Origin of the sequence: Pasteurella sp. WM03 (genome assembly GCF_004570945.1) — a bacterium.
Taxonomy (GTDB): domain Bacteria; phylum Pseudomonadota; class Gammaproteobacteria; order Enterobacterales; family Pasteurellaceae; genus Rodentibacter.
In genome coordinates this window covers 1-54,021 of the sequence record NZ_SPPO01000013.1, presented here as the reverse complement: position 1 = coordinate 54,021, position 54,021 = coordinate 1, and the positions used below count along the sequence as shown (strand labels likewise).

38 protein-coding genes, 2 tRNA genes and 1 pseudogene are annotated in these 54,021 nt (G+C 40.0%); 26 read left to right on the top strand and 15 right to left on the bottom strand.

Annotation, left to right across the window (positions count from 1 at the left end):
* Positions 1–160: pseudogene (locus E4T92_RS10575) on the bottom strand (IS1595 family transposase); the annotation flags it as partial.
* 1,496 nt (positions 161–1,656) lie between these two features.
* Between E4T92_RS10575 and yegQ the strand changes: the two are divergent.
* The 3 genes from yegQ to E4T92_RS10555 all read left to right on the top strand — a co-directional run bounded on the left by yegQ (position 1,657) and on the right by E4T92_RS10555 (position 9,526).
* Entirely contained in the window at positions 1,657–3,036 is a 1,380-nt protein-coding gene (yegQ, locus tag E4T92_RS10565) for a tRNA 5-hydroxyuridine modification protein YegQ (RefSeq protein ID WP_135094762.1), read from the top strand.
* A 316-nt stretch (positions 3,037–3,352) separates the two neighbouring features.
* Positions 3,353–4,990 carry a ShlB/FhaC/HecB family hemolysin secretion/activation protein gene (locus tag E4T92_RS10560; protein WP_135094760.1) on the top strand — a complete coding sequence of 546 codons (1,638 nt, stop codon included), beginning with the start codon at positions 3,353–3,355 and terminating at the stop codon, positions 4,988–4,990.
* 270 nt (positions 4,991–5,260) lie between these two features.
* Complete coding sequence (locus E4T92_RS10555) at positions 5,261–9,526, top strand: hemagglutinin repeat-containing protein (protein WP_167754062.1); 4,266 nt, start codon at positions 5,261–5,263, stop codon at positions 9,524–9,526.
* Between the two features lie 476 nt (positions 9,527–10,002).
* Here E4T92_RS10555 and nagE read toward each other — a convergent pair whose 3' ends face one another.
* The 4 genes from nagE to E4T92_RS10535 all read right to left on the bottom strand — a co-directional run bounded on the left by nagE (position 10,003) and on the right by E4T92_RS10535 (position 15,697).
* On the bottom strand, positions 10,003–11,472 hold the full coding sequence (gene nagE / locus E4T92_RS10550) for an N-acetylglucosamine-specific PTS transporter subunit IIBC (protein WP_135094756.1): 1,470 nt from the start codon (positions 11,470–11,472) through the stop codon (positions 10,003–10,005).
* A 72-nt stretch (positions 11,473–11,544) separates the two neighbouring features.
* Entirely contained in the window at positions 11,545–12,672 is a 1,128-nt protein-coding gene (locus E4T92_RS10545) for an N-acetylneuraminate epimerase (RefSeq protein WP_167754060.1), read from the bottom strand.
* A gap of 109 nt (positions 12,673–12,781) precedes the next feature.
* The gene (locus E4T92_RS10540) at positions 12,782–14,632 is read right to left on the bottom strand and encodes a TRAP transporter large permease subunit (protein ID WP_077551646.1); all 1,851 of its coding nucleotides are present in this window, start codon (positions 14,630–14,632) and stop codon (positions 12,782–12,784) included.
* 75 nt (positions 14,633–14,707) lie between these two features.
* Complete coding sequence (locus E4T92_RS10535) at positions 14,708–15,697, bottom strand: sialic acid TRAP transporter substrate-binding protein SiaP (RefSeq protein WP_135094752.1); 990 nt, start codon at positions 15,695–15,697, stop codon at positions 14,708–14,710.
* A 292-nt stretch (positions 15,698–15,989) separates the two neighbouring features.
* Between E4T92_RS10535 and E4T92_RS10530 the strand changes: the two genes are divergently transcribed.
* The 6 genes from E4T92_RS10530 to nagA all read left to right on the top strand — a co-directional run bounded on the left by E4T92_RS10530 (position 15,990) and on the right by nagA (position 21,512).
* Positions 15,990–16,676 carry an N-acetylmannosamine-6-phosphate 2-epimerase gene (locus E4T92_RS10530; RefSeq protein WP_135094750.1) on the top strand — a complete coding sequence of 229 codons (687 nt, stop codon included), beginning with the start codon at positions 15,990–15,992 and terminating at the stop codon, positions 16,674–16,676.
* Positions 16,677–16,752: 76 nt separating this feature from the next.
* A complete protein-coding gene (locus E4T92_RS10525) occupies positions 16,753–17,640 on the top strand; it encodes an N-acetylmannosamine kinase (protein ID WP_135094748.1) in 888 nt (295 codons plus the stop codon).
* A 3-nt stretch (positions 17,641–17,643) separates the two neighbouring features.
* The gene (locus E4T92_RS10520; RefSeq protein ID WP_077543069.1) at positions 17,644–18,510 is read left to right on the top strand and encodes a MurR/RpiR family transcriptional regulator; all 867 of its coding nucleotides are present in this window, start codon (positions 17,644–17,646) and stop codon (positions 18,508–18,510) included.
* Positions 18,511–18,519: 9 nt separating this feature from the next.
* The gene (nanA, locus tag E4T92_RS10515; RefSeq protein ID WP_135094745.1) at positions 18,520–19,398 is read left to right on the top strand and encodes an N-acetylneuraminate lyase; all 879 of its coding nucleotides are present in this window, start codon (positions 18,520–18,522) and stop codon (positions 19,396–19,398) included.
* A gap of 105 nt (positions 19,399–19,503) precedes the next feature.
* Positions 19,504–20,310, top strand: coding sequence for a glucosamine-6-phosphate deaminase (gene nagB, locus E4T92_RS10510; RefSeq protein ID WP_135094743.1), 807 nt, complete (start codon positions 19,504–19,506; stop codon positions 20,308–20,310).
* Between the two features lie 56 nt (positions 20,311–20,366).
* On the top strand, positions 20,367–21,512 hold the full coding sequence (gene nagA / locus E4T92_RS10505; protein WP_135094741.1) for an N-acetylglucosamine-6-phosphate deacetylase: 1,146 nt from the start codon (positions 20,367–20,369) through the stop codon (positions 21,510–21,512).
* 289 nt (positions 21,513–21,801) lie between these two features.
* On the opposite strand, the gene E4T92_RS10500 is transcribed toward nagA, so the two are convergent.
* Together E4T92_RS10500 and rnhA are read right to left on the bottom strand one after the other, a co-directional pair.
* On the bottom strand, positions 21,802–22,866 hold the full coding sequence (locus E4T92_RS10500) for a porin (RefSeq protein ID WP_135094739.1): 1,065 nt from the start codon (positions 22,864–22,866) through the stop codon (positions 21,802–21,804).
* A gap of 233 nt (positions 22,867–23,099) precedes the next feature.
* The gene (gene rnhA, locus E4T92_RS10495) at positions 23,100–23,564 is read right to left on the bottom strand and encodes a ribonuclease HI (RefSeq protein ID WP_135094737.1); all 465 of its coding nucleotides are present in this window, start codon (positions 23,562–23,564) and stop codon (positions 23,100–23,102) included.
* A 60-nt stretch (positions 23,565–23,624) separates the two neighbouring features.
* Here rnhA and dnaQ point away from each other — a divergent pair, with 60 nt between their 5' ends.
* The 4 genes from dnaQ to der all read left to right on the top strand — a co-directional run bounded on the left by dnaQ (position 23,625) and on the right by der (position 26,378).
* A complete protein-coding gene (gene dnaQ / locus E4T92_RS10490; protein ID WP_135094735.1) occupies positions 23,625–24,392 on the top strand; it encodes a DNA polymerase III subunit epsilon in 768 nt (255 codons plus the stop codon).
* Positions 24,393–24,468: 76 nt separating this feature from the next.
* A tRNA-Asp gene (locus tag E4T92_RS10485) sits at positions 24,469–24,545 on the top strand.
* Positions 24,546–24,607: 62 nt separating this feature from the next.
* Positions 24,608–24,684 (top strand) — tRNA-Asp (locus tag E4T92_RS10480).
* Between the two features lie 179 nt (positions 24,685–24,863).
* Positions 24,864–26,378, top strand: a complete 1,515-nt coding sequence (der, locus tag E4T92_RS10475; protein WP_135094733.1) for a ribosome biogenesis GTPase Der — start codon at positions 24,864–24,866, stop codon at positions 26,376–26,378.
* A 260-nt stretch (positions 26,379–26,638) separates the two neighbouring features.
* Here the strand turns inward: der and E4T92_RS10470 are convergent, their stop codons facing one another.
* The 3 genes from E4T92_RS10470 to dapA all read right to left on the bottom strand — a co-directional run bounded on the left by E4T92_RS10470 (position 26,639) and on the right by dapA (position 29,584).
* Positions 26,639–27,475: an N-acyl homoserine lactonase family protein gene (locus E4T92_RS10470; RefSeq protein WP_135094731.1), complete on the bottom strand. Its 837-nt coding sequence runs from the start codon at positions 27,473–27,475 to the stop codon at positions 26,639–26,641.
* Positions 27,476–27,568: 93 nt separating this feature from the next.
* Positions 27,569–28,573, bottom strand: a complete 1,005-nt coding sequence (gene bamC, locus E4T92_RS10465) for an outer membrane protein assembly factor BamC (protein WP_135094729.1) — start codon at positions 28,571–28,573, stop codon at positions 27,569–27,571.
* A 114-nt stretch (positions 28,574–28,687) separates the two neighbouring features.
* Positions 28,688–29,584, bottom strand: a complete 897-nt coding sequence (dapA, locus tag E4T92_RS10460; RefSeq protein ID WP_135094727.1) for a 4-hydroxy-tetrahydrodipicolinate synthase — start codon at positions 29,582–29,584, stop codon at positions 28,688–28,690.
* 101 nt (positions 29,585–29,685) lie between these two features.
* On the opposite strand from dapA, the gene bcp reads away from it, so the two are divergent.
* Positions 29,686–30,153: a thioredoxin-dependent thiol peroxidase gene (gene bcp, locus E4T92_RS10455; protein WP_135094725.1), complete on the top strand. Its 468-nt coding sequence runs from the start codon at positions 29,686–29,688 to the stop codon at positions 30,151–30,153.
* 118 nt (positions 30,154–30,271) lie between these two features.
* On the opposite strand, the gene hda is transcribed toward bcp, so the two are convergent.
* From hda to upp, 3 genes are all read right to left on the bottom strand, one after another.
* Positions 30,272–30,967 (bottom strand): DnaA inactivator Hda, encoded by a 696-nt coding sequence (hda, locus tag E4T92_RS10450; protein ID WP_077543057.1) that lies wholly within the window; start codon positions 30,965–30,967, stop codon positions 30,272–30,274.
* A gap of 62 nt (positions 30,968–31,029) precedes the next feature.
* Entirely contained in the window at positions 31,030–32,283 is a 1,254-nt protein-coding gene (locus E4T92_RS10445) for an NCS2 family protein (RefSeq protein WP_135094723.1), read from the bottom strand.
* Between the two features lie 112 nt (positions 32,284–32,395).
* On the bottom strand, positions 32,396–33,022 hold the full coding sequence (gene upp / locus E4T92_RS10440) for a uracil phosphoribosyltransferase (RefSeq protein WP_077543055.1): 627 nt from the start codon (positions 33,020–33,022) through the stop codon (positions 32,396–32,398).
* Between the two features lie 288 nt (positions 33,023–33,310).
* Here upp and E4T92_RS10435 point away from each other — a divergent pair, with 288 nt between their 5' ends.
* The 6 genes from E4T92_RS10435 (at position 33,311) to E4T92_RS10410 (ending at position 43,793) form a co-directional block, all read left to right on the top strand.
* Positions 33,311–33,757, top strand: coding sequence for a hypothetical protein (locus E4T92_RS10435; RefSeq protein WP_135094721.1), 447 nt, complete (start codon positions 33,311–33,313; stop codon positions 33,755–33,757).
* 10 nt (positions 33,758–33,767) lie between these two features.
* Positions 33,768–35,975 carry a 1,4-alpha-glucan branching protein GlgB gene (gene glgB / locus E4T92_RS10430; protein ID WP_135094719.1) on the top strand — a complete coding sequence of 736 codons (2,208 nt, stop codon included), beginning with the start codon at positions 33,768–33,770 and terminating at the stop codon, positions 35,973–35,975.
* A 104-nt stretch (positions 35,976–36,079) separates the two neighbouring features.
* Entirely contained in the window at positions 36,080–38,056 is a 1,977-nt protein-coding gene (gene glgX / locus E4T92_RS10425) for a glycogen debranching protein GlgX (RefSeq protein WP_135094717.1), read from the top strand.
* Between the two features lie 39 nt (positions 38,057–38,095).
* Positions 38,096–39,397: a glucose-1-phosphate adenylyltransferase gene (gene glgC / locus E4T92_RS10420; protein WP_077543051.1), complete on the top strand. Its 1,302-nt coding sequence runs from the start codon at positions 38,096–38,098 to the stop codon at positions 39,395–39,397.
* A gap of 190 nt (positions 39,398–39,587) precedes the next feature.
* Positions 39,588–41,018 (top strand): glycogen synthase GlgA, encoded by a 1,431-nt coding sequence (gene glgA / locus E4T92_RS10415; protein WP_135094715.1) that lies wholly within the window; start codon positions 39,588–39,590, stop codon positions 41,016–41,018.
* A gap of 309 nt (positions 41,019–41,327) precedes the next feature.
* A complete protein-coding gene (locus tag E4T92_RS10410) occupies positions 41,328–43,793 on the top strand; it encodes a glycogen/starch/alpha-glucan phosphorylase (protein ID WP_135094713.1) in 2,466 nt (821 codons plus the stop codon).
* Positions 43,794–43,891: 98 nt separating this feature from the next.
* Here E4T92_RS10410 and E4T92_RS10405 read toward each other — a convergent pair whose 3' ends face one another.
* Together E4T92_RS10405 and gap are read right to left on the bottom strand one after the other, a co-directional pair.
* A complete protein-coding gene (locus E4T92_RS10405; RefSeq protein WP_077543048.1) occupies positions 43,892–45,694 on the bottom strand; it encodes a long-chain fatty acid--CoA ligase in 1,803 nt (600 codons plus the stop codon).
* Positions 45,695–45,891: 197 nt separating this feature from the next.
* Positions 45,892–46,911: a type I glyceraldehyde-3-phosphate dehydrogenase gene (gene gap, locus E4T92_RS10400; RefSeq protein WP_077543047.1), complete on the bottom strand. Its 1,020-nt coding sequence runs from the start codon at positions 46,909–46,911 to the stop codon at positions 45,892–45,894.
* Between the two features lie 249 nt (positions 46,912–47,160).
* Here gap and gmk point away from each other — a divergent pair, with 249 nt between their 5' ends.
* The 6 genes from gmk to murI all read left to right on the top strand — a co-directional run bounded on the left by gmk (position 47,161) and on the right by murI (position 53,719).
* Positions 47,161–47,787 (top strand): guanylate kinase, encoded by a 627-nt coding sequence (gmk, locus tag E4T92_RS10395; RefSeq protein ID WP_077543046.1) that lies wholly within the window; start codon positions 47,161–47,163, stop codon positions 47,785–47,787.
* Between the two features lie 63 nt (positions 47,788–47,850).
* Entirely contained in the window at positions 47,851–48,117 is a 267-nt protein-coding gene (gene rpoZ, locus E4T92_RS10390; RefSeq protein ID WP_077543045.1) for a DNA-directed RNA polymerase subunit omega, read from the top strand.
* Between the two features lie 76 nt (positions 48,118–48,193).
* The gene (spoT, locus tag E4T92_RS10385; protein WP_135094710.1) at positions 48,194–50,305 is read left to right on the top strand and encodes a bifunctional GTP diphosphokinase/guanosine-3',5'-bis pyrophosphate 3'-pyrophosphohydrolase; all 2,112 of its coding nucleotides are present in this window, start codon (positions 48,194–48,196) and stop codon (positions 50,303–50,305) included.
* Positions 50,306–50,314: 9 nt separating this feature from the next.
* The gene (recG, locus tag E4T92_RS10380; RefSeq protein WP_135094708.1) at positions 50,315–52,396 is read left to right on the top strand and encodes an ATP-dependent DNA helicase RecG; all 2,082 of its coding nucleotides are present in this window, start codon (positions 50,315–50,317) and stop codon (positions 52,394–52,396) included.
* On the top strand, positions 52,389–52,913 hold the full coding sequence (locus E4T92_RS10375) for a chorismate lyase (RefSeq protein ID WP_135094706.1): 525 nt from the start codon (positions 52,389–52,391) through the stop codon (positions 52,911–52,913). Before recG ends, E4T92_RS10375 begins: the two co-directional genes overlap by 8 nt.
* Before the next feature lie 2 nt (positions 52,914–52,915).
* A complete protein-coding gene (gene murI, locus E4T92_RS10370; protein WP_135094704.1) occupies positions 52,916–53,719 on the top strand; it encodes a glutamate racemase in 804 nt (267 codons plus the stop codon).
* Positions 53,720–54,021 lie beyond the last annotated feature (302 nt).

Sequence of the window (54,021 nt, the reverse complement as noted above, 5' to 3'; positions counted from 1 at the left end):
AATAGCTGATGACCTCACGGATTTTACGGTAAAACAGGATTGCTGAATTAGGCTGAATACCGAGTAAATCTGCTGCTGAACGAGCCGTTACTTCTAATACAAAAAACTCAAGGCGCTTTTTCTGTATGGATTTCTTTAATTTACAATGAGTTATCTTCATTTTTGTAGATTAACATACTAGCTAATCTACGTCAGCCCCTAAGTTTTTTCGATTCACAAGTTATCATTCATTTAAAAAACGATCCAAAATTGGCCGCACTTTAGTACAAAAAGCCGCTCGCTAATTACGAAGGCAAGGGATTAAAGAACTGGATCGGCGACCATTGTTATTTGGAAAACTGTTGGACGTTTTATCAAGGCTTCTATACAACACAACGAAACAAGATTATGTTATTGAGTTGCTTCATTTAGATGAGGTTCCACAAGCTGAATATGACAAGAGCGGTCAGTTTTAGTCTAATTTTCGACAAACAACTATAAACCCAGGGCTATTAGGGCATTTTCCAAGTCGGAAAAAGTTTTATAAATAAACCGGCAATGTTATAGCTAGATTCTAATCCGAAGCCCTATACTGGCTTACCTCGTCGGTAAAGCATTACGTTTGACAGAGGCAATTTCATCGCACACAAATTCAATCATCTTTTGCAAATATTGATACTGTGCCAGTAGGTAGCAGAGCAAGTACAGCAACCGCCTTTCTTGTTTTGTACAAATTATCAACAAAATTGACTATACATTGACTATTCGGCGAGCTATCTGAAATCTGCAACTGCTTTGTTGGTCACAGATGCAAGAGGGATTGGTGTATAAACCTTAGCAAATTTATTATTACCGAAACAAAAGACTAAAAAATGATCTCCCCAAAAAAGTTGGACTAAACAGCAAACTGATTGAGATATAGATTTTTTAATATCTAAATACAATCAATATTTTAAACAACAAGTGTTCGGGTTTTATCATTCAAAATGAGAAAATAGTTCATTCACTCATCAATATTTTCAGCTGAAAGAAACAAGATTACGGTATTAGATTAACCAATATAATCACTATAGTTCCAGTGAGTTATAGGTAATTTACACAAAAAATCACTCGCCTGAATTTAAATTATCCGTCATACAAGTAGTTAAAAATGGGTAATATTTGACCAGACAGACACTTTGTATTACCTAATCAAGGAGCTATCAGTCAATGGTTCAAGCCTTTGATAAACAAGTTATAAACATCTGATTGCCCAACAAACATAAAGGCAGTCTGCCAATGAAACCAACGTACCAGAAAATACCACCACAACTGAAAACCGAAGAAGAACCGCCTACATTATCGTATTTTAGAATTGGAAGCGGAGAATATTACCCTAAAAAAGTTGCAAACACTTAATCAAGCAGAAGTCCGAATTTTGAGCAAAGGATTCACAAGTACATTCATTACAATAACAATGAGTGTATTCAAGTGAAGTTAAAGGGACTCAGCCCTCGAATTAAATGTGTCTAGCTTTTTAGGGCACTTCACAATCTAGGCGTTTTTCCACATAAAAAAATCTCTAGAAAACCAACCGCACTTTTCCTTTACAAATAATGAAATCCGCCTAAAATACGACGCCTAAATATAGCCTGCCTAAAGGTAGGCTACTGACCTGACATCAGAAAAGAGAACATTATGACAACTTCATTTAAACCCGAATTACTTTCCCCTGCCGGTTCCCTCAAAAATATGCGTTACGCCTTCGCCTATGGTGCGGATGCTGTCTATGCCGGTCAGCCCCGTTATAGCTTACGTGTGCGTAACAATGAATTTAATCATGCGAATTTAAAAATTGGGATTGATGAAGCCCATGCGCTTGGTAAAAAATTCTATGTGGTGGTGAATATTGCACCGCATAATTCTAAACTTAAAACGTTCATTAAAGATTTACAACCCGTGATCGATATGCAGCCTGATGCGTTAATCATGTCGGATCCCGGCTTAATTATGTTAGTGCGTGAACATTTTCCTGATATTGATATTCATCTTTCCGTGCAAGCCAATGCGGTAAACTGGGCAACAGTGAAATTCTGGAAACAAATGGGGCTAACCCGCGTAATTTTGTCCCGTGAACTTTCCTTAGATGAAATTGCCGAAATTCGCCAACAGGTGCCGGATATTGAACTGGAAATTTTCGTTCACGGCGCATTATGTATGGCGTATTCCGGTCGTTGCTTGCTTTCAGGTTACATTAATAAACGCGATCCAAATCAAGGTACCTGCACCAATGCTTGCCGTTGGGAATATAAAATGGAAGAAGGTACAACAGATGAGGTTGGCAACATTGTGCCAAAAGTTGATCCTAGCCAACAAATCGAAGTCAAAAATGTTGCACCAACATTGGGCGAAGGAACGGTGACGGATAAAGTATTTCTTTATACGGAATCTCAAAAACCGGACGAACAAATGACGGCTTTTGAAGACGAACATGGCACTTATTTTATGAATTCAAAAGACTTGCGTGCCGTACAACATGTGGAAAAATTGACCGCACTTGGTGTACATTCCTTAAAAATTGAAGGTAGAACCAAGTCTTTCTATTATTGTGCCCGCACCGCACAAGTGTACCGTAAAGCCATTGATGATGCGGCAGCAGGTAAACCTTTTGATGAAAGTCTAATGGATACGTTAGAATCCCTTGCGCACCGTGGTTATACAGAAGGATTCTTACGCCGTCATACACATGATGAATATCAAAACTACGAATATGGCTATTCTATTTCGGATCGACAACAATTTGTCGGCGAATTTACCGGAAAACGCAACGAACAAGGTATGGCGGAAGTTGCCGTAAAAAATAAATTTTTACTTGGCGATGAAGTGGAAATGATGACACCGCAAGGGAATATCAATTTTAAAATTGAGAAAATGCTAAATAGGAAAAATGAACAGGTTGAAGCGGCATTAGGTGACGGGCATTTCGTATTCTTAGATGTGCCGCAAGATGTTAATTTGGAATATGCGCTTTTGATGCGTAACTTAGTCAATACCAATACGCGTAATCCACACAATTAATTTGTTAAATAAATGTTGCATTTATTTTAAAAGTTATTATAATGTGCGCCATACCTGATTTGTTAATTCAACAACTCATAGTATGACTCCAAATATTTTTGCCCTTTCAGCTTTTGAAAGGGCTTTTTTTATGTTTTAAATAACCTCGTAGATAAGATAAAGCCGTTGTAGTTTGCTGCCTTCTCTGAGATCTATATCATTGTTTTATAATGATAGAAGTGGACTAAAATAAATAGGCATAAAAATCTCTTTAATCTTCTTGCTCTGATAATTATGGGGTATGATGTTAGCACTGAATTTACCTTAGGATACACTTATGAAACATCTCCCCATTCTCATTGCCTGTTTACCGATGTTTACTTGGGCAAACGAGCAACCAATATCAATCCAAAATGAATTTAACCGTTTTCAACAGCAAACAAAAAAGCAAAATGAGCAGTTTCAGCAAGTGCAGCAACAGCGTTGGTTTGAGCAGCATCAATATCAAGTTGAGCAACAAGAAAATGCTCAAGCAGATTTATCCCAGGTTTGTTTACCTTATAGTGAAATACAGTTTGTGGGGTTTCATTTAATTGATCCTTTACCTTTTGCACCAAAAAAGAATGAGTGTTTAAACGAAGACCGTTTAAATCAGCTTAGTCAGGCTCTTACTGCTGCTTATCTAGCTTTAGGTTATATTTATAATCCTTTTCAATTTGAAGACGATCACTCCGGTAAGCTTACAATGAGGGTAACTGAAAGGAGGATCAGTCTGCTTTCTAGTAATAGTCATCGACTAAATTTTTCTATGCTTTTACCCAACAGCTTAGGTAAACCGCTAAATATTAAAGATTTAGATCAGGCGTTAGATCAAGCAAATAAAATGCCGGGAAGTAAAGTGAGTGTTGATGTATTACCGGCAAAAAATGGCGAAATTGAGTTAGCTTTTGTGAATGAGGAAAAATCTCGTTTAACGGGTTACTTGGGGTTGGATAATTTTGCTTCAAAACGCTCGGGGCGTTGGCAAGCTAAAGGTGGACTGAATATTGATAACCCTTTAGGACTTTCCGATAGTCTTTATCTTAATGTCAGTCACAGTTTGAAATCTTATCGCCATAATTTTAACCGCTCACTTTCGTTCTTCCATACTGTCCCCTATGGTTATTGGACATTGAGTAGTTTCGGTTCTTTTTCGGCTTTTAAGTCTAACGTGCCATTACAACATCATTCTGTTGAGCAAAAAGGTCATACTTGGCAGGCGGCATTACGTGGTGACTATACATTTCGACGTGATTCTAATTCAATTTCCAATCTCTATGCACAGTTAGAAAGGATTAAAAGCAAAAGTTATTTCCAAGATAGTTTAATTTTGTTGCAAAGCCCAACCTTAACAACCGTCCAGATAGGTGTTAATCACTTACAATTATTTTCTTATGGTTCACTTATTACTGATTTTAGTTACGAAAGAGGTTTAAGGTGGTGGAATGCGACATTAAATCAAGGGCAAGATCAGCCTGAAGGGCAATTTAATCGCTGGCGGGCAGAATTACAATTTAATGCATTTTATCCGATTAAATCGCAGACTTTCCACCAATCAAGTCGTTTAATCGGGCAGTATAGTCGTAACTACTTGCCTGCGATTAAACAGGAAGAGTTACTTGGACGCTATGCCGTGCGTGGAATTAATGATTTTTCCCAGTCTGCAGAGAAAAATATTGTGCTACGAAATAATTTTGGCTGGTTATATCAATATAAACAATGGCAGATTGAGCCTTATTTAGGTGTGGATATAGGTATGCAAAAAGCGACATCCCCGGATGCTGATAGCCAAAAAGCTTTTGGCTACGCAGTGGGACTGAAAACAACTCATCCTGCGTGGTATATGCAATTAGAATGGGCAACAGGGAGATTGTTTCAGCGGAATCAGATTGTGCAGGAACGAAGTATCAATGCTAATTGGTATGTGATGTTTTAATTAGTCAAGACAATAGGTTCTTTTATCGTGATATGCTCTCTAAATTTGAAGGATATGGGGGAAATATAAATTTGTGATGTTAGTCACAAATTTACATATTTCTTGAAAAAAATCATCGGATTTTTATCATTGATGTTTAAAATACCCGACGCGTCAAATGGTGTGTTTGTCTTATCAATCAAAATACTAGAACAGACTATTGGCAAATAGGCGGTAAGCAAGATGCTTACCGATTTGAGTTCTATTTTTCCTCATTTGGGATTTCTATCTATGCAAAAAATGTCTCTCTCAAAAATTACTATTGCATTATCATTATGCTATGTCACACAGTTTAGCTATGCTGATATTCAATCAGCGAATGCGAACACTCAAGTTTCTCAACAAAAAGGTGTGGAAATTATCAACATTGCAACACCGAGCCAGTCAGGTCTATCTCATAACCAATATAATAAATACAACGTTGATAAAGCCGGCGCTGTTTTAAATAATGCTCGAGAAACAACCCATACTCAGTTAGCGGGTCAAATATCCTCTAATCCAAATTTGCGAGGACAGGCAGCAACAGTTATTTTAAACGAAGTGGTGAGTCGCAATCCTTCCCATATTGCCGGTAAACAGGAAATTGCAGGCCAAAAAGCGGACTATGTACTCGCTAATCCGAATGGTATTAGTGTAGATGGTGCAGGTTTTATTAATACGCCAAGAGCTTCTCTTGTTGTCGGTAAAGCAACAGTTGAAAATGGAAAATTAACAGGATATCAAATAGATAGCGATAATAACTTGACAACGAAAGGGACGATATCCGGTACTGATAATGTAGATTTAATTGCACCGACGGTGAATATTTCCGGGAAAATTCAAGCGAAGGACGGAAATATCAATATCTTACAAGGTCGTAATAAGGTTGAACGAGCTGAAGATGGGACATTGACTATTAATGTGTTACCGCAACAGGAGAAGATTTTAGACGGTAAAGTCGCCGGTAGTATTCAGGCGGGCAGAATCCGAATTCATTCCACTGATGAAAGAGCAACCTTAGCTGTAACAAGTAGTGATTTGGAAGCAAAACAAGTCATTGTGACGGCGGGTAATGCAAAATTAGACGGTACGGTAACAACGAAAAATCGTGGAACATTCAAAGAAATTAAAGAGGCAAATAAATCTGTTGGTAGCATTACATCAAATAAAGACACTGAAACCTTCGAGAAAACGAGTATTAAGGCAGAGTCTGTGATTGTTACTGCATCAGGCAATTTAGACTTATCCGCCACAGAAATTCAAGCAAAAGAAGCGGTATTAATCGGTGGAAAAACACATTTAGGGGCAGTTAAAACAGAAGTGAGAGAAACCATTGCTGAGGGACGAGCAAAAGGTGCCTCAAAAGTGGAAGAAATTGCGCAAACCCGACTTGAGACGGCGCACCGCACGAAGATTACAGCAGATTCACTTAAATTGGCTTCAACAACAGGGAAATTAAGTGGCGATGCATCACAGATTAATGCGAAAAGTTTAACGTTGCATGGTGAGGAAGGAATCCTATTCCAAGGCACAAAAGAAAAAAATTACTATGATGATACTGTTCAGTTTAAAAATGTATCACCGAAACATAAGACTGGCACCAGTTATCAAACAGCGATTGCAGAAAAACATGTAGCCAGTGAATTTAATATCAAAGATGATTTAGTCGTTTCCGGTGGTTCCGATGTGAAATTTGCCGGCACCATCGGTCGAATTGATGGCGACTTAGTTGTAGAAAATAAAGGTAAGCTACTTTTTACTGCCGAAGAGGTGAGAAATAGCCATAAAGTCGATGATAAAGAAAAATATTGGGGTGGATTAGCTGGTTCTAAAGCATTAGCATCTACTCGAAATGATAAAGAACAGCACGGAGCTGATTTCACTGTTAAGGGGACGATTTTAGCTGATGCCCAGAATGGGGTAAATTTATCGGGCAGTCGAGTTATTTCTGGTAAAGATGCATTAGTAAAAGCAAACAACGGTAATTTAGTATTAGACGCTGCTGAAAACGTTAGTGTTTTTGAAGAAAAGGGGCGTAAAGGAACAATTTTTGATATTACCAAAGAACGAAGCAGAGGCTACAAAGTTGTTTATACAAAACAAGGTGCAGAATTAGGTTCTCAGTCTAATTTACAATTGGTGACAAATAAGAATGTTAATATCATAGGTAGTCGTGTAAAAGCGGGGGGCTTACTTGATATCGTAGCCGATGGTAACATCAATATAAGAGGTAGCCAAAACTACTTCACTCAAAGTTATACTCAATCAGGTATTGGCTTTACCACTAAAGTTGAGAAACCGAGTCTATCAATTGATAAAGAGGGATTAGCAAAATCCTCCATTGATTTACTTACTGATGTCATTGTTGGCACGGTTAAACGTGATGAAATGGCACAGGGGCTTGCGAATAATGTGAAGGATAACCTGAAATTTAAAGGTGAGGCCAGTGCGACTTTTGGCTTTTATAAGCACTATAAATTAGAAAAAGGGTATAACTATAACCCATCAGAAGTTAGTGGTGGAAACACAAATTTACGTGCCAATAATGTGAATGTAACGGGAAGTAAAGTCGAGGCAACAAAAGGCGATCTCAATATCAATGCTAACCGTGTCAATACAAAAGCACATCATGATTATTCTTATACCAATAAAGTGAATACCGATGTGGGAATAACCAACACGGTTACAGTAACTGAAAGTGGTATTACAAATAAATTGTCTTTAGGTATTCAACATAAAGATAGTGAGCAGGAAAATACAATAGCAAAAGTTAGTCAACTATCTGCTAAAAATAATTTGAACATCAATGCTAATCAGAATATTGCCCATAAAGGCTCACAACTAAGTGCGGGTAAAAATATTGTTGAAAATGCAAAAAATATTACTCATGCTCCTGAGTATAATAAGGAAAGTGATAAGCAAAAGAACTTTGATCTTGGTTTAACTTTAACCACTTCGGTTGATAACAATAAAGTCGCAAGCGGTAGTCTGGTATTGGGTATTTCTGGTGGACGTGAAAGCAATTCTGCAAGTAATGCACAAAGCACGACCTTAAAGGCGGGTAAAGATATTAATGTGAATAGTAGTCGCCTGACCGATATGGGAACGCAATATCAAGGTGGCGGTAATGTGAATCTTAATTCTCAAATCCATAATATTCAGTCAGCTCAAAATACCAAGCAAAATGAGAAACTCACTGCCGGTGTAACAATTGGTGTAAGTGCAAGTACAAAAGATTTTGCTACGGCTAATGTGGGAGTAAATGCAGGTATTCATTTTCAGCACGATAAAAGCGAATCAAGCACAGCTCACAAAGCAAATATTCAGGGTGGAAATGTAAATATCACAACGGGCAAATTAAATAGCCAAGCTGATATTAGTGCGACCAATAATGTCAATATTAATGCAGATAAAGCGAACTTTACTCAATCACAAAACACGAGCTCTCATAAAGGTGGTGGTTTTACCTTAAATGTTGGTGTCGGCTCAATTGTGATCCCAGCTGCGGGGGCGGCAATTCCATCAGTAGATGTAAATTTCACCGCTAACGGGCATAAGGGTAACCGTACCGATGCGGTATTACATCATATTCAAGGCGGTAACAATGTAGGTATTCATGGTAAAGACGGTGTAAGCTTACAAGGTACAAATGTATCTGCAGGAAATAATGTTTCTATCACTGGAGAAACGGTTAATGTTCAGCCGGGGAAAAGTCAAGTTCAAGATCTTAATGTGAGTGTTGGTGCCGGTGTCAGTATTGGTCCAAATACCTCAAGCCTTGGTATTAACGGTAATGTGAATGTACAACATGAAAATAGCACCACTCATCAAGGTGTTTTGATTAATGGTAAAAATGTTAACATTCAAGCCGAAAATGGGGTGAATCTAACTGGTGTGAGCTCTAACAGTACTAACCTAAATCTGGATGGTGGAAAAGGAGATGTTAATCTCAATGCCGCAAAAAATAATGTCAATAAGACCGGTGTAGATGTAGGTTTATCTCTCAGTGGTGGTATTAGTGATAATAAATGGACGCCAGCAGAGGGTTCAGGCAAATTAAATGTGGATGTGGTGCGGAATGAAACTCATACTACAACGGACTTGAATTCTCAAAATGCGACAATCTCCGGTAAGAATGCCCATTTTAATGGAAGTAGCATTAATGCAGAAAATGTGACCAATAACCTTAAAGGTAGTGTGACTACAAGTCCGGTTACTGATAAAGTGAATGAAACCAGTGTTCATCTTTCAGCTAATGGTAGTGGTAAGTTCACCCCATATCCAGCGGATAAATGGGCGGAAAGTGCTAAGAAAGATTGGGATAATGGTACAATTGCAGGTGTGAAAGCTGACGTCAATGTAAAAGTAGATTCAACTAAAACGGAAACTATTAAACAAGGCGGTATTAATCCACCGGCACCGATAGTGGTAAAAAATCAAGTAGTCAAAACCAATATCAGTTTAACCACAAACCAAAAAGGTCGTATTTTACAAATGATTAAACGCAGACATAGATAATTATCTATTGATCTAAATACTATACTCGTTAATTTGCCGAAACCATTGCTAATACTAGAAATGTGTTTCGGCAAATTTTTTGAAAAAACAAAGTGGATAATCATATCAAATTGTATTTTTTATTTTGTGTTAAATACATTTTTTATCGGATTTGCTATCAATATCTATTGGGATACTTTAGATTCTTCAAGAAAAAATAGCAGAATTGGGCATTATATCGTCGTTGCTTAAACCTTATTTTGAGAGGAACTTACTATTGTGTATCAGCTTATAACATATTGAAATAATTTGATTTTATCGTTGATAAATACAGTGTGTCCCTGCATTTCATTGAAATGTCTTTTTTGCAACATAATACCGAAAAAATATCACAGGGTGGCTTTTAGTGGTAATTCTGCGATTTATGGATTATAGAAGAATTGGTAAGTATGGTATTGAAAAGGAGAGAACCCCGTCCTTTTAGACGGGGAATATATTTACTGATTAATATGGCGTTTAATTGCCTCTGCAATGAGCTCAGCCTCAGGGCCTAAAATAACTTGTAATCCATCATTTCCTATTTTGATGTTTCCTTTTGAGCCTAGAGATTTTAGTTGTGTTTCATTGATGTTGTTGTGATCTGCCAAGGTTAAGCGTAATCGGGTGATACAAGCATCAATATTTTTGAAGTTTTCTTTTCCGCCAAGTGCATCAATAAATCTGAGAGCGGTTTCTTCACGAGAAGTCGTATCTACCGCAGAAGTGTCTTCCTGAATTTCTTCTTGCTCTTCACGTCCAAGTGTTTTGAGGTTGAAGACTTTGATTGCAGTACGGAATATTGCATAGTAAATAGCAAAGAAGCCTAATCCTTGTACAATGAGCATATACCAATTTATTGCAAGCGGATTGCGAGAGGAAAGTACCATATCGACTAGCCCTGCGCTGAAACCAAAACCTGCAATCCAGTGCATACTTGCGGCAATAAATACAGAAATCCCCGTTAAAAATGCGTGAATAACATAAAGAATGGGGGCCACAAACATAAATGAAAACTCAAGGGGTTCGGTGATTCCGGTGAAGAATGAGGCAAATGCCGCCGCAAGCATAATTGAAGCTACTTTCGCTTTTTGACTAGGTTTTGCACTATGGTAAATGGCTAATGCCGCACCCGGCAATCCAAACATCATCACAGGGAAGAAACCGGCTTGATACATTCCCGTCACGCCTACAGTTGCACTTCCCTCAGCAAGGGATTTTGCCCCACCGAGGAAATTTGGAATATCGTTAATACCGGCGACGTCAAACCAGAAAACAGAATTTAGTGCATGGTGTAAGCCCACAGAAATAAGCAATCGGTTAAAGAAGCCATAAATTCCTGCTCCCACCGCACCCAAATCTTTAATGGATTCGCCAAAAGAAACGAGCGCATTAAAAATATGTGGCCAAACATAGAGGAGAATAAAAGAAATCGCGATCATAACAAAAGCCACGACAATCGGAACAAGACGTTTTCCACTAAAGAAGGAAAGGGCTTTTGGTAATTCTACTTGATAGAAGCGATTATAAAGTTCGGCAGAAATAACCCCTATTAAGATCCCAATAAATTGGTTATTAATTTTGTTAAAAGCTGCGGGTACTTGGCTAGGATCAATATGTTGTAGCTGTGCAACACCGCCGGGAGAAAGTAAAGTCGTGACAACATAAAAGCCAACTAGACCTGAAAGTGCGGCAGAACCATGTTTGTCTTTTGATAAACCAAAAGAGACACCGACAGCGAATAATAAGCCCATATTATCAATAATTGCTGCACCGGATTTGATTAATAATGCGGCTAATTGGCTATTGCTTCCCCAACCATCCGGATCGAGCCAATAGCCTATCCCCATTAATAATGCAGCAGCAGGTAATGCCGCCACCGGAACCATCAAGGCCTGCCCGATTTTTTGTGCATAATTAAGAATACTCATAAATACTCCTTGATTCATTAGAGAACAGCTTGTGATAGGCACTCACAAGCTGTGTTGATATAGTATCAGTGATTATTCTACGGTCAATTTTTTGCCGTCATAGCTTAATGTTTGCACTGAGGTTAAGGCTTTCCCTCCATCCGTCTCACCACCGATTAAGAGTACTTTATTATCGTAAGAAACGGATACGCCATAGCCGATATTCATTGGTAATTCACCAACGATCTGCCATTTGCCTTTATTCAAGGCGTAAACGTCCTTATGCCACGCTTTAGTTAAACCTTTATGGGCATGCAACATACCTTCCTTAAATTGTTTAACAGAACCCGGGAAATTTGCCCCACCGGTGACTAAATAATGACCGTGGCTATAACCCGCCATTGCACCGGCTAGGCCATCTTGATTTTGTCCTTTCGGCGCCGGTAGATCAGGTAGATTTTTCCATTCAACTCCTTTTGCGGTAAATTTACCTTGGTGGGTTTCTGCAGTACGAAGACCGGGTTTGATTTCCCCATTGACGACCATTAAATCATTGTCTTGAATAGTAAATGCGGCGCCTGCACGACCTGAGAATGGCACTTGTCCTTCATTTCGCCATTTATTCGTTGAGGGTTCATAGCTTAATAATTCTGTGGTAAAGAAATAGTCTTCCGGACGTTGATCGAAATAAGCTGAGGCAATGGCATCTTTTTTCGATTTGTCTTCTCCCGCTGCCACAAAGTCTTGAAAGTAGCCGTTGAAAATAGACAGGTTAGAACCACCGACAATATAAACTTTATCACCGTGCGATGCACCGGATGATCCGACTAAGCCCCTTGGAGAACGAGTTGGCAATTTTGTCCAAGAGTTGTCTGTCGGATTATATTGGTGGGCATCATTGACAAGCTGTAGCTCGCCTTTTTCATTTTTTTGTAATCCGCCGAATACATAAAGTTTTCCCCCTACGCTTGCGGCAACAGGTTGGTTACGCTCACCGCCAGGGAAAGTCGCGATTTCTTTCCATTGTGCAGCAGGATCTTTTAAGTCAAGTGAGTAGAATTTATCACCACCCGATCCTAAGCCCACATAAAGAGTATCGCCAATTAATGCCCCTGCACCGCTTTTAATACCAACCGGTAGATCCGGATAGGCTTGAACATTGGCGGAAAAAGCAACAGTGGCGAAAAGTGCAGTGCATAATGCTGTTTTTGTTAATGTCATAATAAACCTCATTGAGTGTGTTATGGTTTGCTATTCATAAAACGGCATTGAATAGAATGATTATTTTAAGTGCGGTCAAAAACTTGATGATTTTTAACCGCACTTTGGGCTATGGAACCAAGAGATTCGGTATGAAGGTAATAATTTGTGGGAAAACCGTGATTAGAACCAGCATAGCAAATATTGGAATTAAGAACGGCAGTACGCCTTTTGTTACCGTCGATACCGACATATTGCCCACTCGAGCGACCACAAAGAGAGCCATGCCCATTGGTGGTGTTAAGATACCGATCATCATATTCAAGGTCGTCATTACTCCGAAGAAAATGAGGTCGATATTAAATTGCATGGCAATTGGAATTAGCATTGGAAGCACTAAGAATTGCAATGCTAAGGCATCAATAAACATCCCAAGGAAAAGTAACAGGGCGTTAATCATCACTAATACCATTAACGGTGAATCCGCAACGGCAACAAAGATGTCAGCGATACGCATGGCCACTTGTTCACGGGCGATCATATCGCCAAAGAAGGTGACGGTCATAATCATTAATGCTACTACGCCGGTAATCGCCATCGCCTCTACACAGCTGTTGAAAAGCATTTTTAAAGTGAGCTCTTTATAGACAAATTTCCCGATAATCACCGAATAACTTGCCGCAACAACGGCTGATTCTGTCGGGCTGAATAAACCGGAGAAGATCCCACCAATAATTAATAACGGCGTTAAAATTGCCCAAAAGGCTTTTTTAAATGAAGTGCAAAGTTGTTCGCGGGTGGCTTTTGGCGTTCTTGGATAGCCACGTTTTTTAGAGACATAATAGTTCATCACCATTAACGCAATCGTTACCAGTACTCCGGGTACGAAGCCGGCAATAAAAAGTTTTGCAATGGATTCATTGGCGATTACCCCGTAAATAATCATTGCAATACTTGGCGGAACCAAAGGGCCGATAATACAGGACGCTGCTGTGATACCACCGCAAATGTCATCATCATAACCGGCATCACGCATGGCTTTAATTTCAAGTTGCCCTAATCCTCCCGCATCAGCAAGAGCCGAGCCGGACATACCGGAGAATAATAAACTTGCCCCGATATTCACATGACCCATACCGCCGGTATAGTGACCGAGTAAGGCTTTGGCAAAATTAAAGATTCGTTCGGTGATTCCCCCTGTATTCATCAAAATACCGGTGAGAATATAAAATGGTACAGCAAGGAGTGGGAAACTATCGAGGCTATACACCAATTTATCCGCTGCAGCATTCACCACATTCCAACGGGTCATTGAGAAATAAAGCAGGGAAGTAATAAAGAGAGACCAACCCACAGGCACGCCTAAGAACATAATCACAAGCCAAACAAGTAAGGCAACATAAACTGCATTAGCGCCTAATTTTACATAGTTGGTGATACGTAATACTTTAAACCAATCCGGTGCGAAGTATAAAATAGCGAGTAAAATGACCGCACTTATGATGAAAAATGTTGCAGGTAAATAACTTTTTCCTTCCTTAAAATTGTGTGCTTGGGCTTGGAAGAAACGAATCATCATCAACGTAGCAATAATGGGTAATGAGGCAAAGATCCATTTTTCTGAAATCCCGCCTAGTGCATCAATTGGGAAATTTGCACTCAGAAAATTACGCACGCCAAAATGGATAAAAAAGAAAATACCGCCAAAAATAACGAGCTGAACAAAAGTATTGGCTATTTTTTTGATTCGCTCAGGCATTAAATTGGTTAAGAAATCAATATAAACGTGCTCTTGTTTTCTGACCGCAACGCTAATACCTAACATCCCCACATAGACAAAGAGTAATTTTGCCAACTCTTCACTCCAAATAAGGGGGGATTGAAAAACTTGTCGAGAAAGAATTTGGGCAATAAGAATACAAAAGATGACAAGGAATAAAGCGCCACCAATCCATTCTTCAAGTTTGTTAAAGATTTTCATACTTCACTCCATACGAAGACTAAACGAAGCAAGGTGATATGGAGGTGCGTCAAATTGTTGACGCACCCATGTGATTTATTGATTAATTGATTCAATTTCTTTTAATGCGGTTTCACCTTTGCTACCGGTTTGTTTTACAAACTCGGCATAGAAAGGTTTCATCGCTTCTTTAAATGGCGTGAGATTCGGATGAGTCACTGTTACGCCTTGTTTTTCAAAGAAAGAAATTAAATCTTTTTCACCATCGACAAATAATTTTGTATGGTATTTTGCCGCATTTTCAGCTGCATCTTTTACGACTTTTTGGAGATCTTCTGGTAAATCTTGATAGGTTTCATTACTCACCAAGTAGAGTTGATCGTTCAAAATGTGATTTGTCATCGCTAAGAATTTTTGCACTTCATAGAATTTTTGGGCTTGAACGGTTGCCAATGGATTTTCTTGACCATCGACAGAATTGGTTTGAAGGGCGAGGTACACTTCAGAGAATGCCATTGGGGTAGGGGCTGCCCCCACATATTTTGCATAAGCTAAGTTGGTCGCAGCATTTGGTACGCGAAGTTTTAAACCTTTCATATCCGCAATGCTATTGATCGCTCGGTTTGAGGTCGTTTGGCGTGTACCGTTATAGGCTTGAGAAAGGAGTGTCAGCCCGAGTTCTTTATTCATTTTTTGGATTAAATCTTTTCCAAATGTTGTTTCATATAAAGCTTTTTGAGCCACACCATAATCAGAAATAACATAAGGAAGCGCAAATACTGCGGCTTCAGGATAGAATAATTGGAAACGGGCAGATTCCGCAAAGGTAAAATCAAGTGCACCATCCTTTAATTGTTTTAGCATGGCACGGTCATCACCCAGTTGTGAGCTTGGGTAAAGCGAGATTTCAATTTTGCCACCGGATTTTTCTTTAACCTCTTTTGCAAACATTTCGGCCGCTTTGTATTCGTTTGATGAAGTACCGGCATTCATTCCAAATTTTAAATCATAGTCTGCGGCAAAAACGGCAGAAGACATACCAATCGTAGCGGCTGTAGCAAGGAAAAGTTTAGTGAATTTCATCATGTGCTCCTATGAAAAACTATCGGGTTGATAGTGTTGTTGTGAGAAAACTTTTGGTTGAACTGTAACCAAAATAATCAATTCGCCCTCATTCTAAGAGTAAAACAACATATTTTGAATAGATTGTGGAGTTTTATTTCAAAATTGAGACATTGATCACATTTCAGGAAAAACGCTTCATAAAATAATTTAAAATGAAGTTTTATTTCTATATAATGCACGGAAATTATAAAAAGTGAGACTTTAGCGATTTCGGCTAAAGCCATACATCCGAATAAAAACGAGGAGTCTCTATATGTCTAAACTGACGCATGAACAGATTTTCCAACAGATTCAAAATGGCTTAATCGCCTCTTGCCAGCCTGTCGATAACGGCCCTATGGATAAGCCTGAGATTGTTGCCGCTATGGCACAAGCCTCAGTGATTGGCGGTGCAGCGGGGCTTCGTATTGAAGGTGTAGAAAATTTAAAAGCCACCCGCTCAAAGGTGAATATACCCATTATTGCTATCGTAAAACGTGATTTACCGGATAGCCCAATTCGTATTACGCCTTTCTTACAAGATATTGAGGATTTGGCTCAAGCCGGAGCTGATATTATTGCGGTGGATGGAACGTGCCGCCCCCGCCCTGTGGATTTAGAAAGTGCGGTTAAAAAAATCCATGAATTAGGCTGTCTTGCGATGGCGGATTGCGCCAATTTGGAAGAAGGATTGAATTGCCAAAAATTAGGATTTGATATTATTGGCAGCACGATGTCCGGTTATACCGGTGGCGATGTGCCGGAGGAACCGGATTACCAATTAGTGAAGGATTTGAAAGCGGCCGGATGTCGCGTGATGGCGGAAGGGCGCTATAATACGCCGGAATTGGCGAAAGTTGCGATTGAAATTGGGGCGGATTTTGTGACGGTAGGATCGGCACTAACACGCCTTGAACATATTGTCAGTTGGTTTGCCAATGCGGTGAAATCTGCTAAATAAAGTTAAGTGGAAACCCCATCAACTTAATAAACACAATAAATGATGGGGCAATCCACTTTTATCAAAAGGAGTCATTATGCGCTGTTTAGCATTAGATATTGGTGGAACTAAAATTGCTGCCGCCATTGTTAAAGAAGGTAAGATTGTTCATCGTCAACAAATTGCTACACCACAAGAAGATGCGGCCGAGGCGTTGCATCAAGCTATTGCACAGCTATTAACGGATTATGATGAGCAATTTGATTATGTTGCGGTGGCGTCCACAGGAATAATTAATCAAGGTATTTTGACCGCACTTAATCCCAAAAATCTAGGGGGGCTTGCCGAGTTTCCTCTGAAAGCAAGTATCGCTCGCCATACCAACAAACCGATTGGTTTATTAAATGATGTACAAGCAGCCGCTTATGCCGAATATCAATTACAAGATCAACAGCGATTAGCCAATTTTGCCTTTATTACCGTTTCAACAGGCGTCGGGGGAGGGATAATCCTGAATCATCAATTATTAACCGGTACGAATGGCATTGCCGGCCATATTGGGCATACTGTGGCGGATCCTAATGGGCCATTATGCGGATGCGGACGGCGTGGTTGTGTGGAGTCAATGGCGGCAGGGCGAGCCATTGAGGCGGGCACGTCAGAATGGGATTCCCCTTGTTCACCTAAAGAAGTCTTTGAGCGTTTCAGAAAAAATGATGAAAAAGCAACCGCACTTGTTGCTCGATCCGCAAAAGCCATTGCTAATTTAGTGGCAGATTTAAAAATTTCGATGGATATTCAAAAAGTCGTGATTGGTGGGAGTGTTGGATTAGCTGAAGGATACCTCCCCCTTGTTCAACAATTCCTTAATCAAATGCCGCCAATCTATCGGTGTGATATTGAACTTGCGCAATTAGGTCAAGATGCCGGTTTGGTCGGTGCGGCTTACTGGGTAAATCATAGTTTACCCAACATAATGGAGTGAGTGATGACGAGAAGTGGAAACATTTTAAACACGATTAGTTCACTTTATCAAAGTTTAACGAAAACAGAGAAAAAGATTGCCGATACAATTTTAATGTCTCCCGATTTAGTGGTGCAATGTCCCCTTTCTGAGATTGCCGAACATTTAAATGTGGGGGAAGCAACTTTTGTGCGTTTTTGTCGTTCTGTTGGGTTTAAGGGCTTTAGCGATTTTAAATTGGAGCTTTCCATTGAGTTAGCAACTAAAGATAATCAGGATAACCCCTTACTGGAAACAGATATTGTCCACTCCGATAGTTCACGGCATATTGCACAAAAATTACAAGGTGCAATTTCTAATGTGGTGAATGAAACCATTAATTTGCTTGATTTTAACCAGTTGGAAAAAACAGTTGAGGCAATATGCCGAGCGAATCGGATTTTCCTATTTGGCGTAGGATCATCCGGTATCACAGCAGAAGAAGCAAAAAATAAATTAATGCGGATTGGCTTTCAAGTTGATGCTACCGGTAACAATCATTTTATGTATATGCAAGCGGCTCTACTGACATCAAAAGATGTGGCTATTGGGATTAGCCATTCGGGTTATTCGCAAGAAACCGCTCATGCTTTAAACATTGCGAAAAAAAATGGTGCGACAACTGTTGCGATTACTCATAGTTTGCGTTCACCGATTACAGAAGTGGCAGATCTTGTGCTGGTAAATGGCAATAAACAAGGCAAATTACAAGGTGATTCTATCGGTACTAAAATTGCCCAGCTTTTTGTATTGGATTTGATTTACGCTTTGCTTGTGCAAAGTGAGCAGGAGAGGGCGGTGGAAACTAAACAGAAAACCCTCAATGTGATTCTCGAACAACGTATAAAATAGGAGAAACTTATGCGTGATTTAAAAGGTATTTTCAGTGCGTTATTAGTGTCATTCAACGAAGATGGCTCAATTAATGAAAAAGGTTTACGCCAAATTATTCGCCACAATATCGACAAAATGAAAGTTGATGGTTTATATGTTGGGGGATCTACCGGTGAAAACTTTATGTTATCCACTGAAGAGAAAAAACAAATTTTCCGTATTGCGAAAGATGAAGTGAAAGATCAGGTTGCCCTCATTGCGCAGGTCGGAAGTGTGAATTTACAGGAAGCGGTTGAATTAGGTCAATATGCTACCGAATTAGGTTATGACTGTTTATCTGCGGTCACACCTTTCTACTACAAATTCAGTTTCCCTGAAATTAAACACTACTATGACACGATCATTGAGAAAACCGGCAATAATATGATCGTTTACTCCATTCCATTCTTAACCGGAGTGAATATGGGGATTGAGCAATTTGGTGAACTTTATAAAAATCCAAAAGTGCTTGGGGTGAAATTTACTGCCGGTGACTTCTATCTTTTAGAACGTTTGAAAAAAGCCTATCCAAATCATCTTATTTGGGCTGGTTTTGATGAAATGATGTTGCCGGCTGTTTCTTTAGGCGTAGATGGCGCAATCGGCTCAACCTTTAATGTCAATGGTGTACGTGCCCGTCAAATTTTTGAATTAACCAAAGCGGGTAAACTTCAAGAAGCCTTAGTAGTTCAACATACCACCAATGATTTGATTGAAGGGATTTTAGCCAACGGTTTATATTTAACCATCAAAGAATTGCTCAAATTGGAAGGGGTTGATGCCGGTTATTGCCGTGAACCGATGACCGCAAAAGCGACACCGGAGCAGCTAACAAAGGCGAAAGAATTAAAAGAAAAATACTTATAAACTCATAAAAATTGACCGCACTTATTCGAATGAGCGCTTTGGAGATGAGGTATCTCTGAAGTATATCGGGTAATAAGTGCGGTCAACATATCAGGAGGATTTACTATGCGTCTTATCCCTTTGCAAACAAATGAACAAGTAAGCCGTTGGGCTGCTCGTCATATTGTTGATCGAATTAACCATTTTCAGCCTACGGCTGAGCGTCCTTTTGTGCTCGGTTTGCCAACAGGTAGCACACCACTAAAAACCTATCAGGAATTGATCAAACTTTATCAGGCTGGGGAAGTGAGTTTCAAATATGTGGTGACCTTTAATATGGACGAATATGTGGGCTTGCCGGAAGATCACCCTGAAAGTTACCACAGCTTTATGTATAACAATTTCTTTAATCACGTGGATATTCAACCTCAAAATATCAACATTTTGAACGGCAATACGAAAGATCATGATGAAGAATGTCGCCGTTATGAAGAAAAAATTAAATCTTACGGAAAAATTCATCTATTTATGGGCGGTGTGGGAAATGATGGGCATATTGCCTTTAATGAACCGGCATCATCATTAAATTCTCGTACTCGTATTAAAACCTTGACGCAAGATACACTCATTGCGAATTCCCGCTTTTTTGATCATGATGTGAATAAAGTGCCGAAGTATGCTTTAACGATTGGCGTTGCTACCTTATTAGATGCGGAAGAAGTGATGATTCTTGCCACAGGCCATCAAAAAGCCCTTTCTGTGCAAGCGGCTGTTGAGGGGGCGGTAAACCATATGTGGACGGTGACGGCACTGCAGCTACATCGTCATTTTATTTTGGTGTGTGATGAACCGGCACAGCAAGAATTAAAAGTCAAAACAGTAAAATATTTCAGTGAATTAGAACAGAGAGCTATTCATAGCGTGTTATTATAATTCAGCAGCACCGCACGAAAGTGCGGTCGTTTTTTTATTATTTTTAGGAAGACAAAATGAAATATGCATTAATTAATAGTGTGATTTACACAAAATACGAAGTATTACGAGATTTTGCCGTGGTGATTAACGGGGAAATCATAGAAGCCGTGATTCCACAAAATGAACTTGAAGCGGGCATTAAAACCATTGATTTACAGGGCAATAACTTAACGGCCGGTTTTATTGATCTCCAACTCAATGGTTGTGGTGGGGTGATGTTTAACGATCAAACCACGGTGGAAACCTTAGAAATTATGCAAGCCACTAATTTAAAATCCGGTTGTACCAGTTTCTTACCGACTTTTATCACGGCACAGGATGAAGGTATTAAAAGTGCGGTTAAAACGATGCGTGAATATTTAACCCGGCATAAAAACCAAGCACTTGGCTTACATATTGAAGGGCCTTACATTAGTGTAGAGAAGAAAGGTGTACACCGACCGGAATATATCCGTGAAATCTCGCCTGAAATGAAAGATTTTCTCTGTGAAAATGGCGATGTGATTACGAAAATCACTATCGCAGCAGAAAATCCAACAGTGCAATATATTCCTGATTTTGTGAGAAGCGGCATAATTGTTTCTATTGGGCATTCTAATGCGACTTATGAAGTAGCGAAAGCTGCATTCCAGCAAGGTGCAACTTTTGCTACCCATTTACATAATGCCATGTCGCCAATTAGCTCGGGACGGGCAATGGGCGTAGTGGGTGCGGTATTAGATTCTGATGTGTACACGGGCATTATTGTGGATGGTATTCATGTAAACTATGGTAATGTCAGAATCGACAAAAAAATCAAAGGTGATAAATTGTGTATTGTAACCGATTCCATTGCGGCGGCAGGAGCAGGCCCTGAATTAGAAACCTTTACTTTTGAGGGCAAAACCATTTATGTGAAGGAAGGGCGTTGTTATGATGCTAATGGCACCATTGCAGGTGCGTCTATTACAATGATGGAATCTATCAAGAATGCCGTAGAATATGTGGAAATTCCTCTTTCGGAAGCCATTCGTATGAGTAATCTTTATCCGGCACGAGCTATCGGCGTAGATGATCGTTTAGGCTCGGTAGAAAAAGGGAAAGTTGCTAATCTTGCCGTATTTACCTCAAATTACGAGGTCATCGGCACCGTGGTGAATGGGGAGTGGAAACGGAATTAAGCATAAAAGTGCGGTCATTTTTATGATTGTTTTCCTATACTGAAAATAGCGATTTATATAGCCAATGTACAGAAATAGATATTTTAATAAAATGTCGATAGTATGCAGCAGTTGCACAAATCTGTTTTGGAGCTTGTTTGTAGGGACACACTGCGTGTGTCCTCTATAAAAAATCAAATTATTTCCGTAGGTTAAAATTCTGACACTTTCAGTTAATTAAGATATAAAAAGAGATGAAAAAAGGCGAACCTTTCGATTCGCCTTTTAAATATCTGAAAATTATTCTAGATTACCAGAATACGCGCATACCTACACCGATAGCTTTGTCATCTGTTTTACCGGTATAGTCATAGCCACCGTTAACACCATAGCCATAGTTTTTAGTACGTAGATATTTACCTTCTAAGAATACAACAACGTGTTTGTGGAATTGATAATCAACGCCAAGTAAGAAACCGTGAGTTTTTTCTTTTTTACTATCTTTAGTTTTTACATGCTCATATAGATAGTTACCGTACACTTGTGATTTAGCTAGAGCTTGGTAAATAAAGCCTGGAGATACATAGTATTGATTAGTTTTTGCACTACCATTTTTCTCATGAGCATAACCAAAATCACCGGTTAATTTGAAATCACCAAAGGCATAGCTTAATGACGCTAAATAACCATCTTTACGGTGAGAGGTATTGGCTACACCTGTTTCATAGTTGGTATGACCGTAGGCGAAACGAATGTCATAATTATCCTGTGCATAGATTGCACCAACACCAAATCCACCTTTAATTCCTGTACTGAGGTCATGACCTTTGTCGTTATGACGTTGACCAAAATTATAGTTAGCACTTAATTGTAAGCCTTCAACACCACGGTAGTCATAACGAACTACACCAGTACCAGAAGTTGGGATATATTTACCTTTTGGAATGAAACCATATTCATAATCATTTGCTTGGCTTAAATCATCAGCAATGGTAACTTGGCGACCAAATGTTAATTCACCATATTGTTTGCTACCTAACCCCACATAGGCACGTTTTGCATAAAGACTACCAAACTCATCACGAGATTCTGTATCATCAAAACGGAACTCTACACGACCTAATGCATAGAAATCATTATCTAGATTATGCTTAACTTTAAAACCTAAACGTGAGCCTGCGTTACGTAAAGCTGAGTTTGATTCTTTTGTAGAACTAGCGTTTACTGGAGTGGTTTTTTTGCTGCTTTTTTCCATAATTAAACGAAGTGAACCGTATAATTCAACGTTTGTCCCTTCGTTATCATAAATTACTGTCGCATTCGCTGCTGAAGCGGCAAATGCACCGACGATTAATGCTGCTAGTGTTTTTTTCATAATTGTTATTCCTTATTGGTGTGATTACGACCAAGATTGAACTTTCCATAATTGAAAGTGTCAACCGCCTAAATAGACGCCTCGGATCATTGCAAAAAGCCTTTTTTCTGTCAATGGAAAACGGTTGCTAATTTCTAAATATCTGATCAAGATCACATTTTTTAGACAGGGTGGGGTAAAAAGCAAACAATTTTTTGTTCATAAAACAAGAAAAAAATCAACCGCACTTTTATTTATTCCGGTTGGTAGCCCTCATCTTGGTAAGTGGGATTCGTTGCACCTTTTTTCGCTAACATATCACAGATTTCATTTTCACGATGTCCTGCATGCCCTTTCACCCATTTCCATTCAATATTGTGGCGTTGGACGGCATTGTCGAGTGCGATCCATAGATCTTGATTTTTCACCGGTTTGCCGGTGCCGGCTTTCCAATTATTTTTCTTCCAATTAAAAATCCATTGAGTAATACCCTTTTTCATATATTGACTATCGCTATAAAGGCTGATTTGGCAAGGTTCTTTTAGGGTATTAAGGGCTTCAATTACTGCGCGTAATTCCATTCGGTTGTTGGTGGTGTTGAAATAGCCTTTGGAAAGCTGTTTTTCATGTTGTTTATAACGCAAGAGAATACCAATTCCACCCGCACCGGGATTGCCAAAACAAGCACCATCAGTAAAAATTTCAATCTGTTTTTGCATAACAAAATCGTTGTTGTGTAAAATGGCGAGCATTTTAATGGAAAGGAATAGGTTGAACAAATGATTAATCCAAATCGCCAAATTGTACTGGATACTGAAACCACGGGGATGAACCAGCTTGGTGCTCATTATGAAGGCCATGGTATTATTGAAATTGGTGCGGTGGAATTGGTGAATCGCCGTTATACGGGAAATAATTTCCATATTTATATTAATCCGAACCGTACAGTGGATCCGGAGGCGATAAAAGTTCACGGTATTACCGATGAAATGCTTGCCGATAAACCGGAATTTAAGGCAATTGCACAGGAATTTTTAGATTACATTAAAGGCGCTGAGCTTTTAATTCATAATGCCCCCTTTGATGTGGGCTTTATGGATTATGAATTTAGTAAACTCGGATTAGGGGTGAAAACAACGGATATTTGTGTGGTAACCGATACCTTGCAAATGGCCCGTCAAATGTATCCGGGAAAACGTAACAGTTTAGATGCATTGTGCGACCGATTAGGCATTGATAATAGTAAACGAACCTTGCATGGCGCATTACTGGATGCGGAAATTTTAGCGGATGTTTATCTTTCCATGACCGGCGGGCAAACCAGCTTATTTGATGAAGGGGAAGAAGAGAATACGATGGTGGTGACGATAGAAAGGAATGTGGCTGAATCAATGGAAAGTGCGGTGGCTTTTTCCAATAATTTAAAACGTTTACAGCCGAATGAAGAAGAATTACAAGCCCATTTGGAATTATTGAAAGTGATCAATAAAAAGAGTGACGGAAAATGCTTGTGGGATTTGCGTATTGGCGATGAATCAGTGTATTAAATAAACATCTGAACGTGAAATGAAAAAAAAAGATTGACGAGATAACCGCGGATCATTATGATACGCACCACTTAGCGGAGTGGTAGTTCAGCTGGTTAGAATACCTGCCTGTCACGCAGGGGGTCGCGGGTTCGAGTCCCGTCCATTCCGCCAATTTTTTCATTTACTCCTTATTGATGTGTTTTTAAAGATAGATCAATGCAAAATAAAATAGCGGAGTGGTAGTTCAGCTGGTTAGAATACCTGCCTGTCACGCAGGGGGTCGCGGGTTCGAGTCCCGTCCATTCCGCCAATTATTTTCAAAATAAAACGTGCACCTTAAAGGTGCATTTTTTATGTCTGGAATTCGCTTCTTTCGCCAAGTGCAATTGTGTTTATGGCTTTTTATTTGCTTATTTTCAAATCGTTTTTTACCAATGCCTTAACTTCCGCTATAATGTGCCTCATTTTTTGATAAGAAAAGAGATTTTTATGACAACTCCTGTTGTAGCCCTTGTGGGGCGTCCAAATGTGGGGAAATCCACCCTATTTAATCGTCTGACTCGTACACGTGATGCTTTGGTGGCAGATTTTCCCGGTTTAACCCGTGATCGTAAATATGGTCATGCACATATCTCCGGCTATGAATTTATTGTGATCGATACCGGTGGGATTGATGGCACAGAGGAGGGCGTTGAAGAAAAAATGGCGGAGCAGTCGCTGCTTGCCATTGAAGAAGCGGATATTGTTCTTTTTCTTGTTGATGCCCGTGCCGGTTTAACGGCAGCAGATATTGGTATCGCAAATTATTTACGTCAACGCCAGAATAAAGTCACGGTGTTGGTGGCAAATAAAACCGATGGTATTGACGCAGATTCTCATTGTGCGGAATTTTATCAATTAGGTTTAGGCGAGATTGAACAAATTGCGGCTTCTCAAGGACGTGGCGTAACTCAGTTGATGGAACAAGTGCTTGCACCATTCGCAGAGCAAATGCAAAACAATGAGAAAACTGACCGCACTTCTGATGAAGAACAAGATGAGTGGGAGCAAGAGTTTGATTTTGACTCGGAAGAAGATACCTCTCTACTTGATGAGGCTTTGGAAGAAGAAAACGAACATGAGCAGGATAAAAATATCAAAATTGCTATTGTTGGTCGTCCAAATGTCGGAAAATCCACTTTAACCAACCGTATTTTAGGTGAAGATCGGGTTGTGGTTTACGATATGCCGGGTACCACGCGCGATAGTATTTATATTCCGATGGAACGCGATGGTCAACAATATACGTTGATTGATACGGCAGGGGTACGTAAACGGGGAAAAGTCCATCTTGCGGTGGAAAAATTTTCTGTGATCAAAACCTTGCAAGCGATTCAAGATGCCAATGTGGTTTTACTGACCATTGATGCACGTGAAAATATTTCAGACCAAGATTTATCTCTGCTCGGCTTTATTTTGAATGCCGGTCGCTCCCTTGTCATTGTGGTAAATAAATGGGACGGATTGGATCAAGAAGTCAAAGATCGAGTGAAATCGGAACTTGACCGCCGTTTGGATTTTATTGATTTTGCCCGAGTGCATTTTATTTCTGCTTTACATGGTAGCGGTGTGGGTAACTTGTTTGATTCCATCAAAGAAGCCTACGCTTGTGCCACACAAAAAATGACCACGTCCATGCTTACCCGCATTTTGCAAATGGCGACAGATGAACATCAACCGCCAATGGCAGGTGGTCGCCGTATTAAATTAAAATATGCCCACCCGGGTGGTTATAATCCACCAATTATTGTGGTTCACGGTAACCAAATGGAAAAATTGCCTGATTCCTATAAGCGCTATTTATCCAATTATTACCGTAAGAGTTTAAAAATTATCGGCTCGCCGATTCGTCTTCTTTTCCAAGAAGGGGCTAACCCCTTTGCCGGACGTAAAAATAAACTCACGCCAAATCAATTACGCAAAAGAAAACGCTTGATGAAATTTATTAAGAAAGCGAAAAGATGATGTGGAAAAAGTGCGGTTGACTTAACCGCACTTTTATTTTGGTTGGTATTATGTAGCAAATGCACAAAAATAGAAATCTCAACGACATGTCGGGACATACTGCGTGTGTTCAATGATAATATATTGAAATAATTTGATTTTATAACGAGCACACGCAGTGTATCCCGACAATCTCACCCAAAAACAGATTTACCACTGCATTGGTAATTAAGTCTGATTGGAATGTGTTCACGGAGATGGAAAGCTTAGCGATAATTTATTTATACTTGAGTAAAGTGCTTTTCCAGTAAACGTTTTTCACTGTTTTTATCATGAGCAAGTTGTACGATTGTCGGTTTAGCACGACACAATTTGCGAATACGCATTGTGCTTTCTTGATGTAATTTACTATTCATGCACACACCGTCAATTTCACCTCGTAGTAAATAGGTTTCATCATAAGAAGCATCACCACCAATAAAGACATAATGATCGCCCATATCTACAATCACGGATAAATGTCCCATGGTATGACCTGGGGTCGGGACTAAACAAATTTTGCCATCCGCCGTTAATTTATGGTGATGTTCGAAACTTTCGAAGACCCCATCATCAAAGCGAATACCATCAGGCGTGAGCCAATTCGGATAAACATGGGTTAAATAACCATTGAACTTAGCATTTGGTGCATTGATCGCAGCCTTTTCCGTTTCGCTCATTACTACACGAGCATTCGGAAAATTGGGTAGTCCCCCTGCGTGATCGCCGTGCATATGGGTCATCACGACAGTTTTCACCTGTAAAGGATCGAAACCTTTTGATCTTAGCAATACGCCGACTTCCTCGTTTGGTTTGACACCACGTCTCTCACAAAATTGCATAAACGGATGCCACCAAGGTTGGTAACCTTTGTCATTGGCTTTGCTACTTTCACCGGTATCAACCATAATCAGTCCTTCGCTAGGGTGTTCAATTAGCCAACAACCAATAGGTAAATGAGGGCTCCATTGGCTATCCGTTAAAACATCTAACACTCTGAGAGGGCGGGCAAAAAAACGAGCGAGCTGATGGTGAGCTTTAATTTGCATCCAGCCCGTTGTTAAGCAATGGATTTTCATGACAATAATCTTCTTTCTTTAGTTATTAATTGGCGGTAATTAATAACGCTAATACATGGCTAAAAGTGCGGTTAATTTTCGTCAAGGTTTTATTTATTTTGCAAGCAAAAGTCTTAGCGCTTGATAAACCCTTTGAGCAGATTCACCACTTAATGCTTTATTTTCTTCATCAGTAATGACAAGGGCGCTTTGTTTGCCGACAGCAGAAATTTGCATCAAGTAAGTACCCTTTTCAAGCGCCGGTTTATTGATGCCTAAACGTAGCCAATCATCTTTATCTAGAGGTGAGTATTTTAATTCACGTTGTCCACGCCCTGCGGTTTCCGATTTGACGGTAAATCCTAATTTGGGGAGTGTTGAGCCTAATTTTTCCCAAGCTTGGGCAAAGGTTGCTTCCATACCTAAGGCTATTCTCCCATTTGTATCGGTTATTAATCCTGATTGGAACGCACCCACAGGGGTATGATTGAGAGCTTGTTGTTGCTCGTTATAGGCATTTGTTAATTCGGACACAAAATGGTTTAAACGGGTTGATGTATAGCGTTGTTTTTCCGCTATACTCGGGGTAAAGAGAATGCCATCGCGACGCATTTGTTTCACTGAAACCGTTAAGGCACTTGCATCATGTGCTGAAACCTGCTCAATTTGATATTGGATTTCAGTGTTAGCCTTGTCATCAGCACGCCCGGTGTTGTGCCAATTGGTCGTTAAAATTGCACCGTTGATGGTCGAGTCAATATTTTCTTCTTTTAACAGCCGTTTAATTTGTTGGAGATTATAAAGTGAGGCTTGTTCATGAGAATAAACAATCAACGCACGCTCGCCATCAAATTGAGTGAGGGAGTTTTTGATAATAGCCAAAGGGGTTGATGGGGGGCGAATGTCAACACTTGCCCCATTTTTAATATTGATGCGAGGCAATTCATAAGTTGAATCGGGTTTTGGTAGATTCACCCCACCGTTTGCCAAAGGGGAAAAACTCGGGACTGATACCTTTGATTTTTGATAGGCGTCATTTGCACTTTGCAAGGTTTCAGGATCAGCCGTACAGGCAGATAATAGGCTCACGGTTGCTAACCCTAGAAGAATTTTTTTCATTGGTCACTCCTTAAAAATCAATAAAAAATTAACCGCACTTTGACAACGATGTCTGACAGCTAATTTTTCAAAAAGTTTGGGGTTGAAAAATCAACCCCATTGTCTCGTAGTCGCTTAAATTAAGCCTGCGTTTTTTAGTGCGGCTTCCACTTTGGGTTGGGCTTCTTCGCTGAGAATTGTGAGCGGTAAACGAAGGTATGGTGTTTTGATCAAACCTAAACGATAAGCCCCCCATTTCACCGGAATGGGATTTGATTCCACAAATAAATCACGGTGTAATGCCATTAAGCGCTGATTAATTTCATCTGCTTTAGAAAATTCCCCTTCACGAGCTAAACGGCACATTTCCGCCATCTCTTTTGCCGCGAGGTTATTAGTGACGGAAATGACGCCCTCGGCACCTAATTTCATCGCCTCTAAGCCGGTGGCATCATCGCCACTTAATACAATGAAATTTTTTCCGGCTAATTTTTTGATTTCTGTGACTCGATTGACTTCACCCGTCGCCTCTTTGATACCCACGATATTTTCAATTTGAGCTAGACGTGCAACGGTTTCCGGTTTCATATCGCTACCTGTACGCCCCGGTACATTGTAAAGAATTTGAGGTAAATCCGTACATTCTGCAATTGCTTTAAAATGCTGATACATCCCCTCTTGAGTCGGTTTGTTGTAATAAGGTACGACAGAAAGACAGCCGGCTACGCCACTATCACGTAATAATTTCGTCATCACAATGGCTTCACTGGTGGCGTTAGCACCTGTTCCTGCAATAACAGGAATACGACCGTTTGCCAGTTCCACGGTCTTCTCGATCACTTTCACATTTTCTTCAATACTGAGTGTCGCAGATTCGCCGGTTGTACCGACTGAAACGATCGCATCCGTCCCCGCCTTGATATGAAATTCCACTAATTTTTCCAGCGTTTCAAAATCAATTCCACCGTGGCTATCCATTGGGGTGACTAACGCAACAATACTGCCAAAAAACAAGGCATTTGGTGTGGACATAAAACCTCCGTCGTCGATGATTAATTATTTGAAAAATATTCGTTAGGATCGCTAAAATAGAGGCAATTTGCAAATCATTTTTTTATTTTGAGGAATTTTCTATGAAAACATTAAAAGTGGGGGATGTCGCACCTTTATTCACACTAAAAGATCAAGCCGATAACCTGATTTCACTTGAAGATTTTAAAGGCAAAAAAGTATTGGTTTATTTTTACCCGAAAGCCCTCACACCGGGATGTACAACACAAGCCTGCGGATTACGTGATGCAAAAAATGAACTCGAAAAATTAGGCGTGGTTATTCTAGGTATCAGCCCGGATTCACCGAAAAAATTAGCTCAATTTGCGGATAAAAAAGGTTTGAATTTTCTTTTGCTTGCTGACCAAGATCATCAAGTGGCTGAACAATTTGGGGTATGGGGGGAAAAGAAATTTATGGGTAAAACCTATGATGGTATTCACCGGATCACATTTCTCATTGATGAACAAGGAAAAATTCAACAGGTATTTGATAAATTTAAAACAGGGGAACATCATCAAGTCGTATTGGATTATCTCCAATCCCTGTAAACTTTGTGGAAAATTGACCGCACTTTGGGAGAGCGTTTAAAAATTATGTTGAGATAGAGGAATTAAGCCAACCTGAAGTGCGTGTGTTGGAATCTTTGATGGCAATAAGTGTTGAATTTTACAAACCTAGCGTTTCTTTCACAAAAGGAATAGTAAGATTACGCTGAGCCTGTAATGAGGCTCTGTCGAGTTTTTCTAGCGTTTGTAATAGGGTATGGGTGTCTCTGTTTAAGCGTTTTAATAAGAATTGTGCTGTTTCAGCAGGGAGTTCAATGCCTCGTTGGCGGGCATTTTTTTGTAGCACCTCGAGTTTTTGTTCGTCCGTGAGGGGGGAAAGCTGATAAATCTCTCCCCATTTTAGGCGGGAGGCTAAATCGGGGAGTTGAACATTCAGGGCGGAAGGGGAGACTGCTGCACTGATCAATAGTAAGGTTTTGCTTTCCGCTTTAATACGATTGAATAAATCGAAAATGGCCACTTCCCATTCAGGATCACCTATGACACTTTGGAGGTCGTCTAAGCATACTAATTCTTGTTGTTCTAAATTCTCCAATACCGCAGGAGAGAAATAGCGGGATTTGTTTAACGGCACATAAATTGCAGCACGTTGTTCGTTTAAATATTGATTGCTGAGCGCGCGAAGTAAATGGCTTTTGCCACAACCCGCGGTTCCCCAAATATAGAAAAATTGTTGTTGAATCTGCTGTGAATTTTTGTGCAAAGAATCAAGCAACAACAAATTGTTGTCACCATAAAAGTTCTCAAGTGTCTCATCATCAATTTGATGAATAGGCAAAGGCAACTGTTGATTCAAAATGATAAACGCTATTGATTAGAGGGAAAGAAAGGGCGATGTTTCAGCCCTTAATTTTTCGATTATTCTACTTCATTTTTTGCTTTTGGCAAAACGAGGTTCAGGATAATTGCCACGATGGCACATAAGCTGATTCCTTTTAATGAAACGGCATCACCGACATTCACAAACATATTGCCGATACCAAAGGTCATCACCACGGAAATAATGCAAAGGTTGCGTGGTTCGGTGACATCCACTTTACCTTTAATTAAGGTGCTCATTCCCACTACGGCGATTGAGCCGAACACTAGCATCATAATACCGCCCATAACGATGGTTGGAATGGTGGAAAGGAATGCGCCCACTTTACCGCAGAACGAAATAGCGATCGCCCATACCGCCGCCCAAGTCATAATATTCGGGTTAAAGTTACGGGTGAGCATAACCGCACCGGTGACTTCTGCATAAGTAGTATTAGGTGGGCCACCGACTAATGAAGCGGCTGCCGTGGCGACACCATCACCTAGTAAGGTACGGTGTAATCCCGGTTTTTTGAGGAAATCTTTTCCCGTCACCGAGCTAATCGCCATAATACCGCCTACATGTTCCACCGCAGGCGCAATAGCAATCGGTAACATATAGAGAATGGCTTCAAGATTAAATTCCGGTTTAGTGAGCTTTGGTAGTTCAAACCAAGGGGCATCAATTACCGGTTGGAAATTAATTAAACCGAGGAAAAGGCAAAGAATATAGCCTGCCGTGATACCAAACATAATGGGGATTAACTTCATTAATCCTTTAGCAAAAACCGCAACGGAAAGGGTTACAATTAAGGTGATCATCGAAACGAGTACGGCATCGTTATAAGCATAGGCACTGTCTTTGCCTAATGCCATATTGACGGCGACGGGAGCGAGCCCCATACCGATAATAATGATGACCGGACCAACCACAACCGGTGGGAAAATACGTTCTAAGGCTTGGCTGCCTCGAATTTTTACCAGTGCAGAAAGGGCAAAATAGACCAAGCCGGCACAAGCCAGTCCGCCCATGGTGGTTGGAATACCCCAAGTTTGTACACCATATTGAATGGGGGCGATAAAAGCAAAAGAGGAAGCAAGGAAAATGGGCACCTGTTTGCCGGTGCAAAGCTGGAATAATAGCGTACCTATGCCGGCGGTAAGTAGGGCAGTGTTAGAATCTAAGCCTGTGATAAGCGGCACAAGCACAAGTGCGCCAAAGGCGACAAAGAGCATTTGTAAGCCGACAAAGGACTGTTTTGCAATACTCTGTACTTCTTCCGTTTGAGAAGTGGTTTGATTTGGATTCGTCATTTTAGTTTCAACTCTCTGTTTGAATTAACTTGAAAGTGCGGTCAGCTTTTGAACTGTTTTCCGCCCGAAAAAAGACGGCTTGAAAGCCGTCTCAGTGTTTTAGAACAGGGGATTATTTCGTTCCAAAAATTTTATCACCCGCATCACCCAAACCCGGAATGATGTAGCCGTGTTCATTTAAGTGATCATCGACAGAAGCGCAGTAGAGCTCAATATCCGGGTGTGCGGCTTCTAATGCTTTAATGCCTTCAGGCGCTGCTACAAGCACTAATACTTTAATTTGTTTACAACCTTTCGCTTTTAATAAATCAAGGGTGGCAATCATTGAACCGCCGGTTGCCAACATCGGATCGACAACAATGGCAAGACGTTCTTCCAAATCGCTCGCTAATTTTTGGAAATAAGGTACGGGTTCAAGGGTTTCTTCATTACGATAAATTCCCACCACGCTGATACGTGCACTTGGAATATGCTCCAATACGCCGTCCATCATTCCAAGCCCCGCACGTAAAATTGGCACGACGGTCACTTTTTTTCCTTTAATACGATCAATTTCAACGGGGCCGTTCCAACCGTCAATAATGACTTTTTCTGTTTCCAAATCTGCAGTTGCTTCATAGGTTAATAAACTGCCGATTTCAGTTGCCAGTTCACGGAATTTTTTTGTATCAATTTCCGCTTCTCGCATGACACCTAATTTATGTTTAACTAACGGATGTTTAACTTCAACAAGTTTCATGATTTGCCCCTTAACTGCGAATGAATGGATTAATGTGAATATTATGAGTGATTGAAAATCAAATCGGTGAATTCTAAATCAGAAAATAAGAAAACTCTAGCGATTTATAGATGAAAAAATGATTTATCACTTTCAATTCTGCTATTAAAAGTATTTTATTAAAGAGGGATTATTGCCGCCCTTATAAAATTAAATTTTGACAGAGATCACTAATTTGAATAAAAGCCGTTGTATTTATTCTGAACAAAGCTAGAATGAAATTAAGTTGTAATTTGACGTTTTAGTGATATGGAATTGTTAGAATTATCGAAAAAACGGTGCCTCGGCAAGTTTGATGATGGTTGGGCATATTTTGATGAGCCTATCGTCTGTGATGTGGCTCGGCAGCCCATTTATGGGTTGATATTGCGGGGGAAAAAGGAATTTTCCGAAACGCAAAAAATTATACAAAATACGACCGCTCTTTCTTTGCCCATCTTCTCTTTCGGCGATTCTCAATTACTGTTTTCAACAAGATCTCAACCTTATTCAACCCAATTGGTCTCACCAAGGATGGTTTTTCAATCACTGTTATTACAAAACAAAAATATGTGGGGCAGCAATGCTCAAAAGCTGAATTATTGCTCCAATCATGATTTATTTTCTCGTAATAGGAATAACCCCCTTTCTCTAACAATACCGAATAATTTATCCAAGTTTTCTTTGCGATGCTTGAATGAGGCATGCAAAGCATAAGGAGTAAGCGATGACAACTTTAATCACCCAAGCAATCATTGATTCTTTTTTTGATGCCTCTAATGGCGATCCCTTTGCGACTTTAGGTATGCACGAAACAGAGCGTGGTATTGAAGTTCGTGTTTTATTGCCTGAAGCGGATCGGGTGGTCGTCATAGAACGAGAGTCGGGGGAGCCGGTTACGGAATTAAATTGTTTAGATGAACGAGGTTTTTTCGCTGGTGTGATACCAAATTGCCACCAATTTTTTGTCTATCAATTACAGGTGTTTTGGGGGAATGATGCCCAAATTATTGAAGATCCCTATCGTTTCCACTTAATGATTGACGATTTAGAGCATTGGTTGCTTTCTGAAGGCTCAATGTTACGACCTTATGAAGTACTAGGCGCCCACTTTATGGAATGTGATGGCGTGAGCGGGGTGAACTTCCGCTTGTGGGCACCGAATGCGAAACGAGTGTCGATTGTTGGTGATTTCAACTATTGGGACGGTCGTCGCCACCCAATGAGATTCCATTCGCACAGTGGCGTGTGGGAATTATTTCTACCTAAAGCCAGTCTTGGACAACTCTATAAATTTGAACTGATTGATTGCCACGGTAATCTTCGCTTAAAAGCGGATCCTTATGCGTTCGGCTCGCAACTTCGCCCGGATACGGCCTCGCAAGTGAGTGTGCTCCCTAATGTGGTCGAAATGACAGAAACCCGCCGTAAAGCAAACCAAATAAACCAACCGATTTCAATTTATGAGGTGCATTTAGGATCATGGCGGCGTAATCTCGAGAATAATTTTTGGCTTGATTATGACCAGATTGCTGATGAGCTTATTCCCTATGTGAAAGATATGGGCTTTACCCATATTGAATTTATGCCGCTTTCCGAGTTTCCCTACGATGGTTCATGGGGGTATCAACCATTGGGACTCTATTCTCCTACCAGTCGTTTCGGCACGGCTGAAGGCTTCCGTCGATTGGTCAAACGGGCTCATGAAGCAGGTATTAACGTAATCCTAGATTGGGTACCGGGGCATTTCCCAAGTGATACCCATGGGTTAGTCGCCTTTGATGGTACAGCATTGTATGAGCATGCAGATCCGCGTGAAGGTTATCACCAAGATTGGAACACCTTGATTTATAACTATGGACGTAACGAAGTACGTAATTTTCTTTCCAGTAATGCGCTGTATTGGCTAGAACGTTTCGGATTAGATGGTATTCGAGTTGATGCGGTGGCGTCAATGATCTACCGTGATTACAGCCGTGCCGAGGGACAGTGGATTCCAAATCAATATGGCGGACGTGAAAACCTTGAAGCGATTGAATTTTTAAAACACACCAACTGGAAAATTCATCATGAGATGGAGGGGGCAATTTCGATTGCAGAGGAGTCAACTTCATTTGCCGGTGTAACTCATCCAAGTGAAAAGGGTGGCTTAGGTTTCAATTTCAAGTGGAATATGGGCTGGATGAACGACACCCTTGCTTATATGCAACTTGATCCGATTTATCGTCAGTATCATCACAATAAAATGACGTTTGGTATGGTTTATCAATACAGTGAAAATTTTGTGTTGCCTCTTTCTCATGATGAAGTCGTGCACGGAAAATCCTCACTTCTCGGTAAAATGCCGGGCGATACGTGGCAAAAATTCGCCAACTTACGTGCTTATTATGGTTATATGTGGGGATATCCGGGCAAAAAATTACTCTTTATGGGAAATGAATTTGCACAAGGTAGAGAGTGGAATTACGAGGAAAGTTTAGATTGGTTCTTGCTTGATGAAAACATTGGCGGTGGCTGGCACAAAGGTGTGCTGAAATTGGTGAAAGATTTAAACCACATTTATCGACAAAATCGACCGCTCTTTGAACTGGATCATGCAGCTGAAGGCTTTGATTGGCTGGTGGTAGATGATGCCGCAAACTCAGTTTTCGCTTTTGAACGTTGCAGTGAAGTTGATGAGACGGGTGAATGTGAACGTATTATCGTGATTAGCAATTTTACACCGGTGCCTCGTTATGATTATCGTATTGGGTTGAATATAGCGGGACAATATGAAGAAATCTTAAATACAGATTCTATGTATTACCAAGGTTCCAATCTAGGCAACTTTGGTTGTGTGCAAAGCGAACCAATCGAAAGCCATGGACGGAAAAACTCTATTTCTGTTTCGATCCCTCCATTGGCTACGCTTTATTTGAAACTAAAAGCAGAATAATGAGGTGGGGAGGTGAAATAAAATAAGATTTTCCCTCCCCAGTAATGAATAATCATTTAATTTGAAGGGGGATTACTATAATCCCAGCCTCCTGTAAAAATAAAATGTTTAAAATGTATCACTCGGGTTCACCAACCCCTTATGGCTACTCACAACAAATTGAAGACGGTGAAAGAATTACTAATTTTGCCCTATTTTCAGCGGCAGCAAGTGCGGTTGAACTTTGCTTATTTGAAGGTGAAACTGAAAGCCGTTTTTCAATGATTCGTACTGAAAATGTTTGGCATCTGGCAGTGACAGGCGTACAAATCGGTACAGAATATGGTTTTCGTATTTATGGTGGACAGGCAAATCCACAGAAATTAATGCTCGATCCTTATGCGAAAGCCGTGAGCCGTAAGCCTGATTTAAGTTGCGAAGAACGTCGAGAATGGTTTTTGTTAAGTGACTCACGTGATAATGCTCACCTTGCCCCAAGAGCGGTTATTATTGAGGAAGATTTTGATTGGGGTGGCGACAAAAAACCAATGATTCCTTGGAGTGAAACAATTGTGTATGAATTGCACGTAAAGGGATTTAGTCAGTTAAATGAGAGAATTCCAACTGCTTTGCGAGGCACTTATAGTGGATTGGTTCATCCTGTTAATCTTGCCTATTTACAAGAATTAGGCATTACTGCGGTGGAATTGTTACCGGTCAATTTCTACATTAATGAGCCACATTTGCAAGAACGAGGATTACAAAATTATTGGGGCTACAATCCTCTGGCAATGTTTGCTGTAGAACCTAAATATGCCGCAACAAATAATCCGCTCACTGAATTTAAAACGATGGTGAAAACCTTTCACCAAGCCGGCATTGAAGTGATTTTAGACGTAGTTTTTAATCATTCAGCCGAATCTGAACAGCATTTCCCGACATTTTGCCAACGTGGCATTGATGATCAAACCTATTATTGGCGTAACGATAATGGACATTACATCAACTGGACAGGCTGTGGCAATATGCTGAATTTGTCCTCTGATGTGGGGCGAAAATGGGTGTTGGATTGCTTGTGTTATTGGGTGGAGCAGTGCCACGTAGATGGTTTCCGTTTTGATTTGGCAAGTGTGCTTGGACGGGATAAACCGGATTTTAATGCCTTTGCTCAACTTTTTGTAGATATTGCTAATACACCAAGTTTACAAAACATCAAACTCATTGCTGAACCTTGGGATATTGGCGATTACGGCTATCAGGTGGGACATTTTCCAAATTATTTTGCTGAATGGAATGACCGTTTCCGAGATGATCTTTGCCGTTTTTGGCTCTGGAAAAGTGGTGAGATTGGTGCATTTGCAGAACGTTTTGCCGGTTCTAGTGATCTATTTAAGAAAAATGATCGCTTACCTCATTGTTCACTCAACTTTATTACTGCTCATGATGGTTTCACCCTAAGAGATTTGGTGAGCTATAACGAAAAACATAACGAAGCAAATGGTGAGCAAAATCGGGACGGACGCAACGAAAATTACAGTTATAACCACGGTATAGAAGGCGCTACCGAAAGCCTAACAGAACCGCAAAAAAGTGCGATAGAAAATGACCGCACTTTTGCGCAAAGCGGTTTATTAATGAGTTTATTGCTGGCGAATGGCACGCCAATGTTGCTGGCCGGCGATGAGTTTGGCAATACGCAATACGGCAATAATAACGCTTATTGCCAAGATAACGATATGACTTGGCTTAAGTGGGCTGATTTTAATGAAAACTTATTTGAACTGACCAAAAAAACAATTGAATTGCGCAAAAAAATGATCAGTTTGATACGGGATCAATGGTGGTCGGATGATAACGTGCAATGGCTCAACGTTGACGGTCAACCGATGACTCTTGAAGATTGGCAAAATCGAGAAACCAAAGCATTACAGGTAGTTTTAGATAATCGTTGGCTTTTATTGATGAATGCCAAGGCGGAAGGGCAGCATTTCAGTTTGCCGAAAGGGAAATGGAAGGCTCGAGTCGGTACGCATAATTTGGCTCTCACGACACAGCGGGCAGTGCTTTCTGCCATGGGATGCAGTGTTTTGAGTAATGAATAACAAAATGTCCACAAGACCCTAAATATAATGGAGATCTTTATGAAAGCTGGCGACCTTAACAAATATGACTTAGTCAAAAATACCTTAGTGTTAATTTTAGCGGGGGGACGGGGTTCACGTTTACACGAATTAACCGATAAACGGGCTAAACCGGCCCTTTATTTTGGTGGTAACCGCCGCATTATTGATTTTGCACTTTCTAATTGTATCAATTCCGGTTTAAATCGGATTGGTGTCGTGACACAATATGCCGCTCATTCTTTGCTTCGTCATTTACAAACAGGTTGGTCATTCCTACCGCAAGAACGGGGAGAATTTGTGGATATGCTCCCGGCTCGTCAACAAATTGATGATTCCACTTGGTATCGTGGCACGGCGGATGCAGTCTATCAAAATATGGCAATTATTCGTGATCACTATCGTCCGAAATATGTCTTGATTTTAGCGGGCGACCATATTTATAAACAAGATTATAGTGTCATGTTAATGGATCACGTCAACAGTGGTGCGAAATGTACGGTTGGCTGTATTGAAGTACCTCGTTCAGAAGCTCACGAGTTTGGTGTGATGGCCGTTAATGAAAACCTAAAAGTGAAAGCCTTTGTAGAAAAACCAAAAGATCCGCCTGCGATGGTCGGTAAGCCTGATGTTTCTTTGGCTTCAATGGGGATTTATGTATTTGATGCCGATTATCTCTACGAAATGCTAGAACGTGAAGTGAATACACCGGAAACTAGCCATGATTTTGGTAAAAATGTGTTACCAAAATGTTTGGAAGAAGAAACCCTTTACGCTCATCCGTTCAGTCGTTCTTGTATGGGACGGAATACTGAGGGAGAAATTTACTGGCGTGATGTGGGTACTCTTGATAGTTTCTGGCAATCTAATATTGATTTAGTGTCTGAAAATCCGCAGCTTGATATTTATGATCAAAGCTGGCCGATTCGTGGTAACCCGACGCAGGCGTATCCGTCCAAATTTTTCTACAAACAGACGAATGTTCATCCGGTGGATAACTCACTTATCGGCGGAGGCTGCGTGATTACCGATGCCTCAATTAGTAATTCCGTGTTATTTGACCGTATTAAAGTCGATTCTTTCTCAAAAGTTGAGTATTGCGTGGTATTACCTGAGGTTCGAATTGGCAAAAATTGTGTGCTGAAAAACTGTATTATTGATCGCGATTGCCATATTCCGGACGGTATGCAAATTGGTGTGAATTTGGAAGAAGATCGTAAACGCTTCCGTATTAGCTCAACGGGTAAAGTGATTTTAGTCACGCCGAAAATGCTAAAGAAACTTGAAGGTGAAGAAATTATTTCTGAGGCTCATTTGGATTAAGCTGTGAAAAGTGCGGTTGATTTTGACCGCACTTTATTAATGTTTTCGATATTATGTCGCTGTTGTATAAAGCAGGTTGGCGACGATTATAGGAACACGCAGAGCATTCCTACAATGTCGTGAAAGTTTGTTGCTACGTAATGCCGTGATTTTGCTTTCTCTCATAAATGGATTAGAGGAAAATAGAAAAATGAAAATACTACATGTTTGCTCGGAATTTTATCCACTGTTAAAAACGGGGGGCTTGGCAGATGTATTGGGTGCTTTGCCTCAAGCGCAAAATCAAATTGGGTTGGAGGCTCGAGTCTTATTACCCGCTTATCCTGCGATTGTGGCAGGCATTCCAAATACACAGGTTGTGGCAGAATTTGATAATTTTGCCGGGCATATTGTGCTACGTTATGGTGAATACAATGGGGTTGGCGTTTATTTGATTGACGCGCCACATCTGTATCAGCGTGAAGGAAACCCTTACCACGATGTTTACTACAATGATTATGGTGATAATTATAAGCGTTTTGCATTGCTCGGTTGGGTGGGGGCAGAACTGACGACAGGTTTAGACAGTTGGTGGCGGGCTGACGTCGTTCATGCCCACGATTGGCACGCAGGGTTGTGTGCAGCGTATTTATTTAATAAAGGGCGACCGGCGAAATCTGTCTTTACCATTCATAATTTAGCTTATCAAGGGCAATTTTCTTATCATCATTTACATGAAATCGGTTTACCTTCAGGAATGTTCCATGTAGAGGGATTAGAGCTTTATGGACAGATTTCATATCTTAAAGCCGGGCTGTACTATTCTGATGCGGTAACGGCAGTGAGCCCGACTTATGCGGAAGAAATTACCACACCGGAGTTTGCCTATGGCTTGCAAGGTTTACTGAGTGGATTGAAAGTGAATAATCGTTTAGTTGGGATTCTCAATGGCGTTGATGAAACGATTTGGCATCCAAGTTGCGATAGCTATATTGCACACCGCTATAAGTTGAAATCTATGGCGGGCAAAAAGAAAAATAAGGCGGATTTACAAGCCTATTTCAATTTACCACAAGACGAACAGGCATTGGCGTTTGTTATGGTGACTCGCTTGACAGAACAAAAGGGCGTGGATTTGCTCATTGAAAGTGCCGATGAAATAGTGAAACACGGTGGGCAACTGATGATTTTGGGTTCAGGCGCACCACATTTGGAAGCCGGTATTCGCCAGCTTGCAGAAAACTATCCGCAGAATATTGCAGTGAAAATTGGTTATGATGAGACGCTTTCACATTTAATGGTTGCAGGTGGTGATGTGATTCTCGTTCCAAGTCGTTTTGAACCTTGTGGTTTAACGCAACTTTATGGATTGCAATATGGCACATTACCACTGGTGCGTAAAACGGGCGGCTTGGCTGATACGGTGGTGAATAGTACAGCCGAAAGTATTAAAAATCGTTTGGCAACAGGTTTTGTATTTGAGCTTGCTACGCCAGAAGCTCTTCGTCAAAGTTTGCAACAAGCCTTTGCGCTTTGGCAAAAACCGCGCGCTTGGTCAATGGTTCGTGCCAATGCGATGGAACAAGATTTCAGCTGGCGTAAAGCGGCCACTGAGTATTTTTCATTATATCAACGTCTATAAATTGATGAGGGGATTTCTCGTACTAATCAATTTTTCTAAATATGCACTGTTTGCGAATTATTTTTCTCAAACAGTGTGATTTTGGTTGTTTTTTGTTAAATAAAGGCTAAAATTTGTGCGTTTTGCTGTGGGGCTAATGCTTTAGTAGTCAATTAAAATAAGGATATTCAAAAAATAGATAATGTGGTTTTTTCGGATTTGACGCACTTTTAAAATACCGCTTATTTTATTGCTAAATGGAGTTTTGCGTTGTTTAGCTATCCCTCCTAACTATCAATCATTTCTACTTTTTTATTGAGGTTTATTATTATGATAATGGACAATTTTGATTCTCCATTTCTTTATAATCGTCCGGAGTTGGACGTTCAAGCATTAAAAAAATCAATTGTTTATAAGTTAATTTTTTCTATTGGCCGTTCGCCACGAGAAGCGAGCCAGCGTGATTGGCTTAATGCCACTTTATATGCTGTGCGGGATCTTGTTACCGAAGGATGGATTAGCAAGGCTCGTCAGGCTCGTGCAGATGATGCTCGTCGGGTTTATTATTTATCTATGGAATTTTTAATTGGTCGCACCCTCTCTAATGCACTGATTGCAGAAGATGTTTATAGTCTGACGAAAGAAGCCTTAAGTGAGTTAAATGTTGATTTGGAAGATATTATTTCAAAAGAGGTCGATCCCGGCTTAGGCAATGGTGGTTTGGGGCGTTTGGCCGCTTGCTTTATGGACTCAATTGCGACATTAGGTTTACCCGGTATGGGATATGGGATTCGTTATGAATACGGTATGTTTCGTCAAAAAATTGAAAATGGTCAGCAAGTTGAACGCCCTGATGCTTGGTTAGAAAAAGGTGCACCATGGGAGTTTTTACGCCCATCAAAACGATTCTATGTAGCTTTTGGTGGGAACATTCACTTCGAAGGAAAAAAATGTGTATGGAATCCACAAGAAGAAGTGACCGCACTTGCTTACGATCAAATGATTCCGGGTTATAAAAATGATTCGGCGGCGACGTTGCGTTTGTGGTCTGCCCATGGCGGGGAAAGTTTTAATCTTGAGGAATTTAATCGTGGGGAGCATTTAGCGGCGGTAGAGGCACGGGTCTCCAGCAAAAACTTGTCGCGTGTTCTTTATCCGGATGATTCAACTTGGAACGGGCGTGAACTGCGTTTGCGTCAAGAGTACTTCTTAGTTTCTGCCTCATTACAAGATATTATTCGACGACACAAATACACACACAATAATAGTCTTGAAAGTTTGGCAGATAAAGTGGCTATTCACTTAAACGATACCCATCCGGCATTAGCGATTCCGGAATTAATGCGTGTTCTGATTGATGAGGAAGGATTTGAGTGGCAAAAAGCTTGGGATATGACGCGCCGAATTTTCTCTTATACTTGTCATACCCTAATGTCAGAAGCATTGGAAACTTGGCCTGTGGAGATGATGGCAAAAGTATTACCACGTCATTTACAGATGATTTTCGACATTAACGACCATTTCTTGGAATATGTACGTACTTATATTACAACGGATAATGACTTTATTCGCCGTGTATCACTTATTGAAGAAGGCTATCAACGTAAAGTTCGAATGGGATGGTTATCTGTAGTTGGGTCGCATAAAATTAATGGTGTGGCAGCTATCCATTCCGATTTAATGGTGACATCGACTTTCGCAGATTTTGCCCGTATTTATCCGGAACGTTTTACCAATGTCACGAATGGGATTACGCCACGTCGCTGGTTAGCAGTCGCAAATCCACAGTTAGCGACATTGTTTGACAAATACATTGGCACGGAATGGCGTTGTGATCTAAGTCAAATTAAGAAGTTAGAAACCGTAGTACATGAACAGGCTTTCAAACAGGCAATTGCCGATATTAAATATACCAACAAGGTTAAACTTGCCGATTATGTTAAACAAGAACTTGGCATTGAACTGAACCCGAATGCATTATTTGATGTGCAAGTAAAACGAATTCACGAATATAAGCGTCAAATGTTGAATGTGCTACATATTATTGCCCGTTACAATGCAATGATTGCGAATCCTGAGAAAGATTGGCAACCTCGTGTGTTTATTCTGGCTGGGAAAGCCGCATCAGCTTATTATGCGGCGAAACAGACCATTCGTTTGATAAATGATGTGGCGAGAGTTATCAATAATGATGAACGTTTACAAGGCAGATTAAAAGTGGTGTTTATCCCTAATTATAGTGTAAGTCTCGCTCAACTTATCATACCGGCAGCAGATATTTCCGAACAAATTTCTCTTGCCGGGACAGAGGCCTCAGGAACCAGTAATATGAAATTTGCCCTCAATGGCGCATTGACACTTGGAACCTTGGATGGGGCAAATGTAGAAATTTTAGATAATGTTGGGGAAGATCACATCTTCATTTTTGGCAACACCGTAGAACAGGTGGAACAACTCCGTCGTGATGGCTATCGCCCGTTTGATTATTACCAAAATGATGTTGAGTTACGCACTGTCGTGGATCAAATTATCTCAGGCGTGTTTTCTCCTGAAGAGCCGCAACGTTATTTAGCATTGTTGCAAGGTTTACAATACCACGATTATTATCAAGCCTTTGCGGATTTTCGTAGCTATGTGGAAGCTCAAAATACCGTTGATGAGAAATATAAACAGCGTGATCAATGGGTTGAAAGTACTATCCAAAACATCATCAATATGGGATTCTTCTCGTCAGATAGAACAATTCTGGAATATGCGAAAAATATTTGGAAGATTGAGCCGATTAAAATCCATTAATAAAAATCCCCTAATGGGGATTTTCTTTCTTTTCATAACATAAAGTGCGGTTAATTTTAACCGCACTTTTTTGTTTAACGTCTATATCATACTGAAGTTTAAGTTTCATTATGTTGTTTATACATTGCTTCAATTTGACTGCGATAACGCTCCATAATAACTTTTCGTTTTAGTTTCAACGTTGGGGTAATTTCGCCTAACTTGATACTGAATGCCTGAGAGAGCAAGGTAAATTTTTTAACTTGTTCAAAGTGAGCCAGTTCTTTTTGTACAGTATTAATCCGTTGTTCAAACATTTTCAGAATTTCAGAGTTTTTTATCAGGTCTAGACGATCTTGATATTTAATATTTAATTGTTTGGCATATTCTTCCAAGCTATCAAAGCAAGGTACAATTAAAGCGGAGACATATTTTTTTGCATCTGCGACAATAGCGATTTGTTCAATAAACTTATCTTTGCCGATTTTACTTTCAATATATTGTGGGGCGATATATTTACCATTGGAGGTTTTCATTAATTCCTTAATGCGATCCGTAATAAAAAGATTTCCTTTTGAATCGAATTCACCGGCATCACCTGTTTTTAAGAAACCATCTTCAGTAAAGGCTTGTGCGGTTTCTTCCGGTTTTTTGTAATAACCCCTCATTACCATACCGCCACGTACGAGAATTTCGTTATTTTCGCCAATTTTGACTTCTGCTTTGGGCATTAAAGTACCGATGGAGTTTGGGTTAAATTGGTAATCGTGCCAGCATGAAATGGTTGCGGTGGTTTCTGTCATACCATAACCGAGTTTAATATTGATACCCAGACTGTGGAAAAAGAGCCCGATAGCCGGTTCTAATTTTGCTCCGCCACAAGGCATCATTTTTATTCTGCCACCGAGTAATTGGCGAAGTTTGGATAAGACAAGTTTATCAGCTAGACGATATTGTTGTTTTAACCAAAAAGGAATAGGTTTCTTTTGGGTGAATAACTCAAAACGTTTTTGCCCTATGGCAATTGCCCAGTGAAAAAGAAGTTGGCGAAGTTTTGGCGCTTTTTGTACTTTATCTAGCACTGCTGCATAAATTTTTTCATAAAAACGCGGTACTGCACACATTAGTGTTGGGCGAATCTCGTTTAAAACTGACCGCACTTGATTCGTATCTTCCAAATAGCAAAGTGTTGCGCCACGATGAAGGATATAAGCTGCCCATGCACGTTCAAAAATATGAGAAAACGGTAGGAAAGAAAGAGAAATATCTTGAGGGGTAACATCAAGAGCAAGATCATGGGTTTCTAATTGATGGGCAAGATTTGAATAATCTAACATCACGCCTTTTGGTTCGCCCGTTGTACCGGAGGTATAGATGATGGTAAATAAATCATCCATTTTTTTATTATTTAGTCGTTGGGTTAATTCAGCTTGTTGGGCGATTGATCCTAATTCGATAAATTGATCCCATGTGTAAGAGAGCGTATCTGGTTTGAGTAGAATAGTCGGTTTCATTGCGACAATTTTTTGTAATTGGGGGCAATAAGGGGCTATTTCTAAGGCTTGATCATATTGTTCTTGATCTCCAACAAATAAAATTTTTACGTCAGCGTGATTCAGTACAAACTCCGCTTGTTGTGCAGTATTGGTTGCATAAATGGGAACAGTAACCGCACGGATTTGGAGTGTTGCAATATCGGCAATTGTCCAATGAGGCATATTATGGGAGAAAATTGCAATTTTATCTTGAACTTGAATTCCGCATGCAAGTAAGGCTCGAGAGAGTTGGTTTAATTGGTTTTGGAATACAGACCAAGAGATATCTTTCCAGATACCATTTTCTTTATGGCGAAGTGCGGTTGTATTTCCCCGGTTTTTTGCTTGTTGTTGAATACGATGAATGAAATGAAGATCGAGATTCATATTAACCTTAATTTTTGATATTAATTGAGCTAACAAGTGTGCGCTAATATAAAGTTAAATGAAGTTAAAAGCCAGATAAATATTGTATTTTTTTGATTATTTTGAGTGAACTTTTGTGCAATTTGTGAAGATGATCACAATCTTATTGAGAATAAAAAACCGCTCCGAAGAGCGGTTAGGTTTTTCACTGGTTCGAGTTAGCCTTTGTAGTTGTAAACATGTGCGACTAAGTCTAATACTTTATTTGAATAACCAGCTTCGTTATCGTACCAAGATACAAGTTTTACGAAAGTATCGGTCAATGCGATACCCGCATCGGCATCAAATACGGAGGTTAGTGTGCAGCCGTTGAAGTCAGTTGAAACAACTGCATCTTCGGTATAGCCTAAAACATCTTTTAACTCACCATTGAACGTTTTACCTTCAGCTGCTTCTTTGATTGCTTGTTTGATTTGCTCATAAGTAGCTGGTTTTTCAAGGTTTACAGTTAAGTCAACAACAGAAACGTTTGGTGTTGGAACGCGGAAAGCCATACCGGTTAATTTGCCGTTTAATGCCGGTAATACTTTACCTACTGCTTTTGCCGCACCGGTTGATGATGGAATGATGTTTTGTGCCGCACCACGACCACCACGCCAGTCTTTAGCTGATGGACCGTCAACGGTTTTTTGAGTTGCAGTAGTCGCGTGAACAGTTGTCATTAAACCATCTTTAATACCGAAGGTTTCGTGAATAACACGTGCTAAAGGTGCTAAACAGTTTGTTGTACAAGATGCGTTAGAAACGATATCTTGACCTGCGTATGTATTAAAGTTTACGCCGCGTACGAACATTGGGGTAGAATCTTTAGATGGACCGGTTAAAACGACTTTTTTCGCACCGGCAGTGATGTGTTTACGTGCTGTTTCATCTGTTAAGAATAGACCAGTTGCTTCAACAGCGATATCAACACCAATGGCTCCCCAGTTCAAGTTTGCCGGATCACGTTCTGAAGTGACACGAATGGTTTTACCGTTAACCACTAAGTTACCATCTTTAACTTCAACCGTGCCATCGAAACGACCGTGAGTTGAATCATATTTCAACATATAAGCCATGTATTCAACATCAATTAAGTCATTGATACCAACAACTTCGATGTCATCACGGTGTTGTGCCGCACGGAATACAATACGACCGATACGGCCGAAACCATTAATACCAATTTTAATAGCCATAAGATTTTCACCTTTTTAGTTAAGTTAAACAAACAGTTATGTTTTAGAAACAATAATTGATTCCCAAAAACATCGGGCGGATTATAACACGAGCATTGAGATAAAACTAGAAATGGCGGTTTGTTTTTGTGATCTAGGTCAAAGTTACTTTTTTCATCTAGAAAAATTCTGGAAAAAGTGACCGCACTTTAATGCTTTTTTCAAAAAAATCGGCATAATAGATTGAAATATCTAAGAAAGGTGGATGCTATGTCTCAAGGTAATCTGTATATTCTTTCTGCGCCGAGTGGTGCAGGTAAATCCTCCCTCATTTCCGCTTTATTGGAACGGGATTCTTCTACGCCTAAGATGGTTTCTATATCTCACACGACTCGTGCTCCCCGTCCTGGAGAAATTCATGGCGTGCATTACTATTTCGTTTCTAAAGACGAATTTGAATCACTTATTGAACAAGACCTTTTTTTGGAATATGCCACCGTGTTTGGGGGTAACTATTACGGTACTTCATTGCCGGCAATTGAAGAAAATCTTGCGAAAGGTATTGATGTTTTTTTAGATATTGATTGGCAAGGTGCACAACAAATTCGTCAAAAAGTGGAAAATGTGAAAAGTATTTTTATTCTTCCTCCTTCTCTACCTGAATTGGAGAGACGCTTGGTCGGGCGGGGGCAAGATAGTGAATCGGTGATTTCTGAACGGATGGAAAAAGCAAAGAATGAAATTTCGCATTATGACGAATATGATTATGTCATCGTTAATGACAATTTTGAGCAAGCTTTAGCTGATTTGCAGAGCATTTTACATGCCGAGCGCTTGACGAAATCTTATCAACGCATAGAAAATGCGGGCTTAATTCATCAACTACTAGATAAATAATATGAGATTTAGTATGATGTTTCCCCTTTATATCCCTTATTTTTAGATGAATCGGAGTAGAATATGGCGCGAGTTACAGTGCAAGATGCAGTAGAAAAAATTGGCAACCGTTTTGATTTAATTTTAACCGCCGCACGTCGTGCAAGACAATTACAGTTACATCAGCGTGATCCATTAGTTCCTGAAGATAATGACAAACCAACGGTTATTGCGTTGCGTGAAATTGAAAAGGGGCTCATTTCTAACGATATTATGGATGCGCAGGAACATCAAGATATTACAGCAATCCAGCATGCTGAAGATGCTGCTGTAGCATTAATTACGGAATAATTATCTTAAAAGTGCGGTTATTTTTAACCGCATTTGTCCAAATCTATTCATTCAATATGAACAAGTTAGGTGTCCTTTGGAACTGTTTGCAGATTTAAATCGAATCATTCAAGGGTATTTACCCGCAGATAAAATTGAATTAGTCAAACGTGCATTTATGATCGCAAGAGATGGGCACGAAGGGCAGTTCCGATCAAGTGGCGAACCTTATATTACCCACCCTGTGGCTGTCGCCTCCATTATTGCTCAAATGCATCTTGATCACGAAGCCGTTATGGCCGCATTGTTACATGATGTTATTGAAGATACGCCTTACACAGAGACACAACTCCGTGCCGAATTTGGTACTAGTGTTGCCGAGATAGTCGATGGCGTTTCTAAACTTGATAAGCTCAAATTCCGTACTCGTCAAGAAGCGCAAGTCGAAAATTTTCGTAAAATGATTTTGGCGATGACCCGTGATATTCGAGTGGTGTTAATTAAACTTGCTGATCGAACGCATAATATGCGAACACTGGGAGCTCTTCGTCCTGATAAACGTCGTCGTATTGCGAAAGAAACATTGGAGATTTATTGTCCGCTCGCCCATCGTTTGGGGATTGAGCATATTAAAAATGAACTCGAAGATTTATCTTTTAAGGCGATGTACCCATACCGTTACGAAGTATTGAAAAAATTGGTGGAAGTGGCACGTAATAATCGCCAAGATCTTATTGAACGGATTTCCAATGAAATCAAAGTGCGGTTGGAAAATGCAGGGATTTTTGCACGTGTGTGGGGACGGGAAAGACATCTCTATAAAATCTACCAAAAAATGCGGGCAAAAGATCAAGAATTCCACTCCATTATGGATATTTATGCCTTTCGTATTATTGTCAAAACAATAGATGATTGTTACCGCGCATTGGGGCAAATACACAATCTCTATAAACCTCGCCCTGGACGTGTGAAAGATTATATTGCTGTACCAAAAGCGAATGGCTATCAATCGTTACAGACCTCAATGATTGGGCCTCACGGGGTGCCGGTAGAAGTTCATATCCATACGGAAGATATGGAACAAGTGGCAGAAATGGGGGTAACGGCATATTGGGGGGATAAAGAAAACGGTAAAAATGACAGCACCACCGCCCAGATTCGAGCGCAACGTTGGTTACAAAATTTAGTCGAAATTCAACAGAGTGTGGGCAATTCTTTTGAGTTTATTGAGAATGTCAAATCAGAGTTTTTCCCGAAAGAAATTTTTGTATTTACGCCTAAAGGTCGGATTGTTGAACTACCTAAAGGCGCAACTGCTGTCGATTTTGCTTACGCAGTGCATTCGGATGTGGGGAATACTTGTGTCGGGGTAACAGTTGAACATAAACCTTATTCGTTATCAAAAGCATTGGAGTCAGGTCAAACGGTAAAAATTATTACTGATCCTAATGCTCATCCGGAAGCGGGATGGTTGAATTTTGTGGTGACAGCGCGTGCAAAAACCCGTATTCGCCATTATTTGAAACAACGTTGTGCCGATGATGCGATAAAACTGGGTAAAACAGAACTAAATTCAGCTTTACAGCCGCATATCTTGGACAATCTCTCGCCACAGCAAATTCAATTTACGCTAGAGAAGCTAAAACTTTCTTCTTTTGATGAATTATTACGTGAAATTGGCTTAGGAAACCTATTAGCCTCAGTGGTTGCACATCAATTAATCAATGAACAAATTGAGACTGATGTGGAGGGGCACACGAAAAATCACAGCAATACATTAATGATTTCTCCGTCTCTGATGGCAAACACACAATTTGCACAATGTTGCCATCCTATCCCTGGTGATCCAATTGTTGGACATAGTGCGGTTCACAGTGGTGTCGTAATACATCATTACCAATGCAGTAATCTTAAAAATACCCATCACTTAGTACAAGCTAAGTGGGAAAATGTACCAAGTGCGGTCAATTTTGAGGCAGAATTACGAGTGGAGATTTTAAATGAACAGAGTGCACTTCCGAGTTTGATGACAGCGATCACTACAAGTGAAGGAGGGATTCAAAATATTTGGACGGAAGAACTAGAAAATTCACTGTTGCTTGTGATTTTGCAAGTCAGTGTGAAAGATTTAAAACATCTTGGAAATGTTTTACACCGTATTAAGGGGATTACCGGTGTCGTGAGTGTAAAACGAAATATTAATGCCTAATAATGAACTATGAGCCTTTCATTGCTTGATGCCATTCCTCTCACAACACTTTCCGGCGTAGGGGCGGCAGTCTCAGCCAAACTTAGTAAAATAGGCATTAATCATTTGCAAGATTTACTTTTTCATTTGCCCATTCGTTATGAGGATCGCACACGAATTACGCCCATCGCGCATCTTCGCCCCGAACAGTATTTTACCATTGAAGGAATCGTACAAACCACGGAAGTGACGTTTGGGCGTCGCCCTATTTTGTTGGTCAGTCTATCAGATGGGACATCGAAAATTATGTTGCGTTTTTTCAATTTTAATGCCGGAATGCGTAACAGTTTTCAATTAGGCGTGCGTGTCAAAGCCTTTGGGGAAGTAAAACGTGGTCGCCATATGCCGGAAATTCATCATCCGGAATACCAGATTATTCGGGATAATTCACCTCTTGTTTTAGAAGAAACGCTCACCCCTATTTATTCTACCACTGAGGGATTAAAGCAAAATTCATTACGAAAGTTGACGGATCAGGCTTTGGCTTTACTGGATAAAATACAGATTGCGGAAATTTTGCCTCCGGAATTTAATCCTCATCAATTTAGCTTGAAAGAAGCACTTCATTTATTGCATCGCCCACCGCCTGAGATTTCTCTAGAAATGCTTGAGCAGGGTAAACATCCCGCACAACAGCGTTTAATTTTTGAAGAATTGCTTGCTCATAATCTGGCAATGCAAAAAGTGCGGTTAGGTACACAACAGTTTTTGGCATTACCGTTGCGTGAGCAAACAGATTTAAAACAGCGCTTTCTCGCGAGTTTGCCTTTTCAACCAACCAATGCCCAAAAACGTGTGGTAGAAGAGATAAAGTTGGATTTGGGAAAAAACTACCCAATGATGCGTTTAGTTCAAGGTGATGTGGGATCGGGAAAAACTTTAGTGGCTGCACTTGCTGCATTAATAGCAATGGATAATGGCAAGCAAGTGGCGTTAATGGCACCCACAGAAATTTTAGCCGAACAACACGCTAATAATTTCCGTCAATGGTTTGAACCTTTTGGTATTGATGTTGCTTGGTTGGCTGGAAAAGTAAAAGGTAAAGCGCGCCAGACTGTTCTAGAAAAAATTCAAAATGGTTCAGCTCAAATGGTGGTTGGTACGCATGCACTTTTTCAAGAGGACGTAGAATTTGCCGATCTTGCTTTTATTATCATTGATGAGCAGCATCGTTTCGGTGTGCATCAGCGTTTAATGTTACGAGAAAAAGGGGAAAAAGCCGGGGTTTATCCCCACCAGTTAATTATGACGGCGACACCTATCCCAAGAACCTTGGCAATGACAGTATATGCTGATTTAGATACCTCAATCATTGATGAATTACCCCCTGGACGTACGCCTATTACGACAGTGGTTATTTCGGAAGAACGACGGGATGAAATTGTTGAGCGAGTAAAAAAAGCTTGTCTTAATGAAAAACGTCAAGCGTATTGGGTATGTACTTTAATTGATGAATCGGAAGTATTGGAAGCACAAGCAGCGGAAGCGATTTGGGAAGAGTTAACCAAGGCATTACCCATGTTAAACATTGGTTTAGTACATGGGAGAATGAAACCGCAAGAAAAACAAGATGTCATGACGCAGTTTAAAAATGCTGAGCTGGATTTATTAGTCGCGACGACGGTGATTGAAGTTGGTGTTGATGTACCCAATGCAAGTTTAATGATTATTGAAAATGCCGAACGATTGGGTTTATCACAACTTCATCAATTGCGTGGGCGTGTTGGGCGAGGGAGTACGGCCTCTTTTTGTGTTTTGATGTATAAACCGCCATTGGGAAAAATCTCACAAAAACGCTTGCAGGTACTGCGTGATAGTCAAGACGGTTTTATGATTTCTGAGAAAGACTTAGAGATTAGAGGGCCGGGAGAGGTATTGGGAACAAAGCAAACGGGTATTGCGACCTTTAAAGTGGCGAACTTAATGCGGGATCGTAAAATGATTCCAATGGTACAAACTTATGCTAAGCAACTAATTCAAAAATACCCGGATATCGCAGATTGTCTGATTAAACGTTGGTTGAATAATCGTGAGATTTATAGCAATGCCTGATTCTATTTTTGCTGATTTAAACTGGCAAGAGGAGGATTCCTCACAGATCAAGAGTCTCCCTCTTTCAACTCAATCTTGGTTGTTTGACAAACAATCACTGAGCCTTAAATTAAAACAAATCTGTGAGCAATTTGAAGTCAAAGTGCGGTCAGAAAAATGGATAGAAAATCTATTTGAAAGTGAGGCAACGCTCTTGCCTGCTGATGACTATTTATGTCGAGAAGTAGTACTATTTTGTGATGGTCATCCATGGGTCGAAGCTCGAACCCTTATTTCTAAAGGCTTGCTATCTTATCACCGAAATTTATCAAACTTAGGCAATAAACCTATTGGTGAATGGTTATTTCAACAAGTGACAAATAGAGAGTTAATTCAATGGTCACAAGATCCGCAGAGCGGATTATATGCTAGACGTTCCTTATTTTTAATCGAAAAAATGCCGTTGTTAATCAGCGAGCTTTTCCTTGAGAACAGACTTATAACTGAATACAATGACACAAATTTTTTGTCAAATTGATTATGGATATTCAAGTACAACCTACAATTCTTTTTTTTGATTCTGGTGTTGGTGGCTTTAGCGTTTATCGTGAAGTCAAGAAACTTTTACCTGACTATCAGTACTTATATTGCTTTGATAATGAATATTTTCCTTACTCCGAGAAATCTGAAGAAGAAATTATCGAACGCACGCTCAAAATCTGTCAGCATCTTGATCAGATATATCCTTTAGATCTTATTGTTATCGCCTGTAATACCGCAAGTACTGCTGCATTGCCTTCACTACGTAAATATTTTTCTATCCCAATCGTTGGCACAGTGCCGGCAATAAAACCGGCAGCAGAGAAAACGATAACAAAACATATTGGATTGTTAGCAACAAAGGGAACGGTAAAACGAAAATATTTATCTGATTTAGTTGATAAATATGCAGCAGATTGCTGCGTAGAAAAAATTGGTAGTACGAAATTGGTAGAACTAACAGAGCGTAAATTACACGGCTATCCTATTGATTTAGATGAAATTAAGTCCGAATTAGTTGCTTGGGAAAAAATGGAAGATTTAGATTGCGTTGTTTTAGGATGTACACATTTTCCTCTAATCAAATCAGAACTCCAGCAATGTTTACCACAAGTCACGCATTTTATTGATTCAGGGGTTGCCATCGCAAAACGTGTGGAGTTTTTGCTTCGTGATGTAAAAGTGCGGTCAAAAAATCAAATCATTAATCAGGTATTTTGTATAAAACCTCTCTTAGAGGGCGATGGATTACGAAAGTTAATTTATTCTTTAGGATTTGAAACTCTGAACTTATTGAATATTTAGTCGTTAAACGATGATATTTGGGAATAAATTTGATAAAAAATAATCAATCAAAATGTTTTTACAAAAATTTTAAAAAAAAGAGTTGCAAAGAATTAAAAAATTCCTATAATGCACCTCACACAACGACGCGCTGTTGTGAAAGATATGAATTTTGCAGTGCGTCGTTATTTTTTGTTCTTTAACAACGAATCAGACAATCTGTGTGGGCACTTGTTGATTGACTTATTAAAATATTTTAATTTTGAAGTCTTAATAGGTGCTGAAACTAGAAATTCATATTACTTTAAGTGATGTATTATTAT

Coding starts and splice junctions, on each gene's coding strand:
- yegQ (WP_135094762.1), top strand. CDS start 1,657: ATGACAACTTCATTTAAACCCGAATTACTTTCCCCTGCCGGTTCCCTC.
- E4T92_RS10560 (WP_135094760.1), top strand. CDS start 3,353: ATGAAACATCTCCCCATTCTCATTGCCTGTTTACCGATGTTTACTTGG.
- E4T92_RS10555 (WP_167754062.1), top strand. CDS start 5,261: ATGCAAAAAATGTCTCTCTCAAAAATTACTATTGCATTATCATTATGC.
- nagE (WP_135094756.1), bottom strand. CDS start 11,472: ATGAGTATTCTTAATTATGCACAAAAAATCGGGCAGGCCTTGATGGTT.
- E4T92_RS10545 (WP_167754060.1), bottom strand. CDS start 12,672: ATGACATTAACAAAAACAGCATTATGCACTGCACTTTTCGCCACTGTT.
- E4T92_RS10540 (WP_077551646.1), bottom strand. CDS start 14,632: ATGAAAATCTTTAACAAACTTGAAGAATGGATTGGTGGCGCTTTATTC.
- E4T92_RS10535 (WP_135094752.1), bottom strand. CDS start 15,697: ATGATGAAATTCACTAAACTTTTCCTTGCTACAGCCGCTACGATTGGT.
- E4T92_RS10530 (WP_135094750.1), top strand. CDS start 15,990: ATGTCTAAACTGACGCATGAACAGATTTTCCAACAGATTCAAAATGGC.
- E4T92_RS10525 (WP_135094748.1), top strand. CDS start 16,753: ATGCGCTGTTTAGCATTAGATATTGGTGGAACTAAAATTGCTGCCGCC.
- E4T92_RS10520 (WP_077543069.1), top strand. CDS start 17,644: ATGACGAGAAGTGGAAACATTTTAAACACGATTAGTTCACTTTATCAA.
- nanA (WP_135094745.1), top strand. CDS start 18,520: ATGCGTGATTTAAAAGGTATTTTCAGTGCGTTATTAGTGTCATTCAAC.
- nagB (WP_135094743.1), top strand. CDS start 19,504: ATGCGTCTTATCCCTTTGCAAACAAATGAACAAGTAAGCCGTTGGGCT.
- nagA (WP_135094741.1), top strand. CDS start 20,367: ATGAAATATGCATTAATTAATAGTGTGATTTACACAAAATACGAAGTA.
- E4T92_RS10500 (WP_135094739.1), bottom strand. CDS start 22,866: ATGAAAAAAACACTAGCAGCATTAATCGTCGGTGCATTTGCCGCTTCA.
- rnhA (WP_135094737.1), bottom strand. CDS start 23,564: ATGCAAAAACAGATTGAAATTTTTACTGATGGTGCTTGTTTTGGCAAT.
- dnaQ (WP_135094735.1), top strand. CDS start 23,625: ATGATTAATCCAAATCGCCAAATTGTACTGGATACTGAAACCACGGGG.
- der (WP_135094733.1), top strand. CDS start 24,864: ATGACAACTCCTGTTGTAGCCCTTGTGGGGCGTCCAAATGTGGGGAAA.
- E4T92_RS10470 (WP_135094731.1), bottom strand. CDS start 27,475: ATGAAAATCCATTGCTTAACAACGGGCTGGATGCAAATTAAAGCTCAC.
- bamC (WP_135094729.1), bottom strand. CDS start 28,573: ATGAAAAAAATTCTTCTAGGGTTAGCAACCGTGAGCCTATTATCTGCC.
- dapA (WP_135094727.1), bottom strand. CDS start 29,584: ATGTCCACACCAAATGCCTTGTTTTTTGGCAGTATTGTTGCGTTAGTC.
- bcp (WP_135094725.1), top strand. CDS start 29,686: ATGAAAACATTAAAAGTGGGGGATGTCGCACCTTTATTCACACTAAAA.
- E4T92_RS10445 (WP_135094723.1), bottom strand. CDS start 32,283: ATGACGAATCCAAATCAAACCACTTCTCAAACGGAAGAAGTACAGAGT.
- upp (WP_077543055.1), bottom strand. CDS start 33,022: ATGAAACTTGTTGAAGTTAAACATCCGTTAGTTAAACATAAATTAGGT.
- E4T92_RS10435 (WP_135094721.1), top strand. CDS start 33,311: ATGGAATTGTTAGAATTATCGAAAAAACGGTGCCTCGGCAAGTTTGAT.
- glgB (WP_135094719.1), top strand. CDS start 33,768: ATGACAACTTTAATCACCCAAGCAATCATTGATTCTTTTTTTGATGCC.
- glgX (WP_135094717.1), top strand. CDS start 36,080: ATGTTTAAAATGTATCACTCGGGTTCACCAACCCCTTATGGCTACTCA.
- glgC (WP_077543051.1), top strand. CDS start 38,096: ATGAAAGCTGGCGACCTTAACAAATATGACTTAGTCAAAAATACCTTA.
- glgA (WP_135094715.1), top strand. CDS start 39,588: ATGAAAATACTACATGTTTGCTCGGAATTTTATCCACTGTTAAAAACG.
- E4T92_RS10410 (WP_135094713.1), top strand. CDS start 41,328: ATGATAATGGACAATTTTGATTCTCCATTTCTTTATAATCGTCCGGAG.
- E4T92_RS10405 (WP_077543048.1), bottom strand. CDS start 45,694: ATGAATCTCGATCTTCATTTCATTCATCGTATTCAACAACAAGCAAAA.
- gap (WP_077543047.1), bottom strand. CDS start 46,911: ATGGCTATTAAAATTGGTATTAATGGTTTCGGCCGTATCGGTCGTATT.
- gmk (WP_077543046.1), top strand. CDS start 47,161: ATGTCTCAAGGTAATCTGTATATTCTTTCTGCGCCGAGTGGTGCAGGT.
- rpoZ (WP_077543045.1), top strand. CDS start 47,851: ATGGCGCGAGTTACAGTGCAAGATGCAGTAGAAAAAATTGGCAACCGT.
- recG (WP_135094708.1), top strand. CDS start 50,315: ATGAGCCTTTCATTGCTTGATGCCATTCCTCTCACAACACTTTCCGGC.
- E4T92_RS10375 (WP_135094706.1), top strand. CDS start 52,389: ATGCCTGATTCTATTTTTGCTGATTTAAACTGGCAAGAGGAGGATTCC.
- murI (WP_135094704.1), top strand. CDS start 52,916: ATGGATATTCAAGTACAACCTACAATTCTTTTTTTTGATTCTGGTGTT.